The 51,724-nt window shown below is 66.5% G+C and carries 50 protein-coding genes (1 of these 50 only partly in view); 27 read left to right on the top strand and 23 right to left on the bottom strand.

The window, feature by feature from the left end:
- Positions 1-250: 250 nt before the first annotated feature.
- Both FFS09_RS11715 and FFS09_RS11710 read right to left on the bottom strand, forming a co-directional pair.
- Complete coding sequence (locus FFS09_RS11715; protein ID WP_137919050.1) at positions 251-727, bottom strand: peroxiredoxin; 477 nt, start codon at positions 725-727, stop codon at positions 251-253.
- 178 nt (positions 728-905) lie between these two features.
- Positions 906-1,286 (bottom strand): Mth938-like domain-containing protein, encoded by a 381-nt coding sequence (locus tag FFS09_RS11710; protein ID WP_137919049.1) that lies wholly within the window; start codon positions 1,284-1,286, stop codon positions 906-908.
- 116 nt (positions 1,287-1,402) lie between these two features.
- On the opposite strand from FFS09_RS11710, the gene FFS09_RS11705 reads away from it, so the two are divergent.
- The 9 genes from FFS09_RS11705 (at position 1,403) to FFS09_RS11665 (ending at position 12,553) form a co-directional block, all read left to right on the top strand.
- Complete coding sequence (locus FFS09_RS11705; protein ID WP_137919048.1) at positions 1,403-2,626, top strand: pyridoxal phosphate-dependent aminotransferase; 1,224 nt, start codon at positions 1,403-1,405, stop codon at positions 2,624-2,626.
- Positions 2,627-2,655: 29 nt separating this feature from the next.
- Positions 2,656-3,978, top strand: coding sequence for a homoserine dehydrogenase (locus FFS09_RS11700; protein WP_137919047.1), 1,323 nt, complete (start codon positions 2,656-2,658; stop codon positions 3,976-3,978).
- Positions 3,978-5,423: a threonine synthase gene (thrC, locus tag FFS09_RS11695; RefSeq protein WP_137919046.1), complete on the top strand. Its 1,446-nt coding sequence runs from the start codon at positions 3,978-3,980 to the stop codon at positions 5,421-5,423. Before FFS09_RS11700 ends, thrC begins: the two co-directional genes overlap by 1 nt.
- Before the next feature lie 128 nt (positions 5,424-5,551).
- Positions 5,552-6,829, top strand: coding sequence for a molybdopterin molybdotransferase MoeA (locus FFS09_RS11690; RefSeq protein ID WP_137919045.1), 1,278 nt, complete (start codon positions 5,552-5,554; stop codon positions 6,827-6,829).
- Positions 6,826-7,077 (top strand): molybdopterin converting factor subunit 1, encoded by a 252-nt coding sequence (gene moaD, locus FFS09_RS11685; RefSeq protein WP_137919044.1) that lies wholly within the window; start codon positions 6,826-6,828, stop codon positions 7,075-7,077. Before FFS09_RS11690 ends, moaD begins: the two co-directional genes overlap by 4 nt.
- A 1-nt stretch (position 7,078) precedes the next feature.
- On the top strand, positions 7,079-7,552 hold the full coding sequence (gene moaE / locus FFS09_RS11680; RefSeq protein ID WP_137919043.1) for a molybdopterin synthase catalytic subunit MoaE: 474 nt from the start codon (positions 7,079-7,081) through the stop codon (positions 7,550-7,552).
- Between the two features lie 15 nt (positions 7,553-7,567).
- Entirely contained in the window at positions 7,568-8,335 is a 768-nt protein-coding gene (locus FFS09_RS11675) for a GNAT family N-acetyltransferase (RefSeq protein ID WP_137919042.1), read from the top strand.
- 101 nt (positions 8,336-8,436) lie between these two features.
- Positions 8,437-11,055, top strand: coding sequence for an ATP-dependent chaperone ClpB (gene clpB, locus FFS09_RS11670; protein ID WP_137919041.1), 2,619 nt, complete (start codon positions 8,437-8,439; stop codon positions 11,053-11,055).
- A gap of 76 nt (positions 11,056-11,131) precedes the next feature.
- Positions 11,132-12,553 carry a coniferyl aldehyde dehydrogenase gene (locus tag FFS09_RS11665; protein WP_137919040.1) on the top strand — a complete coding sequence of 474 codons (1,422 nt, stop codon included), beginning with the start codon at positions 11,132-11,134 and terminating at the stop codon, positions 12,551-12,553.
- Here FFS09_RS11665 and FFS09_RS11660 read toward each other — a convergent pair.
- The 10 genes from FFS09_RS11660 to FFS09_RS11615 form a co-directional block, all read right to left on the bottom strand.
- Positions 12,438-13,598 (bottom strand): 2Fe-2S iron-sulfur cluster-binding protein, encoded by a 1,161-nt coding sequence (locus FFS09_RS11660; protein WP_137919039.1) that lies wholly within the window; start codon positions 13,596-13,598, stop codon positions 12,438-12,440. The genes FFS09_RS11665 and FFS09_RS11660 overlap by 116 nt on opposite strands.
- Positions 13,595-14,104 (bottom strand): VOC family protein, encoded by a 510-nt coding sequence (locus FFS09_RS11655; protein WP_137919038.1) that lies wholly within the window; start codon positions 14,102-14,104, stop codon positions 13,595-13,597. Before FFS09_RS11655 ends, FFS09_RS11660 begins: the two co-directional genes overlap by 4 nt.
- The gene (locus tag FFS09_RS11650) at positions 14,101-15,030 is read right to left on the bottom strand and encodes a fumarylacetoacetate hydrolase family protein (RefSeq protein WP_137919037.1); all 930 of its coding nucleotides are present in this window, start codon (positions 15,028-15,030) and stop codon (positions 14,101-14,103) included. Before FFS09_RS11650 ends, FFS09_RS11655 begins: the two co-directional genes overlap by 4 nt.
- Positions 15,031-15,040: 10 nt before the next feature.
- Positions 15,041-16,009 carry a Bug family tripartite tricarboxylate transporter substrate binding protein gene (locus tag FFS09_RS11645; protein ID WP_137919036.1) on the bottom strand — a complete coding sequence of 323 codons (969 nt, stop codon included), beginning with the start codon at positions 16,007-16,009 and terminating at the stop codon, positions 15,041-15,043.
- A gap of 126 nt (positions 16,010-16,135) precedes the next feature.
- On the bottom strand, positions 16,136-16,909 hold the full coding sequence (locus FFS09_RS11640) for an IclR family transcriptional regulator domain-containing protein (RefSeq protein WP_137919035.1): 774 nt from the start codon (positions 16,907-16,909) through the stop codon (positions 16,136-16,138).
- 68 nt (positions 16,910-16,977) lie between these two features.
- Complete coding sequence (locus tag FFS09_RS11635) at positions 16,978-17,943, bottom strand: MBL fold metallo-hydrolase (protein WP_137919034.1); 966 nt, start codon at positions 17,941-17,943, stop codon at positions 16,978-16,980.
- Between the two features lie 18 nt (positions 17,944-17,961).
- Positions 17,962-19,101, bottom strand: coding sequence for an alpha/beta hydrolase (locus FFS09_RS11630; protein WP_137919057.1), 1,140 nt, complete (start codon positions 19,099-19,101; stop codon positions 17,962-17,964).
- 10 nt (positions 19,102-19,111) lie between these two features.
- Complete coding sequence (locus FFS09_RS11625; protein ID WP_137919033.1) at positions 19,112-19,663, bottom strand: VOC family protein; 552 nt, start codon at positions 19,661-19,663, stop codon at positions 19,112-19,114.
- Positions 19,664-19,667: 4 nt separating this feature from the next.
- Positions 19,668-21,377, bottom strand: coding sequence for an FAD-dependent oxidoreductase (locus FFS09_RS11620; protein WP_137919032.1), 1,710 nt, complete (start codon positions 21,375-21,377; stop codon positions 19,668-19,670).
- Positions 21,374-22,714 carry an MFS transporter gene (locus FFS09_RS11615; RefSeq protein ID WP_137919031.1) on the bottom strand — a complete coding sequence of 447 codons (1,341 nt, stop codon included), beginning with the start codon at positions 22,712-22,714 and terminating at the stop codon, positions 21,374-21,376. The genes FFS09_RS11620 and FFS09_RS11615 overlap by 4 nt, the downstream gene beginning before the upstream one ends.
- Positions 22,715-22,809: 95 nt before the next feature.
- Here FFS09_RS11615 and FFS09_RS11610 point away from each other — a divergent pair, with 95 nt between their 5' ends.
- The 3 genes from FFS09_RS11610 to FFS09_RS11600 all read left to right on the top strand — a co-directional run bounded on the left by FFS09_RS11610 (position 22,810) and on the right by FFS09_RS11600 (position 26,380).
- Positions 22,810-23,766 (top strand): LysR family transcriptional regulator, encoded by a 957-nt coding sequence (locus FFS09_RS11610; protein WP_137919030.1) that lies wholly within the window; start codon positions 22,810-22,812, stop codon positions 23,764-23,766.
- 11 nt (positions 23,767-23,777) lie between these two features.
- Entirely contained in the window at positions 23,778-24,179 is a 402-nt protein-coding gene (locus FFS09_RS11605) for a hypothetical protein (RefSeq protein WP_137919029.1), read from the top strand.
- A gap of 137 nt (positions 24,180-24,316) precedes the next feature.
- The gene (locus FFS09_RS11600; RefSeq protein ID WP_137919028.1) at positions 24,317-26,380 is read left to right on the top strand and encodes a TonB-dependent receptor family protein; all 2,064 of its coding nucleotides are present in this window, start codon (positions 24,317-24,319) and stop codon (positions 26,378-26,380) included.
- Positions 26,381-26,391: 11 nt separating this feature from the next.
- Here the strand turns inward: FFS09_RS11600 and FFS09_RS11595 are convergent, their stop codons facing one another.
- The gene (locus FFS09_RS11595) at positions 26,392-26,643 is read right to left on the bottom strand and encodes a hypothetical protein (RefSeq protein ID WP_137919027.1); all 252 of its coding nucleotides are present in this window, start codon (positions 26,641-26,643) and stop codon (positions 26,392-26,394) included.
- A gap of 106 nt (positions 26,644-26,749) precedes the next feature.
- Positions 26,750-27,541: an AraC family transcriptional regulator gene (locus FFS09_RS11590; protein WP_137919026.1), complete on the bottom strand. Its 792-nt coding sequence runs from the start codon at positions 27,539-27,541 to the stop codon at positions 26,750-26,752.
- A 95-nt stretch (positions 27,542-27,636) separates the two neighbouring features.
- On the opposite strand from FFS09_RS11590, the gene FFS09_RS11585 reads away from it, so the two are divergent.
- From FFS09_RS11585 to FFS09_RS11570, 4 genes are all read left to right on the top strand, one after another.
- Entirely contained in the window at positions 27,637-28,881 is a 1,245-nt protein-coding gene (locus tag FFS09_RS11585; RefSeq protein WP_137919025.1) for an MFS transporter, read from the top strand.
- A gap of 167 nt (positions 28,882-29,048) precedes the next feature.
- The gene (locus FFS09_RS11580) at positions 29,049-31,544 is read left to right on the top strand and encodes a DUF1631 family protein (RefSeq protein ID WP_137919024.1); all 2,496 of its coding nucleotides are present in this window, start codon (positions 29,049-29,051) and stop codon (positions 31,542-31,544) included.
- 112 nt (positions 31,545-31,656) lie between these two features.
- Positions 31,657-31,926 carry a ferredoxin reductase domain-containing protein gene (locus FFS09_RS11575; RefSeq protein WP_137919023.1) on the top strand — a complete coding sequence of 90 codons (270 nt, stop codon included), beginning with the start codon at positions 31,657-31,659 and terminating at the stop codon, positions 31,924-31,926.
- Between the two features lie 5 nt (positions 31,927-31,931).
- Positions 31,932-32,177, top strand: coding sequence for a hypothetical protein (locus FFS09_RS11570; RefSeq protein ID WP_137919022.1), 246 nt, complete (start codon positions 31,932-31,934; stop codon positions 32,175-32,177).
- Positions 32,178-32,394: 217 nt separating this feature from the next.
- On the opposite strand, the gene FFS09_RS11565 is transcribed toward FFS09_RS11570, so the two are convergent.
- Positions 32,395-33,075, bottom strand: a complete 681-nt coding sequence (locus FFS09_RS11565) for a hypothetical protein (RefSeq protein ID WP_137919021.1) — start codon at positions 33,073-33,075, stop codon at positions 32,395-32,397.
- A 115-nt stretch (positions 33,076-33,190) separates the two neighbouring features.
- The gene (locus tag FFS09_RS11560) at positions 33,191-33,538 is read right to left on the bottom strand and encodes a hypothetical protein (RefSeq protein WP_137919020.1); all 348 of its coding nucleotides are present in this window, start codon (positions 33,536-33,538) and stop codon (positions 33,191-33,193) included.
- 40 nt (positions 33,539-33,578) lie between these two features.
- Between FFS09_RS11560 and FFS09_RS11555 the strand changes: the two genes are divergently transcribed.
- Both FFS09_RS11555 and FFS09_RS11550 read left to right on the top strand, forming a co-directional pair.
- A complete protein-coding gene (locus FFS09_RS11555; RefSeq protein ID WP_137919019.1) occupies positions 33,579-33,851 on the top strand; it encodes a 2Fe-2S iron-sulfur cluster-binding protein in 273 nt (90 codons plus the stop codon).
- A 116-nt stretch (positions 33,852-33,967) separates the two neighbouring features.
- A complete protein-coding gene (locus tag FFS09_RS11550; RefSeq protein ID WP_137919018.1) occupies positions 33,968-34,597 on the top strand; it encodes a hypothetical protein in 630 nt (209 codons plus the stop codon).
- Between the two features lie 38 nt (positions 34,598-34,635).
- Here the strand turns inward: FFS09_RS11550 and FFS09_RS11545 are convergent, their stop codons facing one another.
- From FFS09_RS11545 to FFS09_RS11535, 3 genes are all read right to left on the bottom strand, one after another.
- Complete coding sequence (locus FFS09_RS11545) at positions 34,636-34,950, bottom strand: hypothetical protein (protein ID WP_137919017.1); 315 nt, start codon at positions 34,948-34,950, stop codon at positions 34,636-34,638.
- 140 nt (positions 34,951-35,090) lie between these two features.
- On the bottom strand, positions 35,091-36,887 hold the full coding sequence (locus FFS09_RS11540) for an ATP-binding response regulator (RefSeq protein ID WP_137919016.1): 1,797 nt from the start codon (positions 36,885-36,887) through the stop codon (positions 35,091-35,093).
- Positions 36,888-36,903: 16 nt separating this feature from the next.
- A complete protein-coding gene (locus FFS09_RS11535; protein WP_171019985.1) occupies positions 36,904-37,557 on the bottom strand; it encodes a response regulator transcription factor in 654 nt (217 codons plus the stop codon).
- Between the two features lie 142 nt (positions 37,558-37,699).
- On the opposite strand from FFS09_RS11535, the gene FFS09_RS11530 reads away from it, so the two are divergent.
- The 3 genes from FFS09_RS11530 to FFS09_RS11520 all read left to right on the top strand — a co-directional run bounded on the left by FFS09_RS11530 (position 37,700) and on the right by FFS09_RS11520 (position 39,386).
- A complete protein-coding gene (locus tag FFS09_RS11530; protein WP_137919014.1) occupies positions 37,700-38,290 on the top strand; it encodes a TetR/AcrR family transcriptional regulator in 591 nt (196 codons plus the stop codon).
- Positions 38,291-38,329: 39 nt separating this feature from the next.
- Positions 38,330-38,848, top strand: coding sequence for a DsrE family protein (locus FFS09_RS11525; protein ID WP_137919013.1), 519 nt, complete (start codon positions 38,330-38,332; stop codon positions 38,846-38,848).
- A gap of 139 nt (positions 38,849-38,987) precedes the next feature.
- The gene (locus FFS09_RS11520; protein ID WP_137919012.1) at positions 38,988-39,386 is read left to right on the top strand and encodes a hypothetical protein; all 399 of its coding nucleotides are present in this window, start codon (positions 38,988-38,990) and stop codon (positions 39,384-39,386) included.
- A gap of 69 nt (positions 39,387-39,455) precedes the next feature.
- On the opposite strand, the gene FFS09_RS11515 is transcribed toward FFS09_RS11520, so the two are convergent.
- Genes FFS09_RS11515 through FFS09_RS11500 form a run of 4 tightly spaced genes read right to left on the bottom strand, consistent with a single transcriptional unit; the run spans position 39,456 to position 43,706 of the window.
- On the bottom strand, positions 39,456-40,334 hold the full coding sequence (locus FFS09_RS11515) for a sugar phosphate isomerase/epimerase family protein (protein WP_137919011.1): 879 nt from the start codon (positions 40,332-40,334) through the stop codon (positions 39,456-39,458).
- Between the two features lies 1 nt (position 40,335).
- Complete coding sequence (locus tag FFS09_RS11510) at positions 40,336-41,520, bottom strand: dihydrodipicolinate synthase family protein (RefSeq protein WP_137919010.1); 1,185 nt, start codon at positions 41,518-41,520, stop codon at positions 40,336-40,338.
- 4 nt (positions 41,521-41,524) lie between these two features.
- Positions 41,525-42,688, bottom strand: a complete 1,164-nt coding sequence (locus FFS09_RS11505; protein ID WP_137919009.1) for a Gfo/Idh/MocA family protein — start codon at positions 42,686-42,688, stop codon at positions 41,525-41,527.
- A 46-nt stretch (positions 42,689-42,734) separates the two neighbouring features.
- On the bottom strand, positions 42,735-43,706 hold the full coding sequence (locus FFS09_RS11500; RefSeq protein WP_137919008.1) for a tripartite tricarboxylate transporter substrate binding protein: 972 nt from the start codon (positions 43,704-43,706) through the stop codon (positions 42,735-42,737).
- A 447-nt stretch (positions 43,707-44,153) separates the two neighbouring features.
- Here FFS09_RS11500 and acnA point away from each other — a divergent pair, with 447 nt between their 5' ends.
- The 6 genes from acnA to FFS09_RS11470 form a co-directional block, all read left to right on the top strand.
- On the top strand, positions 44,154-46,835 hold the full coding sequence (gene acnA / locus FFS09_RS11495) for an aconitate hydratase AcnA (RefSeq protein WP_137919007.1): 2,682 nt from the start codon (positions 44,154-44,156) through the stop codon (positions 46,833-46,835).
- A gap of 125 nt (positions 46,836-46,960) precedes the next feature.
- A complete protein-coding gene (locus tag FFS09_RS11490; RefSeq protein WP_137919006.1) occupies positions 46,961-47,473 on the top strand; it encodes a sigma-70 family RNA polymerase sigma factor in 513 nt (170 codons plus the stop codon).
- Between the two features lie 101 nt (positions 47,474-47,574).
- Positions 47,575-48,627, top strand: coding sequence for a FecR family protein (locus FFS09_RS11485; protein WP_252374333.1), 1,053 nt, complete (start codon positions 47,575-47,577; stop codon positions 48,625-48,627).
- Positions 48,628-48,754: 127 nt separating this feature from the next.
- The gene (locus tag FFS09_RS11480) at positions 48,755-51,088 is read left to right on the top strand and encodes a TonB-dependent siderophore receptor (RefSeq protein ID WP_212745087.1); all 2,334 of its coding nucleotides are present in this window, start codon (positions 48,755-48,757) and stop codon (positions 51,086-51,088) included.
- A 14-nt stretch (positions 51,089-51,102) separates the two neighbouring features.
- Positions 51,103-51,375 (top strand): hypothetical protein, encoded by a 273-nt coding sequence (locus tag FFS09_RS11475; RefSeq protein WP_137919004.1) that lies wholly within the window; start codon positions 51,103-51,105, stop codon positions 51,373-51,375.
- A 56-nt stretch (positions 51,376-51,431) separates the two neighbouring features.
- Positions 51,432-51,724, top strand: partial view of a PepSY-associated TM helix domain-containing protein gene (locus FFS09_RS11470; protein WP_137919055.1) — the start only. It continues 1,339 nt past the right edge of the window; only the first 293 of its 1,632 coding nucleotides appear in the window; its start codon is at positions 51,432-51,434; its stop codon lies beyond the right edge, outside the window.

The following is a 51,724-nucleotide window of genomic DNA, read 5'->3' as shown; positions in this document are numbered from 1 at the left end:
GCGCTCAAGAAGGCGGCCTGAAGGGCTTGGCCCTGCGAGCGGTGGGAGGATTTCGCTGTCATCGGACTCGTGCATAATGAATTCAGCGCGAGGCCGGAAAACAAAAAGCCGCTCGGTAAACCGGGCGGCTTTGAGGACTGCAAAGCTTGTCGAAAGAGGGTCGGGCTGGATAGCTTCCCGGGGTCATGAATTCATTATGCACGAGTCCGATGACAGCGAAATCCTCCCACCGCTCGCAGGGCCAAGCCCTTCAGGCCGCCTTCTTGAGCGCCTTGACAGCCTTGAGCACGTCTTCCACGTGGCCCGGCACCTTCAGGCCGCGCCATTCCTGCTTGAGCACGCCGTCGGGGCCGATCAGGAAGGTGCTGCGCTCGATGCCCTTGACCTTCTTGCCGTACATGATCTTGTTCTTGACCACGCCGAACATGTGACACATTTTTTCTTCTGTGTCCGCAATCAGCTCGAAGGGCAATTCCAGCTTGGTCTTGAAATCGTCGTGCGATTTCATGTTGTCGCGCGAGACGCCAAACACCTCGGCACCGGCCTTGACAAAATCCTTGTACTTGTCGCGGAATTGCATGGCCTCCGTGGTGCACCCTGGTGTATTGTCCTTGGGGTAGAAATACAGCACGATGGTTTGACCCAGGTGGGTCTGGTTGCTGACTTTCACGCCGCCTGTGGCCTGCGATTCAAATTCGGGAATGGGTTTGTTGACAACGACTGCCATACTGCGTGGACCCCTGACGTAAGTTGGTGGTGATGCGTTGGCTTCCCGGCTGCATCGCGGCATGCCTGGCATACAGGATGCGAGGAAGCGCTGCAGGAAACAATCCGCTATTTTAACCTGAATGGGTGCACTCCGTCACAGGAGCGCTTGCAATGCGCCCTGGGGAAGTCAGGGGTTGTCAGGTGTCCATCAACAAGGCAAGGACCACGCGCCGGCCTTCGCCAGCCAATATGTTGTAGGTGCGGCAGGCCGCTGGCGTGTCCATGGTTTCCACGCCGATGCGCCGGGCCATCAGGCCTTGCAGCAAGGCAGGGCGCACAAAACGCAGTCGCGATCCGCTGCCGAACACCACCAGCTCGGGGGTCTCGTTCATCGTGTCGGCCAGGCGCTCGAAGTGCGTGGCCGTGAGGTCCTCGAAACGTGCGCCTTCCCATGGCAGCACCTGGCCCTCGGAGGTCAACACCAGGCTGCCGGTGTGGCGCTGGCCATTGACCGCGACCCATCCCTCGCCGTAGGCGGTGATGGCCAAGGTGTCTGGCTTGTCGGCGTGCAATTTCATGGTGGCAACTGTGGTCAAATTGCAGGTTTTCCCTGCTGGCAAGGCCCAAGAATACAACGCCGGGTGCTGTCCGGCAGGCCGAGCACGCCGCAATCCCCAAACCCCCCGGAGGGACTTTGAAAACCATCCAGAAATCCGCCAAGTTGGCCAATGTGCTCTATGACGTTCGCGGCCCGATCGTGGACGCGGCGAAGCAGATGGAGGATGAGGGCCAGAAGATCATCAAGCTGAACATCGGCAATCTCGCGCCGTTTGGCTTCGATGCGCCGGAAGAGATCCAGCAGGACATGATCCGCAACCTGCCCAACTCGGCGGGTTATTCCGACAGCAAGGGCATTTTCGCGGCGCGCAAGGCGGTCATGCACTACACCCAGCAACAGGGTGTTGCGGGCGTAACGCTGGATGACATCTACCTGGGCAATGGCGCAAGCGAATTGATCGTGATGGCCGCCAACGCGCTGCTGGACAATGGCGACGAATTGCTCGTCCCTTCACCGGACTATCCGCTGTGGACCGCGGCCACAAGTCTGTCGGGGGGCTCGCCGGTGCACTACCGCTGCGATGAAGCCAATGGCTGGCAGCCGGATCTGGCCGACATGCGCGCCAAGATCACGCCGCGCACCAAAGGCATCGTGGTGATCAACCCGAACAACCCCACGGGCGTGCTCTACAGCGATGACATGCTCAAGGGTATCGTGGCGCTGGCGCGCGAGTTCGGCCTTGTGGTGTTGGCCGACGAGGTCTACGACAAGGTGCTGTACGACGGTGTGAAGCACACCGCGATGGCGAGCCTGTCCACCGACGTGCTGACGTTGACGTTCAACTCACTGTCGAAGGCGTACCGGTCCTGCGGCTACCGTGCCGGCTGGATGGTGTTGTCGGGCCCCAAGCACATCGCAAAGGATTTCATCGAAGGCCTGAACATGCTGGCCAACCTCAAGCTGGGCTCCAACGTGCCCGGCCAGTGGGCGATCCAGACCGCCCTGGGCGGCTACCAGAGCATCAACGATCTCGTGAAGGAAGGCGGGCGTTTGCGCCGTCAGCGCGATCTGGCCTATGAGCTCATCACAGCCATTCCCGGCGTGACCTGCGTCAAGCCGGAAGCGGCGCTGTACATGTTCCCGCGGCTGGACCCGGACGTGTATCCGATCGCGGACGACCGCCAGTTCTTCATGGAAGTGCTGCGCGAGACGCGCGTGATGCTGGTCCAGGGCTCGGGCTTCAACTACCCCGACCACCAGCATTTCCGCATCGTGTTCCTTCCGCACGAAGACGATTTGCGCGAGGCGATCGAGCGCATCGCCAAGTTTCTCGAAGGCCGCCGAAAACGCGGCGCCTGATTCTTTTTTGTTCCCCAACCATGACCGACATGAAACCGATCCAAGTAGGCCTTCTGGGCATAGGCACCGTGGGCAGTGGCACATTCAACGTGCTCAAGCGCAACCAGGAAGAGATTCGCCGCCGCGCCGGTCGCGGCATTGAAATCACCATGGTGGCCGACCTGGATACCGCACGCGCGCAGTCCGTCGTGGGCGCGGGCGTGCAGGTGGTGAACGATGCGCGCGCCGTCATCGCCAACCCCGAGATCGACATCGTGATCGAGCTCATCGGCGGCTACGGCATTGCCAAGGCGCTGGTGATGGAAGCCATTGCGGCGGGCAAGCACGTGGTCACGGCCAACAAGGCGCTGCTGGCCGTGCACGGCACCGAGATCTTTGCCGCCGCATCCGCCAAGGGCGTGATGGTGGCCTTCGAAGCCGCCGTGGCCGGTGGTATCCCGATCATCAAGGCGCTGCGCGAAGGCCTCACGGCCAACAGCATCCAGTGGATCGCCGGCATCATCAACGGCACCACCAACTTCATCCTGTCCGAGATGCGCGACAAAGGCCTCGACTTCGACGTCGTGCTCAAAGAGGCGCAGCGCCTGGGTTACGCCGAGGCCGACCCGACTTTCGACATCGAAGGCGTGGACGCGGCGCACAAGGTCACGCTCATGAGCGCGATCGCGTTCGGCATTCCGGTCCAGTTCGACAAGGCCTATGTCGAAGGCATCACGCAGCTCGGCGCCACCGACATCAAGTACGCCGAACAACTCGGCTACCGCATCAAGCTGCTGGGCATCACCAAGCGCACGGCCAAGGGCATCGAATTGCGCGTGCACCCGAGCCTGGTGCCATCCAGGCGCCTGATCGCCAACGTTGAAGGCGCGATGAATGCCGTGGTGGTCAACGGCGACGCCGTGGGCAACACGCTGTACTACGGCAAGGGCGCGGGCAGCGAGCCCACCGCCAGCGCCGTGATCGCCGACCTGGTGGACATCACCCGACTGCACACTGCCGACCCGCACCACCGCGTGCCGCACCTGGCCTTCCAGCCCGATGCCATGAGCGATCTGACTGTGCTGCCCATGAGCGAGGTCGTGACGAGCTACTACCTGCGCCTGCGCGTGGCGGACGAGGCCGGCGTGCTGGCCAAGGTCACGGGCCTGCTGGCCGGCGCGGGCATCAGCATCGACGCGGTGCTGCAGCGCGAAGCCGACGAGGTGAGCGGTGAAGGCGGTACGTCGACCGACCTGATCATCCTCACGCACGACACGCGCGAAGGCACCATGAACGACGCGCTGGCGCAGTTGCAAAAGTTGCCAACGGTGCTGGCACCCATCGTGCGCATTCGCAAGGAAGAGCTGAACTGATGCGTTACCTCTCGACCCGCGGTCGCGCCGATCGCAAACGCTTTTGCGAAATCCTGCTGGAAGGCCTGGCGCCCGACGGCGGCCTGTACCTGCCGGAGCGTTATCCGCAGGTCGATGCCGCCGCGCTGCAGCGCTTGCGCCAGGTGTTCAACCAGGGCGCACCGGGTGGTTACGCGGCGCTCGCGTTCGAGATCCTGTCGCTCTACATCGACGACATTCCCGCCGCGGACCTGCGAGCGCTGTGCGACAAGACCTACACCGAAGCGGTGTACGGCACGCCGCAGATCGTGCCGCTGAAGCAGCTCGAACCGGGCTTCCACCTCGAAGCCCTGTCCAACGGTCCCACGCTGGCCTTCAAGGACATGGCGATGCAGCTGCTGGGCAACCTGTTCGAATACGAACTGGCGCGCCGTGGCGAAGAGCTCAACATCCTGGGCGCCACCTCGGGCGACACCGGCAGCGCGGCCGAGTACGCCATGCGCGGCAAGAAGGGCGTGCGCGTCTTCATGCTCAGCCCGCACGGCCGCATGAGCCCGTTCCAGCAAGCGCAGATGTTCAGCCTGATGGACGAGAACATCCACAACATCGCGGTCGAGGGGGTGTTCGACGACTGCCAGGACATCGTCAAGAACGTCAGCAACGACCTTGAATTCAAGCGCGCCTACAAGATCGGCACCGTGAACTCGATCAACTGGGCGCGGTTGTTGGCGCAGGTGGTCTATTACTTCGCCGGCTATTTCCAGGCCACAACGACCAACGACGAGCAGGTGTCGTTCACCGTGCCCAGCGGCAACTTCGGCAACGTCTGCGCCGGCCATGTGGCGCGCCAGATGGGCCTGCCGATCCGCACGCTGGTGGTGGCGACCAACGAGAACGACGTGCTCGACGAGTTCTTCCGCACCGGTGTGTACCGCGTGCGCGGCAGCGCCGACACGCACGAAACCTCCAGCCCGTCGATGGACATCTCCAAGGCCAGCAACTTCGAGCGCTTCGTGTTCGACCTGCTGGGGCGCAACGGCGAGCGCGTCAAGGCATTCTTCGGCGAAGGTCTGTCGCGCGAAGGGCGCTTCGACCTGAGCGCCGACCCGGTGTTCAGCGAAGCCGCCAGCCACTACGGCTTCCGCAGTGGCAAGAGCACGCATGCCGACCGCCTGGCCACGATCCGCGACGTGTTCGAGCGCCACGGCGTGATGATCGACACCCACACCGCCGACGGCGTGAAGGTGGCGCGGGAATACCGCGAAGCCGGCATCCCCATGGTCGTGCTGGAGACGGCATTGCCGATCAAGTTCGCCGAGACCATCGTCGAGGCGCTGGGCCGCCAGCCCGATCGCCCGAAGCAGTTCGAGGGCATCGAGGCCCTGCCCAAGCGCGTGAAGGTCATGCCGGCCCACACCGAGGCCATCCAGGCCTTCATCGCCAAACACTGCGCCGCTGCCACCTGAAGTTGTTCCCGGCCAGCACCCACCCCACATCGGGTGCTGGATTTGAACCGGGCCGATGACGTGGCGGCCGGGTTGCTCGACAATGCAGACCGCTTTGCAGTCCGGGGCCACCCGCTACCCTCCACGCCATGAATGCTCCCAAATCCCCTGCCGGCCGCGCGCCCCTGATGTCGCTGGACGAGGCCCTGGCCGATCTGCTCGCCCGCGTGGAAGCGATGACCGCCGAGGATACCGTCGCCACCTTCGACGCCGACGGCCGCGTGCTCGCCCAAGACCTGGTGTCCGCGCTGCAAGTGCCACCGAACGACAACTCGTCCATGGACGGTTATGCGCTGCGCGCGGCCGACGTGACCGAACCCGGCCAGGTCTTGCGCGTGAGCCAGCGCATTGCCGCGGGCCACACGGGCGGGCCGCTGGAGCCGGGCACCTGCGCGCGCATCTTCACCGGCGCGCCCATGCCCGCGGGCGCCGATGCGGTGGTGATGCAGGAAGACACCATCGAAGTCGGCGGCGACATCCACGCGGCGCACATCCAGGTCATTCCCGAACCCGGCCAGTGGGTGCGGCGCGCGGGCGAAGACGTCACGCGTGGCGCGGTGGTGCTGGCCCAGGGCGAACGCTTGTCGCCCGCGAGCCTGGGCCTGGCGGCGAGCCTGGGCCTGGCACAGGTGCCGGTGCGGGTGCGCCCGCGCGTGGCCATGTTCTCCACCGGCGACGAACTCGTGATGCCAGGTGATGTGGCGCCCGAGGCCATGAAGCCCGGGAACATCTACAACTCGAACCGTTTTTTCCTGCGCACGCTGCTGCAGCGCTTCGGCTGCGAGGTAACGGACCTCGGCATCGTGCCCGACCAGCGAGAGGCCACCGTGGCGGCTCTCCAGGGCGCGGCCGAGCAGCACGACCTGATCCTCACCAGCGGCGGTGTGTCGGTGGGCGAAGAAGACCACGTCAAGCCGGCGGTGCAGCAACTCGGATCGCTCGATTTGTGGCAGATCGGCATGAAGCCCGGCAAACCGTTTGCCTATGGCACCGTGCGGCGCGATGGCGGCGGTGCGTGCCATTTCATCGGCCTGCCGGGCAACCCGGTGTCGAGCTTCGTCACCTTCCTGTTGCTGGTGCGGCCCTTCCTGCTGAAGCTGCAGGGCGTGCCGGCCAGCCGCATTCAAACGCTGCCCCTGGCCACCACGCTGCCAGCCCACTTCACCGTCGCGCGCGCCGACAAGCGCCGCGAGTTCCTGCGCGTGCGCCGCAACGCAGCGGGCGGGCTCGATCTGTTTCCCAACCAAAGCTCGGGTGTGCTCACCTCGATGGCGTGGGGCGATGGCCTGGTGGACAACCCGGCCGGCACCACCATCGCCAACGGCGATCCCGTGTCCTACATCTCCTTTGCGGACCTGCTCGCATGAACATCCAGTTGCGTTACTTCGCGGCGATCCGCGAAACTCTGGGCACCGGCAGCGAATCGCTGCAAACCCAAGCCACGACGCTGGCCGCCTTGCGCGCCGAACTCGTGGCGCGTGGTGGCGCTTATGCCGATGCACTTGCGCCGGGCAGGGCGGTGCGGGTGGCCTTGAACCAGACCATGAGCGATGAGACGGCCGCGCTCAGCGACGGTGCCGAGGTCGGTTTCTTTCCGCCGGTCACGGGTGGTTGAGATGGCGGCGCGCGTCAGCATCCAGACCGAAGATTTCGATCTCACCACCGAGGTCTCGCAGCTGCGCGCGCAGGACAAGCGCGTCGGCGCGGTCTGCAGCTTCATCGGCACCGTGCGAGACCGCAACGATGGGCAAAGCGTGAGCACGATGGAGCTGGAGCACTACCCCGGCATGACCGAGAGATCGATCGAGGCCATGATCGACGAAGCTTTCAAGCGCTTCGACCTCTACGCCGCGCGCGTGATCCACCGCGTGGGCGTGCTCCAGCCGCTCGATCAGATCGTGCTGGTGGCGGTCACCTCCGCGCACCGCGGCGAGAGCTTCCAGGCCTGCGAGTTCCTGATGGACTACCTGAAAACCCAGGCGCCGTTCTGGAAGAAAGAACAGACGCCCGAGGGTGCGCGCTGGGTCGATGCGCGCGTGAGCGACGACGCGGCGCTGGCGCGCTGGGGCATTGAGTCCCGCAACGGTTGACGGAAGGCTGCGGTCATGCACATCAGCGCCACCGACATCGAAGCCATCGAACGCGCGACCGTGCAGGCCGTGGCGCCCGAGCAGCTCGAAACGCTGCCCGGCTGGCTGCTGCCCATGGACCACGGCACGATCAACCGCGCGCGCAGCGCCGTGCCGCTGCACCACGGCGAGCACGATCCAGCCTTGCTGGACACGATCCTGGAGCGCTACGCCGCCGCCGGGATGGCACCCGCGTTCCGCCTGCCTGGCGCGCCCAGCTTCGAAGGCTGGCTGCGCGAGCTGCGCATGCACGGGTTCATGCACCAGCAACCCACGTTCAACCAGACCTGCGCCACCGCCGATCTGGCGCAGACAGCGGCACCCACGGCCAGCGTGGAGCTCGCCCGCACGCCCGATGCCGCGTGGATGGCGATGTACCTCGGCGAGGGCCTTGACCCGGTCGACGGCGCCAGCCGCTCAAAGTCGCTGAGCCGCGCCACAGGCACGCTGTTTGCCAGCTTGCGCGAGAACGGTGAAACGGTGGCCTGCGGGGCCGCGTCGTTCAGCCACGGCTGGCTCGGGGTGCACGGCATGCGCACGGCCGCCGCGCACCGGGGGCGCGGCCTGGCCCGCGGATTGCTGCTCGCCATGGCGCAGGAAGCGCTGCGCCAGGGTGTGGGCAACGCGTTCCTGCAGGTGGATGCCAGCAACGCGCCCGCGCTGGCGCTGTACCGCCGTTTGGGCTTTCACACCGCCTGGGCTTATGCGTACTGGCGCCGGGCGCAACCCGCGCGCGCGGGTTGATCCGCGTCAAAGGCGCCGCTTGAGAAGCTGCGCCCGCATCTTGAAAACAGGATGATGGGCGCCATGTTGTTTTCAGTTCTGAAACATCGGAGAGCCTATCCATGCGCCTCGACAAACTCACCACCAAATTCCAGGAAGCCCTCGCCGAAGCGCAAACGCTCGCGCTGGGCGCTGACAACGCCTACATCGAACCGGCCCACCTGCTGCTGGCCTTGCTGCGCCAGGCCGACGGCCCGCAGTCGCTGCTGCAGCGCGCGGGGGTCAACGTGCCCGGCCTGGCCAAGGCGGCCGAAGCGGCGGTCAAACGCCTGCCCGAAGTGCAGGGGCAGGACCAGGTCCAGGTCGGCCCCGAGCTGGCCAAGCTGCTGCAAGCCACCGAGAAGGAAGCCATCAAACGCGGCGACCAGTTCGTGGCCAGCGAGCTCTTCCTGCTCGCCGTGGCCGACAGCAAAGGCGATCTCGCGCGCATCGCGAACGAGAACGGCCTGACCCGCAAGAGCCTGGAAGCCGCCATCACCGCCGTGCGCGGCGGCCAGAAGATGGACAGCCCCGAGGCCGAAGGCCAGCGCGAGGCGCTCAAGAAATACACGCTCGACCTTACCGAACGCGCCCGCATGGGCAAGCTCGACCCGGTCATTGGCCGTGACGACGAAATCCGCCGCGCCATCCAGGTGCTGCAACGCCGCACCAAGAACAACCCCGTGCTGATCGGCGAACCCGGCGTGGGCAAGACGGCCATCGTCGAAGGCCTGGCGCAGCGCATCGTCGCCGGCGAAGTCCCCGATTCGCTCAAGGGCAAGCGCGTGCTGAGCCTGGACATGGCCGCGCTGCTGGCCGGCGCCAAGTTCCGTGGCGAGTTCGAAGAGCGCCTGAAAACCGTGCTGAACGAACTCGCGAAAGACGAAGGCCAGACCATCGTCTTCATCGACGAGCTGCACACCATGGTGGGCGCGGGCAAGGCCGAGGGCGCGATGGACGCGGGCAACATGCTCAAGCCCGCACTCGCACGCGGCGAACTGCACTGCGTGGGCGCGACCACGCTCGACGAGTACCGCAAGTACATCGAGAAGGACGCCGCGCTCGAGCGCCGCTTCCAGAAGATCCTCGTGGGCGAGCCCAGCGTGGAGGCGACCATCGCCATCCTGCGCGGCCTGCAGGAAAAGTACGAGGTGCACCACGGCGTGCAGATCACCGACCCGGCCATCGTGGCCGCGGCCGAGCTCAGCCACCGCTACATCACCGACCGTTTTCTGCCCGACAAGGCGATCGACCTGATCGACGAGGCCGCGTCCAAGATCAAGATCGAACTCGACTCCAAGCCCGAGGTGATGGACCGGCTCGACCGCCGCCTGATCCAGCTGCAGATCGAGCGTGAAGCCGTGCGCCGCGAGAAAGATGAGGCTTCGCAGAAGCGCTTCGGCCTGATCGCCGAAGAGATCGCGCGACTGGAAAAGGAGATCTCCGACTACGACGAAATCTGGAAGGCCGAGAAGGCCGCCGCGCTCGGCTCCAAGGACGTGATGGAGGAGATGGACCGCATCCGCTCGCAGATCAAGACCTTCACCGACAAGGGCGACTTCAACAAGGTCGCCGAGCTGCAGTACGGCAAGCTGCCCGAGCTGGAAAAACGCCTGAAAGACGCGCAGGCCGTTGAATCGGGCAAGGCGCAGAACAAGGACGGCAAAGGCCGCCCGCAGCTGTTGCGCACGCAAGTGGGCGCCGAGGAAATCGCCGAGGTCGTGGCGCGCGCCACGGGCATTCCGGTCTCCAAGCTCATGCAGGGCGAGCGCGACAAGCTGCTGTTGATGGAGGGCAAGCTGCACGAACGCGTGGTCGGCCAGGACGAGGCTATTGGTGCCGTGGCCAACGCCATCCGCCGCTCGCGCTCGGGCCTTTCCGACCCGAACCGCCCCACCGGCTCGTTCCTGTTCCTGGGCCCCACCGGCGTGGGCAAGACCGAGCTGTGCAAGGCCTTGGCGGGCTTTCTGTTCGACAGCGAAGACCACCTCATCCGCATCGACATGAGCGAGTTCATGGAGAAGCACTCGGTCGCCCGCCTCATCGGTGCGCCGCCCGGCTACGTGGGTTACGAGGAGGGCGGCTACCTCACGGAGGCCGTGCGCCGCAAGCCCTACAGCGTGATCCTGCTCGACGAGGTGGAGAAGGCGCACCCGGACGTGTTCAACGTGCTGCTGCAGGTGCTCGACGACGGCCGCCTCACCGACGGGCAGGGCCGCACCGTGGACTTCAAGAACACCGTGATCGTGATGACCAGCAACATCGGTTCACCATTGATCCAGGCCATGGTCGGCTCACCGTATGAAGAGGTGAAGGAAGCCGTGTGGGATGAGTTGAAGAACCACTTCCGGCCCGAGTTCCTCAACCGCATCGATGAAACGGTGGTGTTCCACGCGCTCGACGCGCAGCACATTGAATCGATCGCCGCGATCCAGCTCAAGGTGCTGGAGGCGCGTCTGGCGAAGATGGACCTGCACCTGGAGGTCTCGCCGGCGGCCCTGGCCGAGCTGGCCAAGGTCGGCTTCGACCCGGTGTTCGGCGCGCGGCCCTTGAAGCGCGCGATCCAGCAGCGCATCGAGAACCCGCTCTCGAAGTACCTGCTCGAAGGGCGCTACCCGCCGAAGTCGTCGATTCCGGTGAGCGTGGACCCGGTGCGCAACCCGGGCGTGTTCGAGTTCGGCGACGCGGTGGCCGAGGCCTGATCGCCCGCGCCCCCGTCCGTCGCGGATGGGGGAGTGGCCCTACCCGGGAGAGGGCGGGCGGCCTATCATGAATCCCATGACGCAGATCCCTCCCAACCTCCCCCTGCGCGCGCTGTTCGACGCGCAATACAACGCGAGCCGGGCACAGATCGATGTGCCCCTGGCGCTGCGGCGCGATCGGCTGGGGCGGTTGCGTTCCCTGGTCGACACGCAGGCCGGGAAACTGGCCGAGGCGGTGCACGCCGACTTCGGCGTGCGCTCGGCGCAACTCACCGAAGCGGCCGATTTTTTCGTGCTGCGCGCCGGCATGGCGCAACTGGACAAACACCTGCCGCGCTGGATGAAGCCGCAACGCGTGCGCACGCCGCTGTACCTGCAGCCGGCGCGCGCGCACCTGCAGCGCCAGCCGCTGGGTGTGGTGGGTGTGATCGGGCCGTGGAACTACCCGCTGCAGCTCACCTTCGGCCCCGCGGCCACGGCGCTGGCGGCGGGCAACCGCGTGATGCTCAAACCCAGCGAACTCACGCCCCACACCTCGGCCCTCATGGCCGAACTGGTGCAGCAGGCCTTCTCGGCCGACGAGTTCAGCGTGGTGCTCGGCGGCCCCGACGTGGCCAAGGAATTTGCCAGCCTGCCGTTTGACCACCTGTTCTTCACCGGCTCCACGCAAGTGGGGCGCCAGGTGGCCGCCGCCGCCGCCGTCAACCTCACGCCGACCACGCTCGAACTCGGTGGCAAGTCCCCCTGCGTGATCGACGCTTCTTGCGACCTGAGCGAAGCCGCGGTCAAGATCGCCCACGGCAAGCTGCTCAACGCCGGGCAGACCTGCATCGCACCCGACTACGTGCTGCTGCCACGCGGCCAGGAAGCGGCCTTCGAGCAAGCCTATGCCGCGGCGGTCGCGCGCCTGTTCCCCACCATCGCCGGCAACCCGGACTACGCCGCCATCGTGAGCGAGCCGCACCATGCGCGGCTGAACGCGTTGCTGGACGAGGCGCAGGCGCGGGGCGCGCGCGTGGTCGATGTGTCACGGCCCGGTGGCGATGCCCAGGGCGCACGGCAGATGAACCCTACGCTGGTGTTCGACCCGGCACCCGCCCTGCGCCTGATGCACGAGGAAATTTTTGGCCCGATCCTGCCGGTGGTGCCGTACGACGGCATCGACGATGCCGTGACCTACATCAACCTGCGTCCGCGCCCGCTGGCGCTGTACTGGTTCGGCAGCGACACCGCCGCGCGTGATCGTTTGCTGGCGCGCACGGTGAGCGGTGGCGTGTCGGTGAACGACACGCTGATGCACATCGCGCACGAGGGCCTGCCTTTTGGCGGCGTGGGCGAGAGCGGCTGGGGTGCCTACCACGGCGAAACCGGCTTCCTGCGTTTCACGCAGCAGAAACCGGTGCTGCTGCAATCGCGCTGGGCCATGGGGCATCTGTTCTACCCGCCGTATGGCCCGCGCTTTCGGCGGGTGATGGGGTTGCTCCAGCGCTTGTTCTAGCGTTCTCGTTGGCCTGTGCCGAGAAAAATGCATCGGCAAAGAAGCGTTCCTTCGCCAGGTTCCTGACGCTCACCAGGCTGTCTCGGGCGGCACTCACCATGGCTTCGGAGCCGCAGGCATAGACGGTGGCATCGCGGAGATCGTTGAAGTCCTCCATGAGCGCGTTCTGAACGTGGCCTTGCCGCCCCGTCCAGTCGGCATCCTTCGCTCGGGATAGAACCGGGTGGAACGTGATGTGGCCTTCGTTTGCCCACGCCCGTACCCGTGCGAGGTCGTACAGGTCGGCTTCGACCCGTCCTCCCCAGTACACATGAAAAGCCTGGCGCGCCGTGCGCTGGGTTCCGATGGCTTCTTCCACCATGGCTTTGACCGGCGCGAAGCCGGTGCCCGTGGCCAGAAAGATGGTGGGGCCCGCGTCGGGCTCGCGCAGCTGGAAGCTGCCGAACGGTCCTTCCATCTGCAAGACGCCCGACGTTGGCGTTGTCGAGAAAAGAGGATCGGAAAAGAGGCCGCCCGGGTGGTGGCGCACGTGCAGCTCGATGTCCACCTTGCCACCCACCGCCGGGGACGATGCAATGGAAAAGCTTCGTCGCTGACCGTCCTTCAGAAGGATCTCCAGGTACTGGCCTGCCAGAAACTCGATCGGTCGGTTCATGGGCAGGCGCAAGGCCAGTCGCACCACATCGGTGGCCAGCCGCTGTACCGACACGATCCGGGCCGGCAGCCGTTGCGGACGGAACTCCGTGCGTTTCGCCTGCGGCACGCGAATCGCGCAGTCGGACAGCGGTGTCGATTTGCACAGCAGGATCATGTCGCCTGCGGAGGCGTCTGTCTCCTCCTCGCAGTCCCCATCGGCCAGGCGGCCTCGAACCTGGCCCGACAACAACTCGCCCTTGCAGGTGCCGCACAGGCCCGTGCGGCAACTGTGCGGGATGGAGATGCCGCCGTGAAGACCGGCTTCGAGAATGGACACGTTGTGAGCGGTATTCAGATCCATGCCGATCGGCAGCACGCGGACCACGAACGAGGAGGCGGTGGTCGTCATGGGGCGACGCCGTCCAGCGAGCTCGTGTAGACGTCGCCAAAGTCAAAAATGTCGTTGTGCTGGTACCCGGCTTCGTAGTGTTGAACCTCCCACCAGTTGTGGTCCAGGTCCTGCAGGTAGAAGGAGTAGACGCCGTGTTGTTCCACCACATCGGCCACTTTTCGGATCGCGTACTTTTCCGTGTTCGCCAGCGCTGCCGCATGCGCGCTGTCCACGGCTTCCCGGCTTTGCACGTCGATGCCCCAATGCGTCAGATAGCTCATCGGGTGGATCTTTTCACCCACCTGCACGCAGATGATGTGGAACTTGAGGCCGCAGCGGATGGCCATCGCGCGGGGTCCGTGCTGCACCACTTCAAGTCCCAGAAACTCCTGGTAGAACTTGCGCGATGCCTGCATGTCCGCGCACTCGAGGGTGCCGTGGGAAATGACGTAGGGTTGGATGATGGACGCGCGCGGGACTTCCTCCGCGATCGCATCGCCCACCAGCTCGCGAAGTGTGTTCATGGCATGCTCCGATGTTCTGTGATGGTGTTGTTCAGGCGGCCGAGGCCGTCGATTTCGATGCTCACGCGCTGGCCTGGCGCGAGAAATTCGTTCCGTCCGGATCCCACGCCCGCCGGTGTGCCCGTGAGCACCACGTCACCGGGGAAGAGTGTGGTGCGCTGCGACAGGTGGGCGATCTGCTCGGCGGTGGAGAAGATCATGTTGGCGGTGCTGGAGTCCTGCTTGAGCGCGCCGTCCACCCACAGGCGGATCTGCAGCTGTTGCGGATCGATGCCCTCGGCGGAGGTGAGCCACGGGCCGATCGGGCAAGACCCGTCAAATCCTTTGTGCCCGATCCAGTCGAGGTGGAAGGGATTGGTGGCCGGCCGGCTGCTGCGCTTGAAAAGATCCCGGGCCGAGAGGTCGTTGGCGATGGTGTAGAAGGCCACGAACGACAGCGCGTTCTCAGGGCTTGTACCGCGGCATTCGCGGCCGATCACGGCCACCAGCTCGGCTTCCCAGTCGAGTTGCTGACATCCCTTGGGCCGAGAGACGGGGCCGGGTCCGACCAGGGCCGCGCGGCGCGGCTTGATGAAGTGCCAGGGGGCGCTATCGGGCGGCTCGGGCGCAGCACCCCTGAGGCGGGCCATTTCTTCGACGTGATCGCGGAAGTTGGCCCCGGCGCAGTAGACCGTGCTCGACAAAGGCAGCGGCGCACGGAGGGTCGCGCTGGACAGGGGTATGCCCGGCAGTGACGTCTGCCCTTGCAGCGTCGCCAGTTGTTCGGACGCTTCGGGCCAACGTGCGAAGAGATCGTCCAGGCTCGAGGCCACGCCGGCTTCGCGCAAATCCACCACCGCTTCGCCAACGAGCAAGCCCGGTGCGATGGCGTTCGATTCGACGGTAGAGAAATGGACCAGCCTCAAACGCGAGTCGCTTGTGTTCATGGCCTGCACCTCATTCAGGTTTCACGCCGGCCGCGTTGGCACGCTCTTGCCAGAGCTTGATCTCGCGGCGCATCAGCTCGCGCGTCTGTGCCGGGCTCAAGGCATACAGCTCAACGCCCATGGCTTCGATCTGTTGGCGAACCTCGGGCACCTGCTGGGCCTGGCGGAACGCCTCGCTCAGCCGGGTCATCTCCGCGGCCGGTGTGCCACGCGGCGCGGCGAGCCCGACCCAGGAAACGACGCCGAACCCGGGATAGCCCGACTCGGCCACGGTAGGCACCGTGGGCGCGTGGGCCCAACGGGTGTCACCCGTGACCGCCAGGACGCGCAAGTCGCCGCTGCGCAAACGGGGCAGCACCGTGGGCGCGGTCAACACCACGAAGTCGATCTGGCCGCCGATGGCATCCAGCATCGATGGCGCTTCGCCTTTGTAGGGCACATGGAGGAACTGGACCTTGGCTGCATGGCCCACCATCTCACCGACCAGGTGCATGACCGTGGCGGGACCGGCCGATCCAAAGCTGACCTTGCCTGGCCGCTCGCGCGCCGCCGTCAGCAAGTCGGCGAGGGTCTTGTGTGGCGAGTTGCGAGGCACCGCGACCACAAGGGGGTACTTGGTGAAGGTGCCCACCCATTCGAAGTCGTTCAGTGGCTCGTAGCGCAATTGCCGGGTGGCCGATGGCAGCACCGCGTTGAGCGAAGACGCCAGCAGCAAGGTGTTGCCATCGGCCGGGGCACGGGCGACCGCTTCGGCGGCGATCACCCCTCCTGCGCCCACCCGGGACTCCACGATCACGGTCTTGCCCAGCTTCGCAGCGGCGGCTTGCCCCATCAGCCGAGCGGTCTGGTCGATGTTCCCGCCTGGGGGAAACCCGACGATGATCCTGGCGATCGTGGGTGGCGTCTGCGCGTGGGCCGGGGCGGATGCGCACAGCGCCACAGCCGTGAAAAGCAGGGCGAGTTTGTCTCTGGTTGTCATTGTGGGCGTTCCTTTTCATCGCAGGGCCATCCGTGCGATGTCTGCGCATTGTTTTGGAGTTCCCCACTCGAGCCTATCGAATACTGCGCTATGCGCACGAACTCGGAGGCGGCCGCGCTGCTGGTGTCAGGTGAGCCGGGCTTGGGCCCACAGCTGGTTCTTTTTCAGGATGGGCAGGTAGGCTTGCACGATCTCGTTGACCGTCATGCGGTCGGCGCGGGTGGAAATGCTGACCGATGCCACGGTCTCGCCCGCCGTGTTGAACAGCGGCGCCGCGATGGAGCGCACACCGATTTCGATTTCCTCGTCGCACACGGCATAACCCGTCTGCCGGACGTTCGCCAGCACCTTCTTCAGTTTGTCGATGTCGGTGACGGTGTTGACGGTGAGTTTCGGTCGCTCCATCCCCCGCAGCATGGCCACCGCCTCGGACTCGGGCAACGATGCGAGCAACGCCCGACCTGCGGCCGAGCAATACAGGGGAAGGCGCGAACCCACGACCAGGCCGATCCGCAGCGTGCGGCGCGCGGTGGAGCGTGCGGCGATGACCGCGGCGCCATCCAGCAACACGGCCAGACTGGCCGACTCCCGGCTGCGTTCGCTCATGGCGTCCAGCACCGGTTGAATCAATCGGGGTAACTTTGTAGAGGAGGCGTATGCATAGCTGAGGCGCAGGGCACCATGGCCGAGCCAGTAGCGTTTGCCATCGGTCTGTGCATAGCCGAGCTCGCATAGCGTGATGAGACAGCGACGCGCGGAGGCCGGGCTCAAGCCGACCCGCAGCGCGGCCTCCGTCACCGTCATGCGCGTGTGAATCGAGTCGAAGGCCTCCAGGATGCGGATGCCTTTTTTGAGGCCGCCCATGTGGTCTTTGTTGCGCGTCTCGTCGGTCGTTGTCATGTTTCGATTGTGCGCTGTGCGCACCCATTCAAAACCTGTTGCTCAACCTGTGACGCGGTGGGCGCGGTTCAGCCGCGCAGCGTGTCCCACAGTTCCCGGTCGCGCTCGGCTGTCCACACCGTCGGGTGTTCGACGCCGTGCAGCTCGTCCCAGGCGCGGGACACGTCGAACGGCAGCACGTGCTGGAACACCGGCCAGTCACCGAAGCGCGGGCGCATGGCCGCGTCGGTGCGTTCGAAGCAGCTGCGCAGGTCTTCCCCGGCGTCGATGCCGGCCTGCACACTCGCCAGCAAGGTGCCCAGAAAGTCCTGCGTCGTCGCGATCGCTTCGGCACACGCCGCCGCGCCGCGCACCACAGCGCCGCGCCCCGGCACCAGCACGCGGGGTTTCAATGCGGCGGTGGCGTTCAGCGTGCCGTGCCAGTCGCGCAGGTAGGCGTCGCCCGCGTAGACGCCGCAGCGGTTTTCCACCACGTCGCCGGAGAACAGCACGCCGCAGTCCGGCAGCCACACCACGGTGTCGCCGTTGGAGTGGCCGCGCCCCAGGCACTGCAGGCGCAGCTCACGCCCGCCGGTCCACAGGCTCATCTCGCGCTCAAAGCTGATCGCGGGAAACGTGAGGCCAGGGATTTCTTCGATGCCCTGGAACAGGCGCGGAAAGCGGCCCGCTTCTGAATCGAAATCGGCCTGGCCACGTGTGCGGATCCAGTCCAGCGTGCCGTTGCTGGCGATCACCGTTGCGTCATCTCCAAAGGCGCTGGCGCCCAGCACGCGCACCGCGTGGTAGTGCGTGAGCACGATGAACTTCACCGGCTTGTCGGTGACGCTGCGGATGTCGTCCAGAAAGCCGCGCGCCATGCGCGGTGTCGGGCGCGTGTCGATGACGATCACGTGTTCAGCTCCGACAACGAAGCCGCAGTTGGGGTCGAAGTCGCTGATGTAGCCGTAGACGTCGGGCGCGAGTTCTTCGATGCGGGGTTTCTGCTCGCGCGTGTCGGAGGCGGAGGCGAAGGAGGGGGCGGTCGTGGTGTTCATATCGGTTTTTGGTGAGGATCAGCCAAAGCGCGTGTGCAACCACGCAGCCAGTTGGTCTGCGGCGGTCTCCACCAGCGCAGGCTGCCCCGCGAGGTAGTGGTTGCCGTCGACGATGTCGATGTTGTGGATGCGTTCGCCGCCCGCTTGCAGCCACGCATCGCGCGTGCTGGGGAAGGTGCTCTGGTCGGCCGTGTAAGTCAGCAGCAGCGCCGGCACGCTCGTGCGCGCGAGGTTGGTCGGCCCGTCGGCTTGCGAGCGCGAGGACCATTGCGACAGGAATGCCGTAAGAGAGGTGGTGCGGCCCATGGCGTTGGCCGAGTAATTGACCTGGCGCGCACCATCCGCCCCGCTGCCCCAGACGCTGCCCAGGGCACGATCGTTCGGGTCCAGCGACAGGTCCACACAGCGCGGGTCGGCGTGCGTGCGGTAGACGATGAAAGCCTGGTCGCGCGGCGCGCCCGGTGTGCTGCGCAACTGCTGCAGGCGATCCAGTGCCCAGCGTTCGATGCGGTCCAGCCGCGCCTGCTGCGCCTGGCTGAAGCGCGCGAGGAACTCGGCGCTGTACGGCGGGCCGTGGCGCTTGTCGTACATGTCCAGCTCGGGGTCGAGCGACATCGGGTCGTGCTCGTCGGTCACGGCCGGGTCGATCCAGTCGCGCAGCAAACGCGAGCGACCCAGGTGCGCCGCGCACAGCGCGATGCCGTCCACGGGCGGCAGGTCGCTGGCGTGCAGGTGCGTGGGGTCGCCGTCGGCGAAGTGCGTGGCGGTGAGTTGCTCGGCCTGCGCCTGATAGAACGAAGCGAGCGCCGCGCCGCCCGAGTTGCCGATCAGCACCACGCGTTCGTAGCCCTGCTCGCGCAGGTAGCGCACGCCAGCGCCCAGGTCTTGAATCACACGCTCCATCAGCAGCACCGTGTCGTTGCCGGTGTAGCGCGAGTTCAGGCCCATGCAGGCGATGCCGCGCGCGGCCAGTGGGCCGATCAGATAGTGCCCCATGAAGTTGCTCGCCGGGTGCATGACGATGGCCGCGATCTTCTTGCGCCCGGCCGGCGCGCGCCAGGCGCCGTAGATGCGCGGGCGCAGCATCTGCAGACCCGACTGGCTCTCCAGCGCCGCACCGGGTTTGACGTCGATCGCGACCAGGCGCAGCTCGGGCAGGATGCTTTCGTCAGCCATGGGCGTTCTCTTGGATGTTGCGTTGTGCGCGCAGACCGGCCTTGCGCACCGCCCAGTCCTGCAGGTCGGCATGCGCATGGCGCGCGTGCGCGTCCATCTCCGCTTGCGACACCGAGGGCGTGGTGAGTTCCACGCGCAGGCCGTTGGGGTCGAAGAAATAGATCGACTGGATGATGTGGTGGTCCGTCAAGCCGAGCACCTCCACACCGGCCGCTTGCAGGCGCGCCTTCGCGGCCAGCAGCGCGTCCACCGAGTCCACACGCAGCGCGATGTGGTTGACCCACGAAGGCGTGTTGGGCGAGGGCAGGGCGACCACATCGTCGCCAAGGTCGAAGAACGCGATGAACGAGCCGTCGCGCATGGCGAAGAAGATGTGCACGTAGGGGCAGTACTCGCCGGTGCTGGGCACGTGGTCGGCCTTGATCACGTGCACCAGTGGCAGGCCCAGCAGGTCTTCGTAGAAGTGGCGGGTCTCTTCGGTGTCGCGGCAGCGCCAGGCGAAATGGTGCAAGCCGTGGATGGCGGCGGGGTGGTCGTTGTTCATGTGCTTATGCAAGGTTGGAAGCCGCGTGGAGGCCCGCGATGTAGCCGAAGGTCATGGCGGGCCCCAGCGTGATGCCGCCGCCGGGGTAGTTGCCGCCCATGATGCTGGCCATGTCGTTGCCGGCCGCGTACAGGCCCGGGATGGGTTGCTCGTCGGCATCGAGCACGCGCGCGTGCGCATCGGTGCGCAGACCCGCGAAGGTGCCGAGGTCGCCCACCACCAGTTCGACGGCGTAGAACGGCGCGTCCTGCACCGGCGCCACGCAGGGGTTGGGGCCGGGCCACGACGGGTCGCCGTTGAAGCGGTTGTAAGCGTTGCCGCCTTTGCCGAACAAGGGGTCGCGCCCGTGCTGGGCCTCGGTGTTGTAGCGTTTCACCGTGGCTTGCAAGGCGGCCGGGTCCACGCCGATCTGTTGCGCCAGCTCGGCCAGCGTGCGGCCGCGTTTGAGATAGCCGTTGCGCAGGTCGCTGCCCAGCGGCATGGGAAACGGTTTGACGAACCCCAGGCCGTACTGGCGGATCGCGCGGTGGTCGCACAGCAGGTACAGGCCTCGGCCATCGGGCGCGGCCGATCGCAGCGCGGCGGCGATCACGTCGTGGTACGAGTCGGACTCGTTGACGAAGCGCTGGCCCTTCGCGTCGATGGCGATCATGCCGGGCTTGGCGCGGTCGATGAAGTGCGGGTACACGCCCACGCTGCCGTCCTTGCGCGGCACGCGGGAGAACACGGCCCAGGCGGCCGGGTGCGCCAGGTGCGTGTCGACGCGCCCACCGGCTTGCTCGCCGAACGCGAGGCCATCGCCCGTGTTGCCCACGGGCGCTGGCGAATGGTGCGCGCCGCCTTGGCGCACGTGCGGGAACAGCTGGCGTTGGCGCGCGCGGTCCTGCGGGAAACCGCCACAGGCCAGCACCACGCCGCGACGCGCCTGCACGCGCACATCGCGTCCTTCGTGGCGGACGATCGCGCCGCTCGTGCGCGCACCGTCCTGCGTCAGCGACAGCACCGGCGCGTTTAGCCACAAAGGAATTTCCAGGTCGAACACGCTGCGCGCCAGCCGCGCGGCCAGCGCGTTGCCATTGGTGAGCCGCATGCCGCGGCCATGGCGCAGCGTGTCGCGCAGGTGGCGCAGGAACACGCCGGCCACGTAGCGCGCGGAACGCAGCGAGCGCGTGGCGTTGAGAAAGTGCCGCACCTCGTCGCCCGACACGGTCACCAGGCCGAACAGCGTCATCTCCTGCAGCGGCGGGCGCAAGGCCTTCACCCGCGCGCCGAGTTCGCGGCCGTCGTAGGGCGCGGCGTACAGCGTGCGGCCACCTTGCGAAGCGCCGGGTTGGCCGGGGTGGTAGTCGGGGAACAGCGGCGCGGGCACGAAGCGCACGGCGGTCTTGTCTTCAAAGAACGAGACCATGGCCGGGCCGTGTTCGAGGAAAGCCTCGGCCATGTCGGGCCGACTGAACTCACCCGCTTCGACCGCCATGTACTCGCGCGCTGCAGCGCGCGAATCCTTCAGGCCCAGCCGCTCGGACACCGGATTGCCCGGCACCCAGAGCCCACCGCCCGAGAGCGCGGTGGTGCCACCGAACACCTCGGCCTTTTCCACCAGGACCACGTCCAGCCCATGCAGCTTCGCCGTGATCGCCGCCGCCATGCCCGCGGCGCCGGAGCCGACCACGAGCAGGTCGCAGTCCACGCGGTCGGGCCTTGCCTCGCTCATCGGGCGGGCCTGTTCACGTGCGTTTCGGCAATGCTGTAGATCGCGATGAAGCTGATCAGACACAGCCCGGCCATGTAGAGCGAGATCGACATGGACGTGCCGGTGGAGACGAACAGCAGCGTCGCGATGAAGGGCGCCAGCGCGCCGCCCACGATGGAGCCGGCCTGGTAACCCAGCGACGTGCCGCTGAAGCGCACCGAAGGCTCGAACAGCTCGCAGAACAACGCGGCCATGGGGCCGTACATCGCGGCGATGCACAGGCGCGCCACCACGATGGCCAGCAGCACCAGCGCCGGCACGGCGGTGTCCACGATCGGGAAGAAAGCCAACGCCCACAGCACGCCCGCGCCGGTGCCCATCAGGAACACCTTGCGGCGGCCGATGCGGTCGGACAGGCTGGCGAAGTACAGCGTGGCGAAGATCTCCAGGATGTTGGCGATGATGATGAAGCCCAGCATCGTCGAGCGCGTGAGGCCCAGTTGCGTGATGCCGTAGTTCAGCACGTACACCAGCACCACATAGCCCATGCCGTTCTGCGCCAGGCAGGCCAGCGCGGCGATGAACACCGGCTTCTTGTGGTTCTTCAGCACTTCCTTCAGCGGCGAGCGCGCGGCCTTGCCACGGCGCTGCGCCTCTTCGAAGATCGGGCTCTCGCTCACCTTGTGGCGCACATACAGGCCCACCGCCACCAGCACGATGCTGAAGAGGAACGGCAGGCGCCAGCCCCAGGCCTGGAACTGCTCTTCGGTCAGCAGCCAGCCGATCACCAGGAACACGGTGTTGGCCAGCACGAGGCCGGCGGCCACGCCCAGTTGCGGGAAGCCGCCGTAGAAGCCGCGCTTGTCCGGTGGCGCGTGTTCCACCGCCATCAGGATCGCGCCGCTCCACTCGCCGCCCACGCCAAAACCCTGGCACAGGCGCAGCAGCACCAGCAGCACGGGCGCGGCCAGGCCGATCTGCGCGTAGGTCGGCAACAGGCCGATGGCGAAGGTGCCGATGCCCATCATCAACAGCGAGAGCACCAGCATCGCCTTGCGGCCGATGCGGTCACCGAAGTGGCCCATCACGATGCCGCCGATGGGGCGCGCGAAGAAGCCGATGGCGAAGGTGCTGAACGCCGCGAGCGTGGCCGCCACGGGCGAGAACTTCGGGAAGAACTGCGTGCTGAAGATCAGCGCGGCGGCGGTGCCGTAGATGAAGAAATCGAACCACTCGATGGTGGCGCCGATCAGGCAGGCGATGGCCACCGTGCGGGCCGATTTGGCGGAGGTGCCGTCGGCGGACGGCGCGTGGGAAGAAGAGGGCGCTTGCCGCGCGGCCTCGTGGGTGATGGCCATGGATTTGTCTCCTTTGTTGGAACGTGCCGGCGATTACAAGCCCATCGCTTTTATGATGCAATCGAAATGATTTCATGCATTCATGAAGAGACCATATGAATCTGACCCTGCGCCAACTGCGGGCCTTCGTGGCGGTGGCCGATGCCGGCAGCTTCACCGAAGCCTCGCGCCAACTGCACCTGACCCAGTCGGCCTTGAGCGTGCTGGTGCGCGAGATGGAGCGCGAACTCGGCGTGCGCCTGTTCGACCGCAGCACGCGCCGCGTCTCCCTGACCGAGGCCGGCGCCGAGCTGCAGCCCGCCGTGCGCCGCATGCTGGCCGACCTGGCCGGCGCCGTGGCCAATGTGAGCGGGCTGCGGGACAAGCGGCGCGGCGTATTGCGCCTCGCGGCCCCGCAGCTCATGGCCTGCACGCTGCTGCCGCGCCTGGTGGCCGACTGGCGCCGCCGTTACCCGGACGTGGAGGTGCGCCTGACCGACACACCGCCCGAGCACCTGCTGGCCACGCTGCACGAGGGTGAGGCCGAGCTGGCCATCGGCCCGGACCGTGGGCCCGGCAGCGATGGCGAGGCCGGTGAACTGGCGCTGGAGCGCCACGCGCTGCTGGAAGACCGCCACTGGCTGGTCTGCCCCGAAGACCACCCGCTGCGCAAACGCAAACGCGTGCGCTGGAACGAGCTCGGTCCCTGGCCCTTCATCGCGCCCACGCGCGACTTCGTGCGCCGCGTGCTGCCGGAGTTGCAAGGCGAAGGCGACGCGGCCGCGCGCGCCATCCTCTCGCCACCGGCCATGGAGGTCTCGTACCTCACGACGGCCATGGGCCTCGTGGCCGCGGGCCTGGGTTTGACGGCTTGCCCGACGTATTCCGAATCCCTGGTGCGCGCGCACGGCCTGCACATGGTGCCGCTGGAAGCGCCGGCGTTCTACCGCGAGGTGAGCATCTACCGCCTGGCCAACCGCGCCATGTCGCCGGCCGCCGCGAGCTTCGTGGAGAACGCGATGGACTTCGTGCGCCGGCACCCCTCGCGCGGGGCGCGCAACCCACAGCCCTAGAATCCGCGTCCATGCGGCACGCACCGGACCGTCGACGACTCGCCTGGGCCCTGGTCTTCCTGACCTGGTTCGCGCAGCTGTGCCTGCCCGTGGCGCACGCAGGCATGGCGGCGACTGCAGGTGGCTCGATGCCCGCCTGGTGCGGCAGCCCGGCCAACGCCTCGGAGGCCATGGCCTCGCTGCCGGCCGAGATCCGCGACGCGCTCGACCCCGATGCCGCGAGCGCCGCGCACCTCGCCAGTTGCGCGAAGCTGTGCGCCGCCATCGCCAAGCTACCGCCGCTGCCCAGCGTGGACGCGGTCCACAGCCTGCCGGTGTCGAACGCGGCGCCGGTGCCTGCCGCGTTCCCCACCCACGAGGCACGCCGGCACGCCTTGCCGCCGCCGTCGCACGGCCCGCCCGCCTGGGCCTGACGCCCGCTCCCCAAGCTTCTTGGCCCGCTTCGTCCGGCTGCTGTTTTCTGGCAGCTGGGCGTGGCGCGGCTGCTCCCTTGTGCCGCGCGATGGGCCATGGCCCGTCGACGCGCCTCTCATTTTTGAAAGCCTTCTTCATGAAACACGCCTCATGCGCCGCGCTCTGCGCGACCATGCTGTCGCCCTGCGCCTGGGCGCAGACCGCTGCGACAACCCCGGACGTGGCGACATTGCCCACTGTCGTCATCCAGGCCACGCAAGCCACCGACCTGGCCCGGCAAGACCTGGAAGCCGAACAAGCCCTGACGCCGGGCGCCGTGACGCTGGTCGACGGCGAGAGCCTGCGCCAGCGCAGCGTCACCAGCCTGGCCGACCTGCTGCGCTACGTGCCCGGCGTGTGGGCCGCCAGCGGGTCCACCGGTGACTCGGCCTTTCTCTCCAGCCGAGGCTCCAACCTCGATGCGACGAACTACGACGGCAACGGCATCAAGCTGCTGGTCGACGGCCTGCCCGTGACCGCCGCCGACGGCAACAACCACAACCGGCAGATCGACCCGCTGTCGGCCAGCCACGCCACCGTGGCCCGTGGCGCGAACGCGCTGACCTATGGCGCCAGCACGCTGGGCGGCGCGATCGACTTCACCACGCCCACCGCGCGCGATGGCGCGCGCAACGAACTCTTGCTCCAGGGCGGCAGCCACGGCCAGTGGCAGGGCCGGGTCACGCTGGGTGGCACGAGCGGCGATCTCGATGGCCTGCTCACCGCCGAAACCCGGCGCGCCGACGGCTACCGGCGGCACCACCGACAGGAGCGCACCGGCTTCTATGCCAACGGCGGCCTGCAGATCAACAACGCGGTGCAGACCCGCTTCTACGCCTCGACCATCGACAACCAGCAGCAACTGCCCGGCGTGCTCACGCGCCAGCAATGGCAGGACGACCCCAGCCAAGCCGAGGCCGCTGCCGTCGCCGGCCACTACCGCTACAACGTTAAGTCCTGGCGGCTGGCCAACAAGACGGTCTGGGACATCGATGCCGACCGCAAACTCAGCGTGGGCGTGTCGGTCGAAAACCAGCAGCTCTACCACCCCATCGTCTACGCGCCGCCATTCTTCTCGCTGTTGATCGATACCCGGCAGCGCACGCTGGGCAGCACGGTGCGGTACCAGCAGCGCATGGGCGCGCACGATCTGCTGCTCGGGCTCAACCTGGCCCGCACCACGGTGGACGGCGGCAACTACAGCTACACACCGGGCGGTGCACAGACCTTGTCGGCCGCGGTCGACAACCGCGCCGACAACCTGGAACTGTTCGCGATGGACCGCTGGCGGTTCGCGCCGAACTGGACCGCTGTCTACGGCGCCCAGCTCGTGTCGACCAGCCGCGAAATCGTCAGCGCAGGGCTCCAGGGCGACTACAACGCCGTCAACCCGCGCGCCGGTCTGATCCGCCAGCTCACGCCCACCACGCAACTGTTCGCCAACGTCAGCCGCGTCTACGAGGCGCCGACGCTGTACGAACTGGAAGACGAAACGCCGGGGGCCTCACGAGGCACGCTGCTCAAGGCCATGCGCGGCACCGTGTTCGAAGTGGGCACGCGCGGCCAGCACGCACTGAGCCCACGCAACCACTGGCATTGGGACCTGGCCGTGTACCACACGCGGCTGCGCAACGAGATCCTGTCGCAGGACGACCCACGCGCGCCCGGCACCAGCCTGTCGATCAATGCCGACGGCACGGTGCACGCGGGCATCGAAGCCTTGGTGGGCGGCAGCTTCGCGCTGGGTGAGGGCGGCCGGTACCGCGCCGAGCCCACGCTCAACATCACCGTCAACCACTTCCGCTTCCGCGACGATCCAACCTATGGCAACCGTGTGCTGCCGGCCGCGCCGAAGTTTGTGTTGCGGGGGGAGGTGCTGGTCCGCCATGCCAGCGGTTTCTTCTTCGGTCCCACGTTCGACATCGTCAGCAGCCGCTATGCCGACTTCGGCAACACCTACCAGGTGGACGCCTATGCGCTATGGGGGCTGCGCGCCGGTTGGAACGGCAAGGACTGGGAGGTGTTCGCCGAGGCGCGCAACCTCGCCGACAAGAAATACGTGTCGCAGTTCAGCGTGCGCAACGTGGCCGCGCCCAACGCGGCCATTCTCACGCCCGGTGAACCGCGCTCGCTCTACGTGGGCGCGCGCCTGAAATTCTGAGGCCGCGATGTTCAGACGCTTTCCAGGGCGTCGTCGTCGGTTTCAGGGACCACGATGGCTGCGTATTGCAGATAGCCTTGCTGCTCCAGGTCCTGCAGCAAGGGCTTCACATCGGCGCCCAGCAAGCGGGCGATCTCCTGATCGGTGCGGCGGCCGTTGACCATGAGCAAGAGCGCGTGGGCTTCGCGGCCGAGTAAGTCCCGTCGGGCAATGGCTTGCCACGCGCGCGGCGTCTTGGCGTAGCGGTGGATGTTGTCGTCCATGTTGTTCTCCCCTGAAATGCAGGTGCGAATTCTGGGCCGAAATCCACGCCATGGTGCCTGTCAAATATGACAAGTCATTGATAACCACTTTGGCGTTGGATGTATCTCAATCCGCCTGCAAACCCCAGCGCGTGGGTGGGTGGCCCATGGCGGCCTTGAACATCGCGCTGAAGGCACTGTCGCTCGCATAACCGGTGGCCGCCGCCACCTGACCAATGGGCATGCCACGCGCCAGCAAGGGCAGGGCGTGCGCCAGCACCGCCTGCTGGCGCCACTGCTGGTAGGTCATGCCCAGCTCTTCGCGAAACAGCCGCGCCACCGTGCGCTCGCTCGCGCCCGTGTCCGCCGCCCACTGCCCCAGCGTGGCGCGCTCGCCCGGTGCGTTGAGCACCGCTTCGCACAGCGCGCGCAGGCGCTTGTCGCTCGGCAGGGGCACGCCCAGCGGCTGGGTGTCGGCGTGCGCCAGTTCGTCGAGCACCAACTGGATCAGCAACCGATCGCGCGAGGGTTCGGCCGCGCGGCGTGTGGCCGCGTCCATGGCCTGGATCAGCTCGCGCAGCAGCGGCGAGACCACGATCATGCGGCAGCCACCCCAGCCTGGTGGCGTGGCATCGGCGGCCACGTAGAGTGTGCGCAGCTCGGCGGCCTCCAGCACGGTGACGGCGTGGCGCATGCCCGGCGGGATCCACACCGCGCGCGAGGGCGGCACGATGTAAGTCACGGCCTGCAGCGTCGGGTCGTCGGGCTCGGCCATCACCTGCACGATGCCGGTGCCGCAGTAGGCCAGCTGGCCCCAGGCGTGGCGGTGCGGCTCGAAGTGGGTGTCGGCGGTGAGCGCGCGGGCGCGCACCCGCACCGGGCGGCCGGTATCGGGCGTGTAGGGGTCGGTGTCGCCCATCGGCTCGGGGCGTCTGGACCTGGTTTGGCGGGTTTTCACAATAAAGTGACGGATCGTCGCGATTCGGCAGAAGGGCTTGAGTCTACGATCGCGCCATGTCTTCCTCAAGCACCACCCATCCCTTGCCCGCCGTGGCCCTGCGGCAGGACGCCAGCCTGATCGGCCTGGTCGGCCTGGCGCACATGATCAGCCACTTCAGCCAGCTGCTGCTCCCGCCGCTGTTTCCCTGGCTGAAAGACGCGCTCAACGCGAGCTATGCCGAGCTCGGTTTCCTGATGTCCGTGTTCTTCGTCGTCTCGTGCCTGGTGCAGGCGGGGTCCGGCTTCGTGGTGGACCGCTTCGGCCCACGCCCCGTGCTCTTCGCGGGCCTGGCCTTGCTGGGCGTGGCCGCGTTCGGCTTTGCGGCCAGCACCGGCTACTGGATGATGGCCTTCTTCGCCATCGTGGCCGGTGTGGGCAACGGCGTGTTCCACCCGGTCGACTACACCTTGCTCAACCGCAAGGTGAGCGCGCCGCGCCTGGGCCATGCCTACAGCGTGCACGGCATCACCGGCAGCCTGGGCTGGGCGCTCGCGCCGGCCATGATGGTGTCGATCACTCTGGCCTATTCGTGGCGCGCCGCGCTGGCCAGCGCGGGCGTGCTGGCGTTCGTGGTGGTGGCGGTGCTGTGGTTCAACCGCGACCGGCTCGACGTGCCCGCCGCGCCCAAGCAGCCCGCAGGCAGCGCGCATGCGCCGGTCGAGAACCCCATGGCCTTCATGCGCATACCTGCGGTGTGGATGTGCTTCGGTTTCTTCTTTGTCTACGCCATGGCACTGAGCGTGGTGCAGGCCTTTGCGCCCGAAGCCGCGCGCCATCTGCACAACGTGCCGCTGAGCCTGGTGGCCGTGTGCCTCACCACCTACATGCTGTGCTCGGCCGGTGGCATGGTGCTGGGTGGGTTCCTCGCGTCCGACCCGGCGCGCTGCGAGCGCATCGTGGGCATCGGCTTCGGTCTGGCCGCTTGCGTGGCGCTGGTGCTCGCCTTCGCCCACGTGCCCGCAGCAGCGGTGCCGGTGCTGTTTGGCGCCATGGGATTTGCGGCCGGCATCGCAGGGCCTTCGCGCGATTTGCTGGTGAAACGCTCCACCCCCGCCAACGCCACCGGGCGCGTGTATGGCGTGGTGTATTCCGGCCTGGACATCGGCCAGGCCATCTCGCCGCTGATCTTCGGCGTGCTGATGGACCACGGCCAGTACCAGGGCGTGCTGATCGGCCTGGCGGTGGTGCAGGGCCTCCTGATCGCCAGCGCGTTCAATGTGCGGCGCGTGCGCCGCACGGCCGTGCCGGTCGCGGCCTGAAGTCTTTCTTCTTCAGGTCTTCACACGGCGCGCGCCGCCCAGCGCCGTGTTGGGGCCGGCTACCGTTTAGTTGCGGACCATCAAGATGCTGACCTACCCCTGCGGGTATAAAAGTGGGCCCGACGTCCCACCTTCGCTCGAAGGCCGATCACCGCAGATTGCTTTCCATGCCGGCCTCCTCCCGTTTGCTGCAACAGTGTTTTGAAGAAGCACTGCACGGCGCGCCCGAGATGCTGGCGCGCTGTGCCGACGCAGCCATTGCCAGCCTGCAGGGGGCAGAAAAATCCTCCAAGGACATGGCGCAGCGCGACCAGTTCGCCAAGGCCTGGTGGGGCATGTTGCAGAACAAGATCCCGTGGGGTCAGCAGTTCACGCAGCACTTGCGCGAGGCCCTGCAGGCATCGCCCGACCTGAACTCCTCGCGCCCGAGCCTGTTGTCCGAGACCTCGCTGCTCGCGCTGGTGGACGATGAAGCGGTCAACGAATCCCTCGAATCGGCGCGGCTGGTGCACGACCTCCTGCCGGTGGTGGAGCAACAACTCTCGGTGCTCGACGCGCTGATCAGCTCGGTGATCGGGCTGCCGGCCGTGCAGGCCGAGCGCAACCCGCTGCGGCCGTCGGTGTTCGTGCGGGCGCTGCGCACGCTCATGGCGTCGACCGAGTCCGAGGCCGAGATGCGTGCGATGTGGCTGCGCCACACGGACAAAGCCCTCGGCCACGAACTCCAGAAACTCTACGAACGCGTGGCGCTGATCCTGCAGCGCGCCAACGTGCAGGAAGCCGGCTACCGCGTACGGCTGACGGACGAGTCCACACGCTCGGGCGGTTTGTCCACGCGCTCGGGGCACCTGGGCACGCCTTCGGGCAGTTCTTCTCCTGTGAGCCAATGGCAGGAGCCGGGCCATGGCGGAGGCGGCAGCCAGCACGACATGCCGTCCTGGGCCGGCGGTGCCGATCCCTTGCCGCCCATGCAGTCGCTCGGCCACCGACAGCCCGCCGTGGACCACCGCGTCTTCCACGAATTCCTCAACCAGGGCGGCGCGCATTTCGACCGCCACCTCACCCCGGACTACTACGACCAGGTGAGCGAAGAGCTCGCCGCGATCGAGGCTTATGCCGCGATCCCGCTGCTCGACGAGTCCATGATCCTGGAGCAGCAGACGCAGTACCGCGACCTGCCGGCGGTGGACCGGCCGGCGCGCGAAGTCGGCATCTCCAGCCAGCTGAGCCAGAAAGCCTGGGGCGTCTTCGCGGCGTCGCACGAGCGCGAGCGCGTGCTCATGCACCTCAAGCAGAAAGCGCAGCGCGTCAAACAGGCCGTGGGCCTGGACCTGGTGCGCACGCTGGTGGCCCAGGTGGCGAGCGACCCGCTGCTGCTCGGGCCGGTGCGCGAAGCCATGGTGGCGCTGGAGCCCGCGCTGCTGCGCCTGGCCCTGGCCAACCCGAAGTTCTTCAACGAAGACGAACACCCCGCGCGGCGCCTCATCGAAAGCGTGGCACAGCGCAGCTTCAAGTTCAACGACGAGTTCTCGGAAGAATTCCACAGCTTCTTCCAGCCGGTGCAGCAGGCGTTCAACGACCTCAACGCCACCGCCAGCGCCGAGCCCCAGCCCTTCGCCGACGCGCTCACCGCGCTGCGCCAAGGCTGGGAAGCGCAAGACGCCCAGGAGCTGGCGCAGCACGACAACGGCCTGCAGTCCATCCGCTACGCCGAAGAGCGCCAGGCGATGGCCGACCAGATCGCCTGGGAACTGAGCCAGCGCCCCGACATCGACACCGCCCCCGGCGTCATCCTCGACTTTCTCTTCGGCCCCTGGTCGCTCGCGATCGCCTCTGCACAGCTCGAAGACGGCGGCCAGCAGCTCGACCCGGGCGGCTACCGCAAGGTGGTCTCCAACCTGCTGTGGAGCGTCAAAAAGGACGTCACGCTGCGCCTGCCCAAGGAACTGTTTGCCATGGTGCCGGGCATGCTGGCCACGCTGCACTCGGGCCTGGACCTGCTCGGCAAGACCCGCGAAGAAACCAAGCCCTTCTTCGACGCGCTGATGCGCCTGCACCAGCCGGTGCTGGGCCTGCGGCGCGCGCGCATCCGCCACGACGCCAGCCTGTCCGAGCCGGGGCCGCTGGACGAAGTGCCGTCGTCCATGTCCATGGAGCTCGACGAAACCTTGCCCGCCACGGCGGAGCAACGCAAGCCCCGGCCCATGGCGCAGCCCTGGCTGGGCAAGGACGAGCTCGAAGCCGCCGGCTTCCAGGACACGCTGCCCAGCGACTTCGACGACCTCATCGAAACCCAGGTGGAGGCCCGCGCCAGCGAAGACGATTCGCAAGCCGCCGCGCTGGCCGAACAGGCCGCCGAGCTCGAAAGCATCAGCGCCACGGTGTTGCTCGCATCGCTGCGCGAAGGCGACTGGGTCGACCTGTACTCGCACCGCGAGTGGCTGCGTGCGCAACTCATCTGGGCCAGCAGCAAGGGTACGCTGTTCATGTTCGTGAGCCGGGGAGGGCGGCCGCACTCCATGACCAAGCGCAGCTGCGAGCGCCTGATCTCCAGCCGCTTGCTGCGCCCGGTGAACACGCAGGGCGTGGTGGAGAAGGCGCTGCAGCAGGTGGTGGCCGCTCAAGCCACACCGCAAAAGAGCCTGGTGGCCGAGTCCGCCTGATTCCGCTCGACGCTTGTCGGGGATTTCCTACAGCCGCCAGCGCTGTGCACTGACGGTTTTATTTTTTGCGACGCGGATCATTCGTTGCCACCTCAGCGCAACAGGAGATCCCATGAGCCACAACCCCAACCGGGCGGAGCGCCGTGAAGACGCCCTGATCGACATGTTGCCGCACGTGCTGATCGCGGTCATGCTGGCCGTGGCCGCGTTGTTGCTCGTGACGTTCATGTCCTTGCTGGACGACATGAACGAGCGCGGCGAACAGCGCAGGCTGCAGCAGCGCACCACGGGGTCCTTGTTGTTGCTCGACGAGCTGGGCGTGCCCGGCGTGTCGGACGGACGTGCGCTGTCGGCGTCGGCCGACGCCAGCCCGCTGCGGTGACGGCCATGGTTGTCCTCAAACCCGCTCGCCACGGCGACAGCTGGGGCGACTTCTTCTCGTTCCTGACGATCTGGGCGGCGTTCGCTTCCGCCGCGTTGATCTTGAGCTGGTTCGTATCGGTGGTGAGCGAGGTTGCTCAGCGTGGGGAGCAGCGGCGGTTGCAGGAGGGGCCTGATGGGGTGTTGGTGCTGGCTGATGAGGTGCTGCCGGCGTTGGCGGGCGAGACGGTTGCGGCGCAGGACAAGCCGTGATTGCGTTGGTGCCTGCAGCGCGTCACAAAAGAAAAAAACGCCCGCCCACCGGATAGGTGGACAGGCGACAAGCCGTAGATCGGCCAAGGAGATAACAGCAACTGCTTCAGCGCCGCACATCGCATGGGGGCTGGAGCCAGTGAAGTGTACTGTATGTTAATACAGTGTTTGCGCCCTGGTCGAGACTGCGCGGGCCGAGGCCCGCACTTCCATCAGGTCAGTTCGTCGCGAAGCAGTACATGAGTCCCGCGCTGCCGCTCATCTTGAGCTGGTCGACGCTGCAGCCGCGCGTGCCGTGCGACGAGTTCCACGAAGCGTTGGCGACCGGGTCGGGGTTGGTGCCATTGCGGTCGTGGTGGCCCACCATGGCGGAGCCGCCATCGCTCCTGGTCCAATTGCCGCAGGTGGTGTCCTTGCCGGCATCCGGCACCGCCACCGTGCCGTCAGGGCGCGAGCCGGTGAGGATGTCGTGGCGGTTGACGGCATCACCGAAGCCCGTGACGGTTTCCCCCTTCTCGGTCAGCGAGGTGCTCTTGCCGAGCTTGGCGTTGGCGCTGTGCAGGTCCGCCACGCTGGTGGCGACGACCACGCCCTTGGCGTTGGTCCATGGGCCGGTGCCGATGCGGTCGCGCGCATTGACCGCCGGCTGCCCGTTCATGGCGGCGTTGCTCAGGTAGGCGCGCCAGGTTTTATTGCCCGCGCCGGCGCTCGTGGCCAGCGACTGGCAGAAGCGGTCGGCGCCGGCCAAGCCTCCGAGGTCGCCGCCCTTGCCGGGGTTGGCGCTGGTGATGAAGAAGCTCATGGGGTTGCCGCCCGATGACTTCATGGCGCCGCAACCCGCGATCAGAGCGACGGTGGCGACGGCGGTGCTGGCGAAAAGAACGAAACGACCGGGCATGCGAGTCTCCTGAGCAGGGTGGATGGAGCCCGCAGGCTAGCGCAACGCCGTGCCAGCGGCAACCCCCAGCCACCTTCCATGTCGTGGTCGTTGAACTGCGGGGCTGTTGCCGCGCTCAGTAAGCCGTCTCGCGGGCTTCCAAAACCAGCGACAGCACCCGCGAGCCTTTGCACGTCGCTTTTGCGCGCACGCGGCAATCGGCATCGGCTTCGACAGCCAGGCGGCAGTGGTACTCCAGGCCGTCGGTCTCCCCAGGGTTGTGGCTCGGTATGCGGCGAGTCCATAGACGCTTGCCGTCCACCTCCACCGTCAGTTCGTGCGAGCTCTCAACGACTTCCGCTGGCACAGACACCAGCAGTGTTGCATCGAGATCGAAGGTGCGCTGGCGGCCCAGTGCAGCGGGAATCACCAGGGATGCGACGGATTCGGTGCCCGCGTCATACTTCCAATATTCCAGAATCATGGCGAAAGTCTAAGCTGACTCCATCGCACTTTCGACGCGCATGACAACTTTCCGACTCCAGATTGAGGGCCGTGCGGCTCACGTTGAGGCCGATGGCGAGACCAGCTTGTTTGCTGCGATGACGCGCGCGGGAATTGCGTGGCCGGTGTCCTGTCGCAATGGGACCTGTCGCACCTGCATTGCTCGCTTGCTACAGGGGCAAGTGCGCTACGAAATTCCCTGGCCCGGCCTGAGCCCCGAGGAAAAGCAGGGGGGCTATTGCCTGCCCTGCGTGGCCAGGCCCATGGAGGATGTTGTTATCGGTCGGGCTTGAAAACCGAGCCACGCAGGACGAAGACTGCCAGCCCCATGTGACCTGGGTCACTTCACGCCGGACGGGCAGCGCTTGAAACTGGTCGAACCCCTGTTTCCAATTCTGAAGAGGTTCCCATGTGCTCCGCTGCGATCAAGCGACTGTCCCTGTATGGCTTGCTGGCGCTCGCGCCATTCGCGGCCTGCGCGCAACGAGCACCGCAGTTCGCATGGGATCGGCCCGGCCTTGCCAGCGAAGAGGGTGACGAGGTCGATGCTGCCGCCCTCTTGTCACCGATGCAGTCCGCCGCACCACCCACTCGCAACGTCCGAAAACTCAGCGACGGCGAACTCACCTGCGCGCAAATCTACGCAGAAACCCAGGCGCTGGAAAAATCCAGTCAGGCGCAGCAGGCCGAAGCCACACAGGCACAAGCCGCGATGACCGAAACCCAGAACGAGATGATGAAAAGCGCCGGCAGCATGCCCGGCAGCGGTATCGGCTCGGCGATTGGCAACAGCCTGCTCGGCATGATTCCTGGTGCGGGGCAGATCCAGGGCTATGCCATGCAGGCAGCGGCCGAGGCGCGCCGAGCCAGCATGCAGGACAGCGCCCAGAAGATGATGCAGGCGCAAACCCAGTTGATGAAGTTGGAGCAGGGCCTGGAGCACGCACAGGCACGCAGTGATCACCTGGCCGATCTGTTCCTGAAGAAAGGTTGCAAGCTCTCAGAAGTGAAGGCCGCCACTGCCAACGCCGCGCCCTAGCGGGCACGGCACCAGCGGCCTCGCGCCGCGTGTCGCCATCACTTGCATTGCTCGCTGAACGTGTCCTTCATGGTCTCGATCACCGAGGGGCGGATGCCGAGCCAGGTTTCGGTTTTCATGTTCGTGGCCTTGGCTTCGCATTGCAGCCGCGCTGGTGCCGGTGGTGTGGTGGGCATGAGTTTGATCAGGCCGGACAGGGCGTCGCAATACTGTTTGAAGTTCTTCGTGCTCAGCGCGTTGTCTCGCTGGGTGCGGAGCTTGTCGTACTCGGCGCACTGCGGGTCGGGTGCCGCGATCGACGCGCTCGTGAGAACGGACAGGAAGAGCCCAAGAAGGGTTTTGTGCATCGACATGAACATGGAAGAGGGCCCGCGCGGAGCCTTGTTTCGGAAGACGAGCACGAGTATCCCGGGCGGCTTTCCCGGGCGTAAGTGACCCGGGTCACATGGCGAAGCCAGGCAAAGGGGCGTGAGGAGAGGGGGAGGCCAGCCGCTCAGCCCGCCAGCGCGTCCAGCAACTGTTCAGCCCGCACAGGTTTGTGCAGGAAAGGCACGCCGCTGGAGCGGATGTCGGTGATGCGTTGTGGCGCGGTCTCGCCGGTGACGAGCAAGGTGCGCAGGTGGGGCGAGGTGTTGCGCAGGGCGAGCAGGTAGTCCAGGCCATTGCGGTCGCCGGGCAGTCGAAAGTCGGACACCACGGCTTCGATCGGGTTCTGTGCCAGCAGCTGTTGCGCTTGTGCCAGATCGCTGGCGGCATGCACGGTGCAGCCGCACGCCGAGAGCAGCAAGGCCATGGCCTCGCGGCTGGCCGGCTCGTCGTCGATGACGAGCACGTGGCGTGGCAGCTTGCGGTCGGCAGGCATGGCAGCAACAGCCTGCGCGATGCCCGTGTCCAAGGGCCTTGCAGACGCCGGTGTCGGCACACTCGCCTGTTGCTTCACCCACACCCGAAAACGCGTGCCCTTGTGCGGCTTCGAGGTGAGCGCGACGGGATGTTCCAGCAAGCTCGACAGCCGTTTCACAATGGACAAGCCGATGCCCAGGCCGAAGGCGCGGTCGCGTTGCGGGTTGGCCAGTTGGTAGAACTCGTCGAACACGCGCTGCTGATGTTCGCGGGCAATGCCGATGCCGGTGTCCACCACTTCGAAGCACACCCAGCCGGCATCGACTGCCGGCGGGCGCGACCTTGCCGCCACGAGAACGCCGCCGCGGTGCGTGTACTTGATGGCGTTGTCGATCAAGTTGCCGAGCAGGCGCGTGAGCAGTTGCATGTCGCTCAACACCACCAGGTCGCCCGGCGCGCGAAACCGAATCTGCAGGCCTCGCGCTTCGGCGCTGCCACTGAAGGTGTGGCTCAGCGAGACGAACAGTTCGTGCACGGGCACCGGCTGCAGCGTGGCTTGCACGGCACCCGCGTCGAGCCGCGAGATGTCGAGCATGGTATCGAGCGACTGGTTGAGCATGCGCACCGAGTGGCCCAGCCGGGCGATGGTCTGTTCGCTTTGCGCATCGAACCGCGACCGTTCCAGCACCGAGGTGAACAGCGAGATGGCATGCAGCGGTTGGCGCAGGTCGTGGCTGGCGGAGGCGAGGAAGCGGCTTTTTTCCCGGTCGGCGTTTTCCACCAGTTCCACCTGCTGCGCCAGGCGACGGGCGAGGTCTTCTTTTTCAAAGCGGACGGAGAGGGACTGTTCGAGCAGGTCGGCTTGCTGGAAGGTCCACTTGAGCGTCATCACCAGGTAGAGCGTCATGCAGACGGCGAGCACCCAACCCACCGGCCCGCCGTGCCACATGCAGTTGGTCACCAGCCCGACCGCCGCCGGAATGCTGAAGGCGGCAATGGTCTGGTGGTGGGTGGAGACGATGGCGGCGCCGAGCGAGATCGCGCCCATGATGAACACGGACACCAATATCAAGTCTTCGACGCTCTGGTGCGCGCTGAGCAGCCAGGGCGCGGCGCCCCACATCGCACCGAGCAGGAAGATGTCTCGCACGCGTCCGCGCAGGATGCTGGCCAGCTCGTCGTCGCGCATCGGGCCATGGGCTTCGAGTTTTCTGCGCTGCAGGTAGCTGCTGAAGACGACGATGTAGAACAGGCCGAGCCAGACCAGCGGGTAGCCGGCGGCAGCGTTCAGGTGAAACAGGATGGCCAGTGGCGTGGCAAACGGAATGGGCGAGAGGATGCGCACCGGTCCGGTTTTTTGCAGCAGCAGTTCGAGCTGGATGCGTTGCACGGCCAGGGGCGTGGCTTTGGCTTTCACGGCCATGCTGACGTTGGGCAACAGCGCCATCTCGGTCCGTGCCCGGTCAGGAGAACAGCTTGAGCAGCTCGGGGCGGGAGCGGACGTTGAAGTCGAGAAAGATCGACGACACGCAGTTCTTCACCGAACCCAGCGCCAGCCCGGTTTCGCGCGCGATGGCCTGGTTGTCGAGGCCGCTGAGCAGAAGCTCGAGCACCTGGATCTGGCGGTTGGTCAGGCGGATGCCAGGCTTGAGGTCCTTGCAGCGAGCGAGTGGGCCTTGGGCGCCTTGGGCCGTTGTGCGGTGGTTTGCCGACGCGCGACCGGCGCTGGCGTTTTCAATCGTGTCGAGCAGCGCCTTCAGGTCGCCGGTATCGCCGGTCTTGGAGAAGTAGCCCACGGCGCCTTGCGCCAGGGCTTCATCGCGCACGCGCGCATCGTGCGTGCCCGACACGACGGCGATGGGCACCTGTGGATAGCGGCTCTTGAGCAGTTGGAGCCCGGCCAGGCCACGTGTGTCGCCCAGGTTCAGGTCGAGCAGCAGCAGAAAGACCTCTTCAGCGCGCTGCTTCAGAAACACCAGGGCCTGCTCCAGGCTTTGCGCGTCTTCGACGTTGAAGCGGTCGGCGAAGTGCTGAACGATCACCTGGCGCAAGCCGACGCGCACCAGCTCGTGGTCGTCCACGGTCAGGATGGTTCTGCGCCGCTGCTGGTCGGACATCGCTGGGTCGGCCCTTTCTGTGTGTCGGTCGGCGCCATCGTAGCCGATGCCCTCACAGAGCCCGATGCCACAGCGCGTTGACAGTCTTCGAGAGGAATACCGATAATCCAGTTGAACAACTGGTTTTTGAGGAGATGACGACATGGCATCGCGTGCTGAAAGCCAACTGAAGCGCCAGCATCTGACGCAGACGGCAGCGGATCTGGTCCACCGCAAGGGCTTCTCCAACACCTCCCTGGCCGATATCGCGGCAGTGGCGGAAATCCCGCTGGGCAGTGTCCACTTTTACTTTCCGAGCAAGGAGCAACTCGCGAGCGCCATCGTGGACATGCGCGTCGCCATCATCGAACAGCGCCTGGCGTGCTGGGACGCGCTCAAGAACCCGCGCGCCCGGCTCGCGTCGCTGGCCGACGTGTGGCTGCGGGACCGCGAATCCGACACCCGGCACGGCTGCCCGGTCGGCAGCCTGTGCTACGAGCTCGGCAAGGATGGCGGGGCGCTCGGCCAGTTGGCGGCCAAGCCCTTCACGCTCTTGCTGGCCTGGTGCACCCGGCAGTTCACCGCGATGGGCCTGGCACGCAGCGCCCACAAACACGCCGTTCAACTGCTGTGCTCACTGCAAGGCATGGGCATCCTCGCGAACGCCCTCAAGGACCCGACGGTCATCGAGACCGAGGCCAAACAGATCAAGGTCTGGCTCCGCACGCTGGAAGCGCATGCGGGCGCCAGGTAATTCATTCGTCTTTTTTTACCCACCCCTGGAGACCTGAACATGAAGTTTTTCGCCCACACCCTGGTTGCATCGGCGCTGTTGCTCGGAACGGCCGCGGCTTGCGCCCAGGAGTTCGCGCCCTACGGAACCGCCAAGGTCGACATGCACGAGTACCCGACCATCAACGCCGTCTTTGATCTCAACTACGCGAGCATGGCGGACCTGAACATCTTCTACAACTTCGTGAACAACACGCGCACGCCGCTCAAGGGCAAGATGGTGGTGGTGACGCACGGCCCCGAGCTTCGGGTGTTCGCCAAGGAAAACTACGAGAAGTACCAGGGCATCGTGGACAAGATGGCCGAGCTGGCGAAGAACGGGGTCGAGTTCCGCATGTGCAGCAACGCGATGCGCGCGGCGGGCTTCCAGCCCAACGACATGCATGGGTTCATCACCGTGGTGCCGGCCGGGTTCCCGGAGATTGCCCTGCTGCAGTCCCAGGGGTACCAGTACATCAACCCGATCCCGCTGGCGGTCAAGGACGTGCGCTACCTGGACCAGCCTCAGTTGAAGAAGTAAAAAATAAGAAAAAATTCCGGCGCACAGGGGGGTGCCGAGCCTCTTCTTCTCCTACACGGCCCGACGCGCTTTTCCTACGGAAAGCCGTGGTGCCGCGGGGCGAAGATGCAGTTCTCGAAACTCTTTTGGAGGACGCGCCATGTACGTCAAAACCCTCACTGCCATTGCTCTGTGTGCCGCATCTGCCATCGCATCGGCCCAGACCATGAACAAGGCCGAATACGATGCGGCCAAAGACCGTATCGAAATGAATTTCAAGAACGACAAGAAGGCTTGTGATGCCATGAAGGACAACGCCAAGGACGTTTGCCAGGTAGAAGCCAAGAGCAAGGAAAAGGTGGAAAAGGCCGAGCTTGAAAACAAGTACAAGGCCACGCCGGGCAACGCCCGCAAGGTGGAGGAAGTGAAGGCGAACACCACCTATGACATCGCCAAGGAAAAATGCGAAGACCAGGCGGGCGACGCCGCCAAGGTTTGCAAGGCCGATGCGAAGGCGGCCCACGAACGCGCCATCAAGGCCGCCAAGGGCACCGCTTGAACACCTTCAAGCGTGATGAAAAAAACCGCCCCGAGGGGCGGTTTTTTTTGAGCTGAGAGTCCGTCAACATCAGACCGCGCTGCGGTGCCGTTCGATGCAGGTCTTCAACACCTCGTCGTGGTCGCGCTGCCACCAGTTGCCGGTGGAGAAGATCTCCACCTCGCTGAACCCCGCGAAGCCTTGCGCTTCCACCCAGCCGCGGATGCGCGGGATGTCGATCACGCCGTCGCCCATCATGCCGCGGTCGTTGAGCAGGTCGGTGGTGGGTGTGAGCCAGTCGCACACGTGGAAGGCGAGCAGGCGGTTCTTGCCGGCGCGTTCGATCTGCGCCTGCAGCTTCGGGTCCCACCACACGTGGTACACGTCCACCGCGACGCCGAGTGCACCGGTCTTGCCCGGGTCGAGCGTGTCGCACACGTCCAGCGCTTGCTCCATGGTGTTGATGCAGGCGCGATCCGCCGCGTACATGGGGTGCAGCGGTTCGATCGCCAGCGGCATGCCGGCGGCCTTCGCGTACCCGAGCAGTTCGCCAATGCCGTCGGTGACTTGTTGCCGCGACAGGCCGATGTCCTTGTGCGCGGCCTTGCCGGCGAGGGCGCCGGGCAGTCCACCGACCACCAGCACCAGGCAGGTGGCATTGAGTTCGCGGGCTTCGTCGACCGCACGGCGGTTGTCGTCGTGCGCGGCTTTCAGGCCCGCGGTGTCGGTGGCGGGGAACATGCCGCCACGGCAATAGCCCGAGAGCTTCAGGCCGAGCGATTTCACCTGCGCCGAAACGGTCTTCAGGCCGACGGCGGCGACCTGGTCGCGCCAGGGCGAAATGGCGCCGATGCCATGGCGCGCGCAGGCGTCGAGGATGTCGGTGAGGGGCAGCTCCTGCCCACGGCTCTTGCGAACCGTGGCGGTGTTGATGGAGAGCCAGCGGTGGTCTTTTGAGAAGTCGCGCATGTCACTCGACTCCGTGCAAGGCCAGCAGCGTGTTCATGCGCCGCACCGCCAACTCGGGTTGCTCCAGCAGGTTGGCCGCATCGGCCAGGCGGAACAGCTCGGCGAAGTGCTGCAGCGAACGCGTGCTCTGCTGGCCACCCACCATGGTGAAGTGCGACTGGTGGCCGTTGAGCCAGGCCATGAACACGACACCGGTTTTGTAGAAGCGCGTGGGCGCGGCGAAGATGTGGCGCGACAGCGGCACCGTGGGGCCGAGGATGTCGTGGAACTTCTGCACGTTGCCTTGCGCCAGCTCACCCAGCGCCGCGCTGGCGGCAGGTGCGATCGCGTCGAAGATGCCGAGCAGGGCGTCGCTCTGGCCGTGCGTCTTCTCGGCCCCGAAGCCGTCACCGGCAATCAGTTCGGCGTAGTTGAAATCGTCACCCGTGTACATGCGCACGCCCTTGGGCAGGCGGCGGCGCATCGCGATTTCCTTGTCCTTGTCGAGCAAGGAAATCTTGATGCCGTCCACCTTGTCCGGGTGCGCGGCGATCACGGCGAGCGCGGTGTCCATCGCCTTGTCCGGATCGTTGTTGCCCCAGTAGCCCTTGAGCGCGGGGTCGAACATGTCGCCCAGCCAGTGCAGCACCACGGGTTGCTTCGCCTGGCTCAGGATGCGGTCGTACACGCGCTCGTAGTCGGCCGGGCTCTTCGCCACGCGGGCCAGTGCACGGCTGGCCATCACGATCAGCTTGCCGCCGAGTTTTTCGATCGCGGCCATCTGCGCTTCGTAGCCGGCGATGACTTCATCGACCGTCTTCACGTCTTCGAGCACCAGGTGGTCGGTGCCGCAGCCCGAGGCCACGAGCGCGCCGGGCACGTCCTTCGCAGCGTCGAGCGAGCGGCGGATGAGCTCCAGCGAGGTGGGCCAGTCCAGGCCCATGCCGCGTTGCGCCGTGTCCATGGCTTCGGCCACGCCCAGGCCGAGCGACCAGAGGCGCTGGCGGTAGGCGATGGTCGCGTCCCAGTCGACCGCGCATTGCAGCCACGGGTCGATGGCGGCGAGCGGGTCGGCCACGACGTGGGCGGCCGAGTAGGCGATGCGGTTGAACTTCACGCCCGCCGCGGGCTTCACCGGGGTGGTGCCGCGCAGCGTGTAGGCCTCGACCTTGCCCGAGGCGTTGGGCAGTTTCAGGGACAGTGCCATGGCGTCAGACTTTCAGTGCCGGCACGTCCACCCAACGGCGTTCTTTCCAGCTGTCCAGCGCGGCTTCCACCAGCTGCACACCCTTGGCGCCTTCGGGCAGCGTCCACTTGTAAGGCTCGTTCTCCACGACGTGGCGGATGAAGTGTTCCCACTGGATCTTGAAACCGTTGTCGTACACCTGCGTGTCGGGCACGTCCTGCCACTGTTCGGAGAAGTTCATGGTGTTTTTGACATCCGGGTTCCACACCGGGCGCGGCGTGTTCACGCGGCTTTGTGCCTTGCAGCCGGTGAGCGTGGCAACGGCGGAGCCGTGCGTGCCATCGACATGGAAGGTCACGAGATCGTCGCGGTTCACGCGGGTGGCCCAGCTCATGTTGAGCTGCGCGATCACGTTCTCACCGTTGTGGCCGGTGAGTTCGGCAGTGGCATAGGCCGCGTCGTCGGCCGTGCACTCGTAGGGCTTGCCGGCTTCGTCCCAGCGCGTTGGGATGTGCGTGGTGCCGATGCACGAGACCGATTGCACTTCGCCAAACAGGTTGTCCAGCACGTAGCGCCAGTGGCACATCATGTCCAGGATCATGCCGCCGCCGTCTTCCTTGCGGTAGTTCCAGCTCGGGCGCTGGATCGGTTGCAGGTCGCCTTCGAACACCCAGTAGCCGAACTCCAGGCGCACGCTGAGCATGCGGCCGAAGAAGCCGGCGCGGCGCAGCATGTCGAGCTTGCGCAGGCCGGGCAGGAACAGCTTGTCCTGCACGGCGCCGTGCTTGAGGCCGGACTCTTGCGCCAGGCGCGCGATCTCCACCGCTTCGTTCAGGTTGGTGGCGATGGGCTTCTCGCAGTACACGTGCTTGCCGGCGCGGATGGCCTTGGCCAGCAGGGTGGGGCGCATCTGCGTGGTGCCGGCGTCGAAGAAGATGGTGTCGCTCTTGTTGGCCAGCGCAGCGTCGAGGTCGGTGCCCCAGCGCGCGATGTTGTGCGTCTTGGCCAGCGCTTCCATCTTCTCGGCGTTGCGGCCGATCAGGATGGGGTCGGGCATGACCTTGTCGCCGTTGGACAGCGTCACGCCGCCTTGTGCGCGGATCGCGCAGATGGAGCGGATCAGATGCTGGTTCATGCCCATGCGTCCGGTGACGCCGTGCATGATGATCCCGAGTTGTTGAACGGCCATGGTTAAGTCCTTCTCTTCTCTCTGTGAAAACCCGTGTGGAGGTGGGTCAGTTGGTGATCTGCAGACCGGCGGCCTTCACGAGCGCCGCGTTGCTCTTGATTTCTTCCTTGATGTAGGCATCGAACTGCTCGGGCTTGAGCGTCCAGGCGTCGGCGCCCAGCTTCAGGAAACGTTCTTTCACTTCCGGCGTGGCCAGTGCTTTCACGACCTCGTCGTGCAGGCGGTTGACGATGTCGCGCGGGGTTTTGGCGGGCGCCATCATCCCGATCCAGAAGTTGAATTCGGAGCCGGGCACGCCGGCTTCGGCCGTGGTGGGCACGTCGGGCAGGGCGCTGGCGCGGCGCGGCGAGCCCACGGCCAGGGCGAGCAACTGGCCCTCCTTGATCTGGCCGATCACCGGGGCGATGGGCGAGAAGTAATAGTCCACGCGGCCCGAGAGCACTTCGGTGACGGCTTCGGCCGAACCCTTGAACGGGATGTTCACCGCGTCGATGTGCGCGGCCATCTTGAACTTCTCGGCGTTCAGGTGCGTGGCGCTGCCCTGGCCGGCGGAGGCGAAGTTCATCTTGCCGGGGTTGGCCTTGGCGTTGGCCACCAGTTGCGGCAGCGACTTGATGTTCTTGCTAGGCGCGATCACCAGCACGTTGGGCGTGGACGAGATCGGCGTGACGGCGGCGAAATCGTTCACGGTGTCGAAAGACAGCTTGCTGAACGTGGATGGGCTCACCGTGTGCGACGACGAGTGAATCATGATGGTGTAGCCATCGGGCACGGCCGTGGCCACCGCGGCCTGGCCAATCGTGCCGCTGGCGCCGCCGCGGTTGTCCACCACGATCGGCTGGCCCATGCTCTGGCTCATCTTGTCGGTGATCGCGCGGGCAATGATGTCCGTGGTGCTGCCGGCGGCGAACGGCACGATCACGCGGATGGCCTTGTTCGGGTAGCCCTGCTGCGCGGCGGCGGGCAGGCTGGTGGTGAGCGCGAACACGGCCAGGGCGGTGGCTTGGATCAGTTTCATGTGTGTCTCCAGGGCTTGGGCGGGTGGTTGGTTTTAATTCACCAATCAGTGAATAGCGGAAATTATAGAAGCAGTCACGCAGGAACTGCAAGCGCTGGTTGATGTGGCGCCTTTAAGGGTTTTCCCTGGGTAAATGGCCCGAAGGCGCTCGGGAAATGGGCGAACTCGGGGAGTGACGCGCTGCATGGCGCCGCTGCCGCGTCGCCCATTTATTAACTGTATGGTGAAAAATAGGTTGACCTTTGGCGTGCTGGACCGTCGAGCAGGCCACGGCGAGCGCCGCCCCTGTTCCTGTGGGCAGCATGCTTTTATCGAATGCTGAGCTCGGCGTTTGCATTTGCGTCGATGCGCCTGCCTCTGGATACTCGCGGCCACGAGGGGCCACGGGGCTCGCTCCGGAGCCCGCATGCAAAACGTCGCAGATGCCGACGCGAAGGTCGATGGAACATGTCATTGAGAGAACGCTGCATTCGACCCTTCCACAGCCGCTCTGGAGAGCCTCGCCGCTACCACTCGCTGGATGCCTTGCAGGAACAAGGCTTTCCCCAACTGAGGCAACTGCCGGTGTGCCTGCGCATCGTGCTCGAATCGTTGCTGCGCCACTGCGACGGCGCACGCGTCAGTGAAGAGCATGTGCGCGCCCTCGCGGCATGGGCGCCCAACGGCGCGCGCACGACCGAGATCCCGTTTGTCGTCAGCCGCATCGTGCTGCAGGATGTCGCTGGCATTCCGGCGCTCTGCGATCTGGCCGCCCTGCGCAGCGCCGCGGCCCGCCAGGGGCGGCCTGTCTCCATGGTGCGTCCGCGCGTGCCGGTGGACATGGTGATCGACCACGCCATCGACATTGACTTTCACGGCACGCCCGATGCGCCGTTGCGCAATGCCCAGCTGGAAATGGCGCGCAACGAAGAGCGGTTTCTGTTTGTCAAATGGGCCATGCAGGCGTTCGAAGGCGTGCGCCTGATTCCTTCGGGCTTTGGCATCCTGCACCAGGTGAACCTTGAGTTTCTCGCCAGAGGTCTGATGCGCGACGGCGAGGACGTCTTTCTGGACACACTCGTCGGCACCGATTCACACACCTGCATGGTGGCCGGACTCGGTGTGGTGGGGTGGGGTGTGGGTGGCATTGAAGCCCAAGCCGCGCTGCTGGGGCAGCCGGTGTCCTTCGTCACGCCGGACGTGGTGGCTGTCGAGCTGCACGGGAGCTTGTCGCCCGGCGTGACCAGCACCGACCTCGTCCTGCACGTCACACAGCTGTTGCGCAAGGCCAAGGTGGTGGGCCAGTTCCTGGAATTCGTCGGCGACGGCGTGGCGCGCCTCTCGGTGCCCGATCGCGCCACCGTCGCCAACATGGCGCCCGAATACGGTGCGACCCTCGCGTTTTTTCCGTTTGATGCGCAAAGCGCGCGCTATCTGATCGAAACCGGCCGGGATCCTGCGGAGGTGCGCGAGCTGGAGCAGTACCTCGAACTGCAACACTGCATGGGGGGCGCATCGCAAGCGGAGGTCCGGTACTCGCGGCGCATGCGGATCGATCTGGCCGACGTGGTCGCGGCCGTCGCCGGGCCGAAGCGTCCGCAGGACCTGGTGCCGCTCTCCCGGATGAAGGCGAATTTTCGCGGCGTGGTGGGTGCCTCTGTCGAGGACGGTGGGTATGCCCGCCCCGAAGCGGATTTCCGCGCACGCGACGGCGTGCAGGCGCCGTACCAGGCGCGCGACGGCGACGTGCTGATCGCGGCCATCACCTCGTGCACCAACACCTCCAACCCCTCCGTGATGCTCGCCGCGGGCCTGCTCGCGCACGCTGCGGTGGAACGTGGACTCGCCAGCAAGTCCTGGGTCAAGACCTCGATGGCACCGGGCTCGCGGGTGGTCAGCCGCTATCTCGAAGCCGCAGGCCTGCAAGCGTCGCTGAACACCTTGGGTTTCGGCGTCGTGGCCTATGGCTGCACCACGTGCATCGGCAACGCGGGGCCTCTGCTCGCCGATGCCGAGGCGGCGATGCAGCATTCGGATGTCATTGCGTGCGCCGTGCTGTCGGGCAACCGCAATTTCGAAGCGCGCGTACATCCGTCGTTGCGGGCGACGTATCTTGCCAGCCCACCGCTGGTGGTGGCGTATGCGCTGGCCGGCAGTGTGGACATCGACTTCGCAACCGAGCCGCTGGGTGTGGACGCGTCCGGAGCGCCGGTTTTTCTGGCCGACATCTGGCCAACGCCGCAGGCCGTGGCGGACGCTGTGGCGCGCGCCGCGCGGCCCGATTTCTACCGGTCCGTGTACATCGACCAGCTCGGCAAGGGCAATGCCATGTGGGACGCATTGCCCACGCCCGCGGGCGAGCTGTACGCGTGGAACGGGGCGTCGACCTTCATCCAGGAGCCGCCGTTCCTCAAGGACGCGCGCCTGCTGAGGTCGTCGCTGGTCGATGTGGTGGGCGCGCGTGCGCTCGCCATCCTCGGTGACTCGGTGACCACCGACCACATCAGTCCCATCGCCACCATCTCGGCCCAGAGCGATGCGGGTCGCTACCTCCAGGCGCTGGGCGTTTCGCCATCGGGTTTCAGCAGCTTCGGCGCGCGCCGGATGAACCACGATGTCATGACGCGTGGCGGCTTCGGCAACATCCACCTGCGCAACCGGATGGTCGGGGGCGAGGAGGGGCCCTGGACGCGCCTGCAACCGGGTGGCGAGCGTGTGTCGATCTTCGAAGCATCCGAGCGCTACCGGCAGAGCGGCACGCCGGTGATCGCGATCGCGGGCGAGGAATACGGCACCGGCAGCGCGCGCGACTGGGCCGCCAAAGCCACGCGCCTGCTCGGCGTGCGCGCGGTGGTGGCCGCCAGTTTCGAGCGCATCCACCGCAGCAACCTGGCGGGCATGGGTGTGCTGCCTTGCCAGCTGCCGGCGGACACCTCGGTGGCGTCGCTGGAACTCGACGGCACCGAAACATTCGCCATCGTCGGATTGCGCGACGGCGTGTCGCCCGGAGAGCGGCTCACGCTGAGCATCACGCGCGTGGACGGCACGCAGCGCTCGGTGCCACTCGTGCTTCGGCTCGATACGCCGCTGGAAATCGAATACGCGCGGCGCGGGGGCTTGTTGCCCTATGTGTTGGAGCAACTGGTGTAGCGGAGCTGGTTCGAGCAAGAGGGGTGCGTTGGGGCAGGGTGCGAGCCATTAGAATGAGAATGGTTTTCATTTAGAAGGTTCTCTGAGTGCCCTCGCCCCGAGCGGCGCCTTGCCCTTTTCACGCCGTGGCCGTCCGTTACTACCGAGAGCTCATCAACTTCTGCGCGCACACGCTGCACGACCGCGACGCGGCGAAGGACGTCGTGCAGGAGGCCTACGCCCGCTTCGTGGTGCTGGCGCGTTCGCAGGTGGTCGAGGAGCCGCGCGCTTTGCTCTACAAGGTCGCCCGCAATCTGATGCTCGACCAGGCCCGGCGGCAGCGGGTGCGCGACCACGACAGCCTCGACGCGCTGGCGGAATCGGACCAACCCCAGGCCCGGGCCGACTGGCAACCCGACACGGCCGCCGAGGGGCACGAGTGCGCCCGCCACATGCTCGCCGTGATCGACGCCTTGCCGCCGCGCTGCCGCGAGGCCTTCGTGCTGAACCGCTTCGAGGGTCTGTCGCACCAGGAGGTGGCGGACCGCATGGGCATTTCGCGCAACATGGTGGCGCAGCATGTGGTGCGTGCGCTTCTGGCCTGCAAGGCCTGCGACGAACGTCTGCGTGGCACGCCCGCCGTGCGCGCCGCCGACTGACGCGTCTGTGCCTGGCGGGCCGGCGGTATATTCATCCGCACACCCTCGACCTCCACTTCCCGGCTCCTCGTGCGTCTACCTGTGAACGCACCTTCATTTCGATGATTCCCCAGCACCCTCCACCGCCCCTATCGCCAGACGACGAAGCCGCCGACTGGATGGTGCGCCGCGTGGACGGGCTGACCGCAGAAGAAGAGGCGCAGTTCCAGGTCTGGCTGGCCGCCGATGCATCGCATGCGCCCACCTACGAGCGCTTGTTGTCGCTCTGGAACGACCTCGGTGCCCTGGCGCCGAGCGCGCAAGCGGTGCCGGCCGTGGCGCCCTCGGTGGCGCGTGGCTGGCGTGCGCGCTTGCGCCGTGGCTGGTCGGCGCTGTCGCTGGGTCCGATCGTTCCGCAACTGGCGACCGCCGCGCTGGCCTTTGCCGTGGTGGGTGCCGGCTGGTGGGGTGTGGGCGAATGGCGCAAGGCGCCCACGTTCGACAGAACGTTCGCCACGCTGCGCGGCGAACAGAAAACCGTGCGCCTGCCCGATGGCAGCACACTGTGGCTGGACACGGCCACGCAGGCACGGGTCACGTTCCACCGGGACCGGCGCGAAGTGCAACTGCCCGAAGGCCAGGCGATGTTCGCGGTGCAACACGATGCAGGTAAACCCTTCGACGTGCTCGCCGGTCCGGTGCGTGTGACGGTGCTGGGCACGCGCTTTTCGGTGCGCTACACCCGCTCCGGTTTGCACGAGAACGGCGTGAGTGTCGCGGTGGATGAAGGCAAGGTGCGGGTCGCGCCGTTGAACGCCCACCCCGATGCCGATCCGGCGGCGGCGACGTCCGCGCGCCATCTGTTGGCCGGGGACTCGGTGGTGGCGGGAGACGAGGGCGTGGGTCCGGTGGTGCCGTCGGGCGGGCCGGCGGCCCCGTGGCGCGATGGCCGCGTGACCTTCGACAAGGTCACCCTGGCACAAGCCCTCGCCGAGCTCGACCGCTACCGCGAAGGGCGACTGCGCATCCGCGATCCGCAGGTGGCCGGCCTTTACATCAGCGGCAGCTTCGACCTTCGACACCTCGATGCCTTCGAACGTGTGTTGCCCCAGGTGCTGCCGGTGGCGCTGCGCAAGAACGGCGCGTTCACCGACATCGTGGCCGCGGGCCGCTGAAAGAATTTTTCGGGAGCACCTCAACACGCGGGCGCGACGTGCGTCTTCACTGCAGAACCCTTTTTTCCAGGTCTGTTCAGCAGTGGAGTCTTCCCGCATGTCGCACCATCGTTTTCATCCCGCCCCTTTGACGCTCGCACTCGCGGCGGCCTTTCTGAGTCTGGCCAGCCCGGCGGGTGCCCAGACCGGCGCACCCACCATCGCGGTGGCCATCCCCGCGCAGCCGCTGGGCAACGCGCTCAACGACCTGGCGCGCCAGGCGCGCCTGCAGTTGATGCTCGATGCGAAGCTGGTCGAGGGCAAGAACGCACCGGCGGTCTCGGGCGGCCTCACCGTTCGCCAGGCCTTCGACCGTGTGCTCGCGGGCAGCGGCTTGCGCGCCGACATCGCTGGCAGCGACGTCGTGGTTCGCCGCGTGCCGCCGGCCGCGAACGAAGGCGACGCGACGCTTGCGCCGGTGACCGTGACGGCCCAGAGCACGAACGAGGCCACGAGCCTCAAGCGTCGGGTCTCCACGGGCGCGCTCGGCAGCCGCAGCGCGCTGGACACGCCGTTCTCCGTGACCTCGGTCGGCAGCGAAGAAATCGAAGAGCGCCTGGTGACCACGACCGAACAGGTGTTCCGCTACGACGCGTCGACGCAGCTCACCGGTGGCGAATACAGCCAGAGCGCTTCGTTCAGCGTGCGCGGCCTCAACCTGGACACGAACAATGCCTACAAGATCGACGGCCTGCCCGTCGCCACCTGGGGCGCCAACATGCCGCTCGAACCCTACGAGCGCGTGGACCTGCTCAAGGGCCTGAGCGGCTTCATGCACGGCTTCGGTTCGCCCGGTGGCATCGCCAACTACGTGCTCAAGCGGCCCACCGACGAGTTTCTCGCCACGGTGGGCCTGGGCTACAAGTCCGATTCGCTCTGGACCAAGACGGTCGACATCGGCGGCCGCGCCGGCGAAGAGAAACGCTTTGGCTATCGCTTCAACCTGGCGCACGAAAAGGGCGACACCTACGTCAACGGTGGCGGCATCGACCGCACCACCGCTTCGCTCGCGCTCGACGCGCGCCTGACCAGCGACATCACCGCGACCTTCGACACCGTCTACACCAAGCGTCTGTCGACCGGCAACAACTTCTGGGGCGTCGACGTCAACGCGCTGCAGGCGATTCCGAAACCCGTGGACCCCACGCTGTCCACCCAGCCCACCGGCAGCTACTACAACACCGTGGACCGCATCTCCACGGCTGGTCTGAAGTGGCGCATCGCGCCGGACTGGAACGCCAGCTTCGCCTACCGCACCACGCGCCGCGGCATCGACTACAACTACAGCACGCTCTACCTCAACAACCTGAACGGCGACTACGACGCCGACCGCGCCGACTACCGCTTCGAGCAACACGTCGACGCGCTGCAGGCGCTTGTCGAAGGCCGTGCGCGCACGGGCAACATCGGCCACCAGATGGTCTTCGGTGCGTCGAGCCAGAAGATCACCACGATGTCCGATCGGGCTTCGAGCTACGCGGGCTTCATCGGCTCGGGCAACATCTACACGAACTCCACACTGGGGATCAGCGGCAGCGCGGCGGGCCATCCACTGTTCAAGTCGGGCGTGATCGAGCAGAACGCGCTGTTCGCGAGCGACACCATGGCGTTCTCCGATCGCTGGTCGCTCATCGCCGGTGCGCGCTACACCCGGTTCGACCAGATCGGCCTCAACCAGAGCGGCGCGACCACCAACACGTACAAGCGCGACCCGATCACGCCCACGCTCGCGCTGTTGTTCAAGCCCACGGCGGATTCGACGCTCTACACCAGCGCCGTCGAGTCGCTGGAGCGTGGCGGCACGGCGCCTCTCTCGGCCAACAACGCCAACGAGGTGATGGGCCCGGTGAAGAGCCGCCAGATCGAAGTGGGCTACAAAATCGACCGGCCCAAATGGAGCGCCTCGGCGGCGCTGTTCCAGATCGAGCAGACGGCCGAATACACCAACGCGGCCAACTTCTACGTGCAGGACGGCAACGTGCGCTACCAGGGACTGGACCTCAACGGCCGGCTGCGCGTGACGCCCACGCTGACGCTGCTGGGTGGCGTGATGCTGATGGACTCGACCTACGTCAGGAACGCGGCGGGTCTGCAAGGCAAGCGCACCACCGGCACGCCGCACTCGCAAGTCGCCTTGCGCGCCGAATGGCGCGTGGCCGCCGTGCCGGGCCTGGGCCTGTCGCTGGGTGGCAAGTACGTCGGCTCGTCGATGATGAACACCGCCAACTCTTACAAGCTGCCGGGCTACACCGTGCTCGACGCGGGCGCAAGCTACACCACGCGCATGGGTGGTCGTGACGTGACCTTCACGGCCGCTGTGCAGAACCTCGCCGACCGCCAGTATTGGGTCTACAACGGCGACAACTACATCATGCCCGGCGCTCCGCGCACCTTGAGCCTGGCGGCGCGCATCGCGTTCTGATGGCGGCCTTGACGATGCCACAGGTTCGAATCGCCTTGCGCGTGGCGCTCGCCGTGTTCGGCGGCTACGCGCTCGCGTGCGCGGTCGCGATAGCCTTACCGCCCTTGCTGCCGCTGCCGCGCGCACAGGCGGTGTTGGCGGCCACGCTGCTCGGCTTCGTCGTGCACGTGGTGGCCGCGTTGTGGTGCTTCGCGCAGCCCGACCTGCGCCGTGTGGCCGTGGGGCTTTTGCTGCCGGCCACGCTGCTGGCTGGCGTCGGCCTGTTGCTGGCAAAGGTGCTCCCGTGAGCCGGCGTGTGCGCGCCGTTGAGGCGGAGGTCGAGCGCCAGGGCTTGCGCAAGTCCATGGCCTGGCTGCACACCTGGTGCGGGCTCTGGTTCTCGTGGTTGCTGTTCGCGGTGTTCCTCACCGGCACGCTCGCCGTGTTCGCGGAGCCGATCACCCACTGGATGACGCCCGAGCACCACGCGGAGGAAGAGCGCGAGGCCGAGGAAGCCGCGCGCGCGCCGACATCCCCGGCCATCCCGCGCGGCGAGCGGCTGGCCCGTGCGGTGGCCTTCATGGCCGAGCACCACCCGACGCGGGACATGTGGGAAATCTGGCCGTCGGACGCGACGGGCGAGGGGCGGCTCTCGGC

Origin of the sequence: Hydrogenophaga sp. 2FB, assembly GCF_005503365.1 — a bacterium.
Classification (GTDB): domain Bacteria; phylum Pseudomonadota; class Gammaproteobacteria; order Burkholderiales; family Burkholderiaceae_C; genus Hydrogenophaga.
Note: the sequence above shows the minus strand (reverse complement) of the source record. Positions and strands in the feature narration are given on the sequence as shown.

Excerpts from the sequence above, each read along its gene's own strand:
- FFS09_RS11715 (WP_137919050.1), bottom strand. The coding sequence starts at position 727 with ATGGCAGTCGTTGTCAACAAACCCATTCCCGAATTTGAATCGCAGGCC.
- FFS09_RS11710 (WP_137919049.1), bottom strand. The coding sequence starts at position 1,286 with ATGAAATTGCACGCCGACAAGCCAGACACCTTGGCCATCACCGCCTAC.
- FFS09_RS11700 (WP_137919047.1), top strand. The coding sequence starts at position 2,656 with ATGAAACCGATCCAAGTAGGCCTTCTGGGCATAGGCACCGTGGGCAGT.
- thrC (WP_137919046.1), top strand. The coding sequence starts at position 3,978 with ATGCGTTACCTCTCGACCCGCGGTCGCGCCGATCGCAAACGCTTTTGC.
- FFS09_RS11690 (WP_137919045.1), top strand. The coding sequence starts at position 5,552 with ATGAATGCTCCCAAATCCCCTGCCGGCCGCGCGCCCCTGATGTCGCTG.
- moaD (WP_137919044.1), top strand. The coding sequence starts at position 6,826 with ATGAACATCCAGTTGCGTTACTTCGCGGCGATCCGCGAAACTCTGGGC.
- moaE (WP_137919043.1), top strand. The coding sequence starts at position 7,079 with ATGGCGGCGCGCGTCAGCATCCAGACCGAAGATTTCGATCTCACCACC.
- FFS09_RS11675 (WP_137919042.1), top strand. The coding sequence starts at position 7,568 with ATGCACATCAGCGCCACCGACATCGAAGCCATCGAACGCGCGACCGTG.
- clpB (WP_137919041.1), top strand. The coding sequence starts at position 8,437 with ATGCGCCTCGACAAACTCACCACCAAATTCCAGGAAGCCCTCGCCGAA.
- FFS09_RS11665 (WP_137919040.1), top strand. The coding sequence starts at position 11,132 with ATGACGCAGATCCCTCCCAACCTCCCCCTGCGCGCGCTGTTCGACGCG.
- FFS09_RS11660 (WP_137919039.1), bottom strand. The coding sequence starts at position 13,598 with ATGACGACCACCGCCTCCTCGTTCGTGGTCCGCGTGCTGCCGATCGGC.
- FFS09_RS11655 (WP_137919038.1), bottom strand. The coding sequence starts at position 14,104 with ATGAACACACTTCGCGAGCTGGTGGGCGATGCGATCGCGGAGGAAGTC.
- FFS09_RS11650 (WP_137919037.1), bottom strand. The coding sequence starts at position 15,030 with ATGAACACAAGCGACTCGCGTTTGAGGCTGGTCCATTTCTCTACCGTC.
- FFS09_RS11645 (WP_137919036.1), bottom strand. The coding sequence starts at position 16,009 with ATGACAACCAGAGACAAACTCGCCCTGCTTTTCACGGCTGTGGCGCTG.
- FFS09_RS11640 (WP_137919035.1), bottom strand. The coding sequence starts at position 16,909 with ATGACAACGACCGACGAGACGCGCAACAAAGACCACATGGGCGGCCTC.
- FFS09_RS11635 (WP_137919034.1), bottom strand. The coding sequence starts at position 17,943 with ATGAACACCACGACCGCCCCCTCCTTCGCCTCCGCCTCCGACACGCGC.
- FFS09_RS11625 (WP_137919033.1), bottom strand. The coding sequence starts at position 19,663 with ATGAACAACGACCACCCCGCCGCCATCCACGGCTTGCACCATTTCGCC.
- FFS09_RS11620 (WP_137919032.1), bottom strand. The coding sequence starts at position 21,377 with ATGAGCGAGGCAAGGCCCGACCGCGTGGACTGCGACCTGCTCGTGGTC.
- FFS09_RS11615 (WP_137919031.1), bottom strand. The coding sequence starts at position 22,714 with ATGGCCATCACCCACGAGGCCGCGCGGCAAGCGCCCTCTTCTTCCCAC.
- FFS09_RS11610 (WP_137919030.1), top strand. The coding sequence starts at position 22,810 with ATGAATCTGACCCTGCGCCAACTGCGGGCCTTCGTGGCGGTGGCCGAT.
- FFS09_RS11605 (WP_137919029.1), top strand. The coding sequence starts at position 23,778 with ATGCGGCACGCACCGGACCGTCGACGACTCGCCTGGGCCCTGGTCTTC.
- FFS09_RS11600 (WP_137919028.1), top strand. The coding sequence starts at position 24,317 with ATGAAACACGCCTCATGCGCCGCGCTCTGCGCGACCATGCTGTCGCCC.
- FFS09_RS11595 (WP_137919027.1), bottom strand. The coding sequence starts at position 26,643 with ATGGACGACAACATCCACCGCTACGCCAAGACGCCGCGCGCGTGGCAA.
- FFS09_RS11590 (WP_137919026.1), bottom strand. The coding sequence starts at position 27,541 with ATGGGCGACACCGACCCCTACACGCCCGATACCGGCCGCCCGGTGCGG.
- FFS09_RS11585 (WP_137919025.1), top strand. The coding sequence starts at position 27,637 with ATGTCTTCCTCAAGCACCACCCATCCCTTGCCCGCCGTGGCCCTGCGG.
- FFS09_RS11580 (WP_137919024.1), top strand. The coding sequence starts at position 29,049 with ATGCCGGCCTCCTCCCGTTTGCTGCAACAGTGTTTTGAAGAAGCACTG.
- FFS09_RS11575 (WP_137919023.1), top strand. The coding sequence starts at position 31,657 with ATGAGCCACAACCCCAACCGGGCGGAGCGCCGTGAAGACGCCCTGATC.
- FFS09_RS11570 (WP_137919022.1), top strand. The coding sequence starts at position 31,932 with ATGGTTGTCCTCAAACCCGCTCGCCACGGCGACAGCTGGGGCGACTTC.
- FFS09_RS11565 (WP_137919021.1), bottom strand. The coding sequence starts at position 33,075 with ATGCCCGGTCGTTTCGTTCTTTTCGCCAGCACCGCCGTCGCCACCGTC.
- FFS09_RS11560 (WP_137919020.1), bottom strand. The coding sequence starts at position 33,538 with ATGATTCTGGAATATTGGAAGTATGACGCGGGCACCGAATCCGTCGCA.
- FFS09_RS11555 (WP_137919019.1), top strand. The coding sequence starts at position 33,579 with ATGACAACTTTCCGACTCCAGATTGAGGGCCGTGCGGCTCACGTTGAG.
- FFS09_RS11550 (WP_137919018.1), top strand. The coding sequence starts at position 33,968 with ATGTGCTCCGCTGCGATCAAGCGACTGTCCCTGTATGGCTTGCTGGCG.
- FFS09_RS11545 (WP_137919017.1), bottom strand. The coding sequence starts at position 34,950 with ATGTCGATGCACAAAACCCTTCTTGGGCTCTTCCTGTCCGTTCTCACG.
- FFS09_RS11540 (WP_137919016.1), bottom strand. The coding sequence starts at position 36,887 with ATGGCGCTGTTGCCCAACGTCAGCATGGCCGTGAAAGCCAAAGCCACG.
- FFS09_RS11535 (WP_171019985.1), bottom strand. The coding sequence starts at position 37,557 with ATGTCCGACCAGCAGCGGCGCAGAACCATCCTGACCGTGGACGACCAC.
- FFS09_RS11530 (WP_137919014.1), top strand. The coding sequence starts at position 37,700 with ATGGCATCGCGTGCTGAAAGCCAACTGAAGCGCCAGCATCTGACGCAG.
- FFS09_RS11525 (WP_137919013.1), top strand. The coding sequence starts at position 38,330 with ATGAAGTTTTTCGCCCACACCCTGGTTGCATCGGCGCTGTTGCTCGGA.
- FFS09_RS11520 (WP_137919012.1), top strand. The coding sequence starts at position 38,988 with ATGTACGTCAAAACCCTCACTGCCATTGCTCTGTGTGCCGCATCTGCC.
- FFS09_RS11515 (WP_137919011.1), bottom strand. The coding sequence starts at position 40,334 with ATGCGCGACTTCTCAAAAGACCACCGCTGGCTCTCCATCAACACCGCC.
- FFS09_RS11510 (WP_137919010.1), bottom strand. The coding sequence starts at position 41,520 with ATGGCACTGTCCCTGAAACTGCCCAACGCCTCGGGCAAGGTCGAGGCC.
- FFS09_RS11505 (WP_137919009.1), bottom strand. The coding sequence starts at position 42,688 with ATGGCCGTTCAACAACTCGGGATCATCATGCACGGCGTCACCGGACGC.
- FFS09_RS11500 (WP_137919008.1), bottom strand. The coding sequence starts at position 43,706 with ATGAAACTGATCCAAGCCACCGCCCTGGCCGTGTTCGCGCTCACCACC.
- acnA (WP_137919007.1), top strand. The coding sequence starts at position 44,154 with ATGTCATTGAGAGAACGCTGCATTCGACCCTTCCACAGCCGCTCTGGA.
- FFS09_RS11485 (WP_252374333.1), top strand. The coding sequence starts at position 47,575 with ATGATTCCCCAGCACCCTCCACCGCCCCTATCGCCAGACGACGAAGCC.
- FFS09_RS11475 (WP_137919004.1), top strand. The coding sequence starts at position 51,103 with ATGCCACAGGTTCGAATCGCCTTGCGCGTGGCGCTCGCCGTGTTCGGC.